This is a genomic window from Shewanella psychromarinicola (assembly GCF_003855155.1).
Lineage (GTDB): Bacteria > Pseudomonadota > Gammaproteobacteria > Enterobacterales > Shewanellaceae > Shewanella > Shewanella psychromarinicola.
In genome coordinates, this window is the sequence record NZ_CP034073.1 from 1730142 (window position 1) to 1787812 (window position 57671).

43 protein-coding genes and 2 pseudogenes (2 of these 45 cut by a window edge) are annotated in these 57671 nt (G+C 40.8%); 28 read left to right on the forward strand and 17 right to left on the reverse strand.

Annotation, left to right across the window (positions count from 1 at the left end; genetic code table 11):
* Both EGC80_RS07500 and EGC80_RS07505 read left to right on the forward strand, forming a co-directional pair.
* Window positions 1-29: the 3' portion of a DUF4240 domain-containing protein gene (locus EGC80_RS07500; RefSeq protein ID WP_124012550.1), read on the forward strand. It extends 481 nt beyond the left edge of the window; the window shows 29 of its 510 coding nt (coding positions 482-510); the start codon falls outside the window, past its left edge; its stop codon occupies window positions 27-29.
* 228 nt (window positions 30-257) lie between these two features.
* On the forward strand, window positions 258-782 hold the full coding sequence (locus EGC80_RS07505; RefSeq protein ID WP_124012549.1) for a DUF3016 domain-containing protein: 525 nt from the start codon (window positions 258-260) through the stop codon (window positions 780-782).
* A gap of 232 nt (window positions 783-1014) precedes the next feature.
* Here EGC80_RS07505 and EGC80_RS07510 read toward each other — a convergent pair whose 3' ends face one another.
* The gene (locus EGC80_RS07510) at window positions 1015-1323 is read right to left on the reverse strand and encodes a prephenate dehydrogenase (protein WP_101033996.1); all 309 of its coding nucleotides are present in this window, start codon (window positions 1321-1323) and stop codon (window positions 1015-1017) included.
* A 52-nt stretch (window positions 1324-1375) separates the two neighbouring features.
* Here EGC80_RS07510 and EGC80_RS07515 point away from each other — a divergent pair, with 52 nt between their 5' ends.
* A complete protein-coding gene (locus EGC80_RS07515) occupies window positions 1376-2284 on the forward strand; it encodes a TraB/GumN family protein (protein ID WP_124012548.1) in 909 nt (302 codons plus the stop codon).
* Window positions 2285-2588: 304 nt separating this feature from the next.
* On the forward strand, window positions 2589-3422 hold the full coding sequence (locus EGC80_RS07520; protein ID WP_198554835.1) for a MaoC family dehydratase: 834 nt from the start codon (window positions 2589-2591) through the stop codon (window positions 3420-3422).
* A 99-nt stretch (window positions 3423-3521) separates the two neighbouring features.
* On the opposite strand, the gene EGC80_RS07525 is transcribed toward EGC80_RS07520, so the two are convergent.
* Together EGC80_RS07525 and EGC80_RS07530 are read right to left on the reverse strand one after the other, a co-directional pair.
* The gene (locus EGC80_RS07525) at window positions 3522-4412 is read right to left on the reverse strand and encodes an aldo/keto reductase (protein WP_124012547.1); all 891 of its coding nucleotides are present in this window, start codon (window positions 4410-4412) and stop codon (window positions 3522-3524) included.
* A 315-nt stretch (window positions 4413-4727) separates the two neighbouring features.
* Window positions 4728-6368: a mechanosensitive ion channel family protein gene (locus EGC80_RS07530; RefSeq protein ID WP_124012546.1), complete on the reverse strand. Its 1641-nt coding sequence runs from the start codon at window positions 6366-6368 to the stop codon at window positions 4728-4730.
* Between the two features lie 57 nt (window positions 6369-6425).
* Here EGC80_RS07530 and EGC80_RS07535 point away from each other — a divergent pair, with 57 nt between their 5' ends.
* On the forward strand, window positions 6426-7457 hold the full coding sequence (locus tag EGC80_RS07535) for an IS630 family transposase (protein WP_124012054.1): 1032 nt from the start codon (window positions 6426-6428) through the stop codon (window positions 7455-7457).
* A 138-nt stretch (window positions 7458-7595) separates the two neighbouring features.
* Window positions 7596-7925 carry a hypothetical protein gene (locus EGC80_RS07540; RefSeq protein WP_198554782.1) on the forward strand — a complete coding sequence of 110 codons (330 nt, stop codon included), beginning with the start codon at window positions 7596-7598 and terminating at the stop codon, window positions 7923-7925.
* 5 nt (window positions 7926-7930) lie between these two features.
* On the opposite strand, the gene EGC80_RS22825 is transcribed toward EGC80_RS07540, so the two are convergent.
* A complete protein-coding gene (locus tag EGC80_RS22825; RefSeq protein ID WP_267898634.1) occupies window positions 7931-8056 on the reverse strand; it encodes a hypothetical protein in 126 nt (41 codons plus the stop codon).
* 228 nt (window positions 8057-8284) lie between these two features.
* Between EGC80_RS22825 and EGC80_RS07545 the strand changes: the two genes are divergently transcribed.
* The 6 genes from EGC80_RS07545 (at window position 8285) to rraB (ending at window position 12931) form a co-directional block, all read left to right on the forward strand.
* Window positions 8285-8575: an ABC-type zinc uptake system zinc chaperone gene (locus EGC80_RS07545; protein ID WP_124012545.1), complete on the forward strand. Its 291-nt coding sequence runs from the start codon at window positions 8285-8287 to the stop codon at window positions 8573-8575.
* A gap of 87 nt (window positions 8576-8662) precedes the next feature.
* Complete coding sequence (locus EGC80_RS07550; protein WP_124012544.1) at window positions 8663-9859, forward strand: porin family protein; 1197 nt, start codon at window positions 8663-8665, stop codon at window positions 9857-9859.
* The gene (locus tag EGC80_RS07555) at window positions 9843-10748 is read left to right on the forward strand and encodes a metal ABC transporter solute-binding protein, Zn/Mn family (RefSeq protein ID WP_164839436.1); all 906 of its coding nucleotides are present in this window, start codon (window positions 9843-9845) and stop codon (window positions 10746-10748) included. The genes EGC80_RS07550 and EGC80_RS07555 overlap by 17 nt, the downstream gene beginning before the upstream one ends.
* 4 nt (window positions 10749-10752) lie before the next feature.
* Window positions 10753-11541, forward strand: a complete 789-nt coding sequence (locus EGC80_RS07560) for a metal ABC transporter permease (protein ID WP_124012543.1) — start codon at window positions 10753-10755, stop codon at window positions 11539-11541.
* Between the two features lie 140 nt (window positions 11542-11681).
* A complete protein-coding gene (locus EGC80_RS07565; RefSeq protein ID WP_101034004.1) occupies window positions 11682-12416 on the forward strand; it encodes a 1-acylglycerol-3-phosphate O-acyltransferase in 735 nt (244 codons plus the stop codon).
* 101 nt (window positions 12417-12517) lie between these two features.
* A complete protein-coding gene (gene rraB, locus EGC80_RS07570) occupies window positions 12518-12931 on the forward strand; it encodes a ribonuclease E inhibitor RraB (RefSeq protein WP_124012542.1) in 414 nt (137 codons plus the stop codon).
* 83 nt (window positions 12932-13014) lie between these two features.
* Here rraB and EGC80_RS07575 read toward each other — a convergent pair whose 3' ends face one another.
* Together EGC80_RS07575 and EGC80_RS07580 are read right to left on the reverse strand one after the other, a co-directional pair.
* Complete coding sequence (locus EGC80_RS07575; protein ID WP_124012541.1) at window positions 13015-13971, reverse strand: GGDEF domain-containing protein; 957 nt, start codon at window positions 13969-13971, stop codon at window positions 13015-13017.
* Window positions 13972-13986: 15 nt separating this feature from the next.
* Window positions 13987-14982, reverse strand: a complete 996-nt coding sequence (locus EGC80_RS07580) for a response regulator (protein ID WP_101034007.1) — start codon at window positions 14980-14982, stop codon at window positions 13987-13989.
* Between the two features lie 670 nt (window positions 14983-15652).
* Here EGC80_RS07580 and EGC80_RS07585 point away from each other — a divergent pair.
* Window positions 15653-16459, forward strand: a complete 807-nt coding sequence (locus tag EGC80_RS07585; protein WP_124012540.1) for a crotonase/enoyl-CoA hydratase family protein — start codon at window positions 15653-15655, stop codon at window positions 16457-16459.
* A gap of 34 nt (window positions 16460-16493) precedes the next feature.
* On the opposite strand, the gene EGC80_RS07590 is transcribed toward EGC80_RS07585, so the two are convergent.
* The gene (locus EGC80_RS07590) at window positions 16494-17309 is read right to left on the reverse strand and encodes a DUF3530 family protein (RefSeq protein WP_124012539.1); all 816 of its coding nucleotides are present in this window, start codon (window positions 17307-17309) and stop codon (window positions 16494-16496) included.
* 222 nt (window positions 17310-17531) lie between these two features.
* Window positions 17532-20438, reverse strand: a complete 2907-nt coding sequence (gene rapA / locus EGC80_RS07595; protein ID WP_124012538.1) for an RNA polymerase-associated protein RapA — start codon at window positions 20436-20438, stop codon at window positions 17532-17534.
* A gap of 326 nt (window positions 20439-20764) precedes the next feature.
* On the opposite strand from rapA, the gene EGC80_RS07600 reads away from it, so the two are divergent.
* From EGC80_RS07600 to EGC80_RS07610, 3 genes are all read left to right on the forward strand, one after another.
* Window positions 20765-22159: a PhoH family protein gene (locus EGC80_RS07600; protein ID WP_124012537.1), complete on the forward strand. Its 1395-nt coding sequence runs from the start codon at window positions 20765-20767 to the stop codon at window positions 22157-22159.
* Between the two features lie 634 nt (window positions 22160-22793).
* Window positions 22794-26504, forward strand: coding sequence for a response regulator (locus tag EGC80_RS07605; RefSeq protein WP_124012536.1), 3711 nt, complete (start codon window positions 22794-22796; stop codon window positions 26502-26504).
* 41 nt (window positions 26505-26545) lie between these two features.
* Window positions 26546-28942: a zinc-dependent metalloprotease gene (locus EGC80_RS07610; RefSeq protein WP_124012535.1), complete on the forward strand. Its 2397-nt coding sequence runs from the start codon at window positions 26546-26548 to the stop codon at window positions 28940-28942.
* A gap of 99 nt (window positions 28943-29041) precedes the next feature.
* On the opposite strand, the gene EGC80_RS07615 is transcribed toward EGC80_RS07610, so the two are convergent.
* A complete protein-coding gene (locus tag EGC80_RS07615; RefSeq protein WP_124012534.1) occupies window positions 29042-30886 on the reverse strand; it encodes a serine/threonine protein kinase in 1845 nt (614 codons plus the stop codon).
* A 298-nt stretch (window positions 30887-31184) separates the two neighbouring features.
* Between EGC80_RS07615 and EGC80_RS07620 the strand changes: the two genes are divergently transcribed.
* A complete protein-coding gene (locus EGC80_RS07620) occupies window positions 31185-31532 on the forward strand; it encodes a hypothetical protein (protein ID WP_124012533.1) in 348 nt (115 codons plus the stop codon).
* 98 nt (window positions 31533-31630) lie between these two features.
* The gene (locus tag EGC80_RS07625) at window positions 31631-32290 is read left to right on the forward strand and encodes a thiopurine S-methyltransferase (protein WP_124012532.1); all 660 of its coding nucleotides are present in this window, start codon (window positions 31631-31633) and stop codon (window positions 32288-32290) included.
* Window positions 32291-32372: 82 nt separating this feature from the next.
* Here EGC80_RS07625 and EGC80_RS07630 read toward each other — a convergent pair whose 3' ends face one another.
* Window positions 32373-32621 (reverse strand): hypothetical protein, encoded by a 249-nt coding sequence (locus EGC80_RS07630; protein WP_101034017.1) that lies wholly within the window; start codon window positions 32619-32621, stop codon window positions 32373-32375.
* 156 nt (window positions 32622-32777) lie between these two features.
* Here EGC80_RS07630 and EGC80_RS07635 point away from each other — a divergent pair.
* The 4 genes and pseudogenes from EGC80_RS07635 to gmtX all read left to right on the forward strand — a co-directional run.
* A pseudogene (locus EGC80_RS07635) lies at window positions 32778-32888 on the forward strand (oxidase); the annotation flags it as partial.
* A 116-nt stretch (window positions 32889-33004) separates the two neighbouring features.
* A complete protein-coding gene (gene gmtY / locus EGC80_RS07640; RefSeq protein WP_124012530.1) occupies window positions 33005-34411 on the forward strand; it encodes a gamma-mobile-trio recombinase GmtY in 1407 nt (468 codons plus the stop codon).
* The gene (gene gmtZ / locus EGC80_RS07645; protein ID WP_124012529.1) at window positions 34404-38468 is read left to right on the forward strand and encodes a gamma-mobile-trio integrase GmtZ; all 4065 of its coding nucleotides are present in this window, start codon (window positions 34404-34406) and stop codon (window positions 38466-38468) included. The genes gmtY and gmtZ overlap by 8 nt, the downstream gene beginning before the upstream one ends.
* Window positions 38465-39103: a gamma-mobile-trio protein GmtX gene (gene gmtX, locus EGC80_RS07650; RefSeq protein WP_124012528.1), complete on the forward strand. Its 639-nt coding sequence runs from the start codon at window positions 38465-38467 to the stop codon at window positions 39101-39103. The genes gmtZ and gmtX overlap by 4 nt, the downstream gene beginning before the upstream one ends.
* Before the next feature lie 434 nt (window positions 39104-39537).
* Here the strand turns inward: gmtX and EGC80_RS07655 are convergent, their stop codons facing one another.
* Window positions 39538-41115 carry an integrase catalytic domain-containing protein gene (locus tag EGC80_RS07655; RefSeq protein WP_124011562.1) on the reverse strand — a complete coding sequence of 526 codons (1578 nt, stop codon included), beginning with the start codon at window positions 41113-41115 and terminating at the stop codon, window positions 39538-39540.
* Between the two features lie 62 nt (window positions 41116-41177).
* Window positions 41178-41402 carry a hypothetical protein gene (locus EGC80_RS07660; protein ID WP_206191827.1) on the reverse strand — a complete coding sequence of 75 codons (225 nt, stop codon included), beginning with the start codon at window positions 41400-41402 and terminating at the stop codon, window positions 41178-41180.
* Window positions 41403-41634: 232 nt separating this feature from the next.
* Between EGC80_RS07660 and EGC80_RS07665 the strand changes: the two genes are divergently transcribed.
* The 3 genes from EGC80_RS07665 to EGC80_RS07675 all read left to right on the forward strand — a co-directional run bounded on the left by EGC80_RS07665 (window position 41635) and on the right by EGC80_RS07675 (window position 49451).
* Window positions 41635-47403 carry an ATP-binding protein gene (locus EGC80_RS07665; protein WP_124012527.1) on the forward strand — a complete coding sequence of 1923 codons (5769 nt, stop codon included), beginning with the start codon at window positions 41635-41637 and terminating at the stop codon, window positions 47401-47403.
* A gap of 221 nt (window positions 47404-47624) precedes the next feature.
* Window positions 47625-47954, forward strand: coding sequence for a hypothetical protein (locus EGC80_RS07670; protein WP_124012526.1), 330 nt, complete (start codon window positions 47625-47627; stop codon window positions 47952-47954).
* Window positions 47955-49451 (forward strand): hypothetical protein, encoded by a 1497-nt coding sequence (locus EGC80_RS07675; RefSeq protein ID WP_124012525.1) that lies wholly within the window; start codon window positions 47955-47957, stop codon window positions 49449-49451.
* Window positions 49452-49494: 43 nt separating this feature from the next.
* On the opposite strand, the pseudogene EGC80_RS07680 reads toward EGC80_RS07675, so the two are convergent.
* The 4 genes and pseudogenes from EGC80_RS07680 to EGC80_RS07695 form a co-directional block, all read right to left on the reverse strand.
* Window positions 49495-49680, reverse strand: a pseudogene (locus EGC80_RS07680) (S24 family peptidase); the annotation flags it as partial.
* 63 nt (window positions 49681-49743) lie between these two features.
* Window positions 49744-50700: an IS1595 family transposase gene (locus tag EGC80_RS07685; protein ID WP_124012524.1), complete on the reverse strand. Its 957-nt coding sequence runs from the start codon at window positions 50698-50700 to the stop codon at window positions 49744-49746.
* 118 nt (window positions 50701-50818) lie between these two features.
* The gene (locus EGC80_RS07690; protein WP_124012523.1) at window positions 50819-51151 is read right to left on the reverse strand and encodes a hypothetical protein; all 333 of its coding nucleotides are present in this window, start codon (window positions 51149-51151) and stop codon (window positions 50819-50821) included.
* A gap of 17 nt (window positions 51152-51168) precedes the next feature.
* Window positions 51169-51471, reverse strand: coding sequence for a helix-turn-helix domain-containing protein (locus tag EGC80_RS07695; protein WP_233768649.1), 303 nt, complete (start codon window positions 51469-51471; stop codon window positions 51169-51171).
* Between the two features lie 99 nt (window positions 51472-51570).
* Here EGC80_RS07695 and EGC80_RS07700 point away from each other — a divergent pair, with 99 nt between their 5' ends.
* Window positions 51571-52098 (forward strand): hypothetical protein, encoded by a 528-nt coding sequence (locus tag EGC80_RS07700; RefSeq protein ID WP_124693467.1) that lies wholly within the window; start codon window positions 51571-51573, stop codon window positions 52096-52098.
* Complete coding sequence (locus EGC80_RS07705; RefSeq protein ID WP_124012520.1) at window positions 52092-53465, forward strand: DEAD/DEAH box helicase; 1374 nt, start codon at window positions 52092-52094, stop codon at window positions 53463-53465. Before EGC80_RS07700 ends, EGC80_RS07705 begins: the two co-directional genes overlap by 7 nt.
* A gap of 377 nt (window positions 53466-53842) precedes the next feature.
* Here the strand turns inward: EGC80_RS07705 and EGC80_RS07710 are convergent, their stop codons facing one another.
* Entirely contained in the window at window positions 53843-56110 is a 2268-nt protein-coding gene (locus EGC80_RS07710) for an nSTAND3 domain-containing NTPase (RefSeq protein ID WP_124012519.1), read from the reverse strand.
* Window positions 56111-56570: 460 nt separating this feature from the next.
* On the opposite strand from EGC80_RS07710, the gene EGC80_RS07715 reads away from it, so the two are divergent.
* Window positions 56571-57671, forward strand: partial view of an AAA family ATPase gene (locus tag EGC80_RS07715; protein ID WP_124012518.1) — the 5' end (the start) only. The gene runs 1665 nt beyond the window's last position; 1101 of the gene's 2766 nt are visible here — the first part of the coding sequence; the start codon lies at window positions 56571-56573; its stop codon lies beyond the right edge, outside the window.

Below are 57671 nucleotides of genomic sequence, written 5' to 3' on the forward strand. Positions count from 1 at the left end.
CATTACTGAGTGCACGGTTTCCTTTTTAGTCATATGAGTTCCATGAAACGCTAATTATGGGACTATTAAGTGTTGGTTCAGCTTGAGAGGGCTATAGTTAATGTATAAAGATGATAGTACTTATCGCTAACATTTATGTTAATCATCAAAATGCGTATTGCAGCATGACAAAAAGTTGTTCTAACGGGGTGTAACTATCAAGATCACGGCTTAAATAAGTTGTAATGAAAGCATTTTAAGTCCTTTGGAGGTGTATTATGAATGTAAAATACTTACTGCTTGCTTCGGCATTGATGTGTCCAGTTGCGATGGCAGAAGACGTGCCAGAACCTAATCCGGTTACCGAAGTGGGTGTGGTTAAAATTGAATGGCAAAACCCAAAAGATTTCCGTGATATTAAAACCTCAAATGAACTCCAATCACGATTCGAAACCCGTTTATTTGAAACCTTAACCAAAAATATCAACAAACAAGCGCAAAAAATCTTAAAGCCGGATCAGAAACTTGACATGAAAGTGACTGATTTTGATTTAGCAGGAGATATGCGGCCTACTTTTAGCGCCGCACCAGGTGATTTGCGTATAGTAAAAGATCTTTATCCACCACGCGCAACATTCAGCTACACCATTACCGAGAAGGGTAACGTCGTTATCGCTGGTGATGAAAAAATTACCGACATGAGTTTTATGCACAACACGCGTCGTTTCAATAACAGCCCCTTTCAATATGAAACCACCTTGTTTACCGATTGGTTACAAAAGAGTGTTGCGCCAAAACTATAAACCTTGGCTATTGAGCACTAAGTACGGCAAATATACAGACAAAGGTGGGTTAACATACGTGTTGCCTGTTTTTTATTAAGGCTTGAATTTCATCTTTAGTGGTTTGATGAGACATTGCTGATAGCCAATTAGTTTGGCCATTGATTGTCGTCAATGATGTTAGTAAAAGCATGGCGAGAAAAGTCAAACAAGGAAGGTTGCTCCTGCATGAGGCTCAGCAGGAGCATAAAGATTATTTGGACAGTTTAAACACTTGCAGCGTTTGCAATAAGGTTGCAAGTTTTTTGACAAAGGCTTCGAGTGTTTCTGGTGCCACATGAGTGCTATTTTGCATGGCATCAAATTCTGCTACCAACTCTTGGACATAGGGTAAGAAGCGGTTGCTACTTTCTGTAAAACCTTGATCTTCTGCGAAAATCGCCACAAACTTACCGTGACCGGCCTTTCGTAACTCGTCTAGCCGAGCATCTGAATCAATGGCTTGTCTATAGGCTATTTGCAGGTTTTCTTTTATCTGTAGAAAAACATTTGTGTACGACATAGTTGCCTCATAGTGCATGTGCAAAGAATAACGTTAATTATAAGGAGCTGCTATGCCGGCAACAAGCAAAAGTCCGCTTATTTTCAATATCAGTTTGATTTATCATCGCTTACCGCGAGATTGCTACGCTTTAGCCGCGCTTATGCTGTGGTTCATGTCGGCACCAGCAGCTGCGTTGGATTCTCCGGTATTTTATAAGATTGACTATCAACAACAGCAAGCGTACTTACTGGGCTCAATTCATATTGGCCGCCAAGATTTTTATCCTTTGGCGCAGCATATTGAGTCAGCATTTAGGCAATCGGATGCGCTAGTGGTTGAAGCGGACATCAGCCAAGGGGATACCGGCGCGCTATTGCAGCAATACGGCGGTTTGTCTGCCGATATTGCTGCAGATGTTAATGCTAGCAGAAGTGTTTTTTGCCAAAGTAATCAGACCCTGTGCCAGGCATTATCACCGTATGCACCTTGGCTGCAGTCGGCGCAAATTAGTATGGGCCGTTTTGCTCAGTTAGGTTACAGTCCAGAGCAAGGCGTCGACGCTTATTTTATGGCAAATCGTCATGATAAAGCCTTGGTTGAGCTAGAAAGTATTCAGTTTCAATTTGAATTAATTTCGTCATTTTCAACGGCGACTCAGTTGCAAATGCTCGACGATTCGATTAACGCTAGCGATGGTGAAATGCTTGATTTAATTTATGCTTGGCGACAAGGGGATGACAGTGCGCTGGCGACTATTATGGAATCACAACCAGGCGATGCTGATGAATTACTCGAAAAGTTGCTGTGGCAACGTAATCACACCATGACGCAAAAAATCATCCAGTTGTTACAACATAAAACCCACAAGCAATTATTTATTGTGGTTGGCGCCGGACATATTGTCGGTCAACAAGCCATTCCTGACTTACTAAAACAACAAGGTGCAACGGTCACTCGTTGTAGCTTGTTACAATGCTAATGTCGTTGTCGCGAGGTAATATTTCAACCCCATTAGCTCAAAATAATTAGCTCAAAACAGTTAGCTGAAACAATTAGCTCATGGTGATGCCGCTTGGCCAGTAAAGTGCCGGGAAATAGTGTGTTAGTTAAGTCAATATAGGCCTTAACGACACGCTGATTTAAATGAATTAAGTAATTAGCGGTTTAGCAACACCAAGACTCTAAGGTATAATGATCCACTAACCGTTTTGCAGCACATGTTTTTTGCTGCCAATTAAGGGTACAACATTGTGAGTCACGACTACACTATCGAATTAAAAGCGATGCCTTCGCTTTTGTCTTTGTATCGCAAAATCCTGTTTGGACGTAAACCGGGATGGGACCAACAACCGCTTCCCAATATTTATGTGCAAGCACAGAATGTGGTGTTGTCTCAAGATAAAACTCGCCAATATGCTGCCGTGTGTGGTTTTGAATACGATGGAGTGCTGTTGCCGCCAACGTATTTGTATGTCTGGGCATTTCGTTTACATGCGATGATCTTTACCCATAAAGCAGTTACATTTCCGTTACTTGGAATGATCCACTTAAAAAATAGTATCCGTATATTACGCCCGGTGCGAGTCGATGAAACATTGACAGTACAGTGTGAGCTCACTGCAAGTCGCACTACCGATGCAGGACTTGAGTTTGAGCTGGCGTCAAAGGTGTTTGTCGGTGAAGAGTTGGTATGGCAAGCATTATCAACTTATTTATATCGTATTGAGTCGACAGGGCGCCGCGCTCGCCCCCCAAAAGTCTCTGAGATGGCATGGGAAAACGTACAGCAATGGCGGTTAACTGATGACTTAGGTCGTCGTTATGCTAAAGCTTCTGGCGATTATAACTTAATCCATTTACACCCTTTGTTGTCAAAACGCTTTGGTTTTGAGCGAGTGTTGGCCCATGGTATGTGGTCTAAAGCGCGTGCGTTATCTCAGTTAATGACCTTTATTGGCGAGAGACCTTTTCAGGTTGATGTTGAATTTAAATTGCCGGTGTTTATGCCGTCGGATGTAACGTTTGCATTTGAAAGTATTGAGAACGGTAAACGTTTTGAAATGCGTGACGTCAAAGGTCGTCGATCGCATTTGCAGGGTAAAGTCACCTATTTATAAGCTGATAAACCTCAAATAGAGGGGATTAAGCGTAAGTGGTTATCAAATAACGATGATAAAAAAGCTCAGGTTAATTCCTGAGCTTTTTTTATGGCAGACTTAAGGTACCGAGTGGCCCATTGCCGCTTGCCAAATACTAAACCATTGTTGGCGGTCTAGCTGAATGTTAGCTGAATTTACCGCGCTGGTTATACGTTCTAGATTGCCACTGCCGATAATGGGAGCAGGGCGACTCGGATGCATACGAACCCAGGCGTAAATGACTTGGCTAATGTCTTGTGCGCCAACTTGCTGAGCAATATCGCGCAAAGTATTGCGAATTCGAAGTGCTTGAGGCGTGTTTGCTGAAAAGATCTCCCCACCGCCCAAGCAAGACCATGCCATTGGGGTTATGCGGTGTTGTTGACACTGATCAAGTACCCCATCATGCAAGCTTTGCATGGTTAAAGGCGATATTTCTACCTGATTGGTAATCAACGGAGCGTTGAGGCGTGATTGCAATAAATCAAATTGGCTGGTGGTAAAGTTAGACACACCAAAATGACTGACTTTACCTTGCGTATGCAATTGCTCAAAAGCTGCTGCAATCTCGTCTGCATTCATCAATGGATCAGGGCGATGGATGAGTAATACATCTAAGTGATCGGTTGTTAACTCGGTGAGTGAATTTTCTACACTTTTAATGATATGCGCTTTACTGGTGTCGTAATGATTAACATAACGGCCATCATAACCATCAAACGCTGGCTTAATACCGCACTTACTGATCAGCTGCATTTGCTGACGTAATGATGGTTTTAGGGTTAAAGCTTCACCAAACAGCGTTTCACATTGGTATATGCCGTATATATCGGCATGGTCCATACAGGTTACACCAAGCTCAAGATAATGTTCAATTAAGGCAAGTCGTTGCTGTGGTGACATATTCCAAGCATCAATACGCCAAAATCCGCCAATGAAATCTGAAAAGGTAAAGGTAGGTTGGCTCATAGTTTACTGTTTAACCTCAGCTCGGGATAATAAACGCTTATCAAACCGTTCTTTGCCCTGCTATCTGCGTTGCATTGACTTGCAATAGTCCGCTATTGGCGCAGTGACTAATACGTGTGGGCGCCTTGTTAGCAAAACAAATGGCAAGTTTGATGTGAAATGGATGAACTACGCTGATTTCTAACTATTTACCTCATCTCTTAACCTGAGTTGAGGCTATTTAATCATTGTTGAATCGCACTATAACAAAATGTATGACTAAATCAGACTGCATATGGATCTTGCTGATTTAGCCATAATTAACTTGGCAGCGAGTTACTTTTGATAAATATGCACATCGCGTTGTGGGAAGGGAATGCTAATACCTTCGGCATCAAAGCGTATTTTTACTTCGCGAGTGATGTCCCAGTAAACTTCCCAGTAATCATCGGGGGTAACCCAAGGCCTTACAATAAAGTCGACTGACGATTCGCCCAATGTGTGTAGTTTAACCATCGGTTCTGGATGCGCTTGTACTTTTGGATGTTGCTCGACAATACTTTTTAAAATGGTTTCAGCATGCTCAACATTGTCGCTGTAACTAATGCCAAAAGTCATGTCGACCCTGCGTTGATGCTCGGCGGTAATATTATTGATGGTGTCGCCCCAGATTTTATTATTAGGCACAATAAGCCGTTGATTATCTAATGTTTTAATTGTGGTTGATACTAAGCTCATGTGGCTGACGCGACCTGTGACATTAGCGGCATTGATTAAGTCACCAACATCAAATGGGCGATAAATTAAGATCATCATGCCAGAGGCGAAGTTTGACAATGTGTCTTGCAGTGCAAACCCGATAATCACCCCCGCAATACCAAAACCAGCGAGCAAGGGCCCAAGCTCAAACCCAAGCTGTGATAAGGCAATTAACAACCCTACAGCAAACACCACTTTACTGGACAGCGAGATAAAGAACTCTTGCAGCAATTGACTAAACTGTAATTTAGATGCTCGCACCGTTTTAGCGATAATTTTGGTGACAATTTTGGCCACTAGACTGGCCACAAATAGAATGAATAGAAAAACTACAATTTTAAACGTTAAACTGGGGCCATTATTAATCGTTTGATCTTTTATCACTTTAGCCCAACCTTGTAGCAAGTTAGATGCGACGCTAAAATTCAATACATCCTGGGTAATATCACCTGACACGCTAAACAATGTTTGTTTAAATTGCGCCACATCTTGGCCTAATGTTTCCAGTATTGCCGCTGAAACCGCTAAGGTAGAGCTGCTGTGCTCCAAGCGCTCTTTTAACGCCATCACATTGGCCTTTTGTTCGGGCGTAATGTCGACTCCAGCACTTGATGCTTCGGCAACGGATTTTTGTAATTTATGTTGAGTGTAATGCACCAAACTGTCGAATTGGTCGGCCCGTTCGAGCATAAATTCAGTCAATTTCTGCAGTTGAATACTGACATCCATATCCAGCGTTTCTGCCCATTGCAGTGTGGTTAGTTGCGCCTTAAGGTAATGGTCGCGTTCAAATTCACGTTGTGAAATAGCTAAGATAATTTTACTGTCATCTTCTTGGCTCACGCCAAGACGCATAGCCATAATTTGGTCGTCTAAGTAAGTCTCGACTTTCTCTAAAAAGGCCATTTGGCTTTGCACTAAGGCTACTAGGTATTGTTGGTCTGCGTCTGGTGCAGCAATTAACTGACCAATTTTGTCGTGTAATTCAGATGATTTATCGTTAATACGATACTCAGTAAATGCACGCTGTTCACCTTTTGTCTGCAGCAATAATAGGCTTTCTTGCTCGATAGTTTGTTGTAAGCGGCTTATTTTATCTTGAGTATTGGTTAGCTGACTCACGGCGACAATTGGAACCACGACATCTTGTTCAGCACGAAGAGATGGCGACGTAAACATTGCCAAGGTGAATAATAACGAAAGTAAAATCCGTAGCATATACCCGTGATCATTGAAAATGCTTGATTTTGTCCCAAATGGGATCATCATAGCCCCATGAAACAAATTACACTCTCGCCAGAACAAAAAGTAGCATTGGAAACTCGACATAAAAGCTCGAGTGATAGGCGTGAGTGTGATCGCATTAAAGCCATTTTACTACGCGATGAAAATTGGCCAACGCCAATGATTGCCCAAGCGTTACGTATTCACGAAACGACCGTAGTTCGATACATTGATGCCTATGCTCACGACCAAAAACTCACGTGTAATAGTGGCGGCTCCTTAAGTTATCTGAGTCAAGAGCAAACTGAACTATTGATTGCACACCTGTGTGAGGTGACCTACTTGCATAGCCATCAAATAGTCGCTTATATCTCAGAACAATTTCAGATTAAGTACACAGTGTCAGGCCTCAATAAATGGCTGCATAAACATCAGTTCAGCTATAAAAACCCTAAAGGGGTTCCTCACAAATTTGATGAAGACAAACAAACGGCTTTCATTGAATATTATGAGCAACTAAAATCCTCGTTAACCCCTGATGAACCGTTATTATTTATGGATGCGGTTCATCCGACCCAAGCCACAAAAATCACCGCTGGCTGGATAAAAAAAGGCGTTGATAAACCGATAGAAACGACGGGAAGCCGAACCCGTATTAACGTGGTTGGTGCAATCCGACTTGGTCACTTAACAGAAGCGGTCATTGAGCAATATAGCAAAACGGTTAACGGTGCATCCATCATCGATTTTTTAAACCAAATTAGAGCGCGTTACTCAACAAGTGGTGTTATCCATTTGGTGCTTGATGGCGCTGGATACCATCGAAATGCCTTAGTGGTTAAAGAGGCTAAAAATCTGAATATAACATTGCATTACCTGCCGCCTTATAGTCCAAATTTAAACCCAATAGAACGATTGTGGAAGGTGATGAATAAACATGCGAGGAATGGGCAATACTTCGCAACGACAAAAGAATTCCGACGAAAAATCACTGACTTTTTTAGCATCACCCTCCCCGATATTGCCGATACACTCGGTGATACAATTAATGATAACTTTCAGAAATTAAAAACTGCAGTTTGAATTCACTTGAGTATATAAGGTCGTCCTTTGACGCTGAGTTTTGCATATAATAGTCGAAAATTCCTGTTGGAGCCAAGTACAGTAATGGGTCGGTTAATTTGTTATACTTGCCGCCATTATTGAACCGAGGGAATTCTCATGTCGCTGCAATGTGCTCATTGCTATAAATCTTTTTCAATTGCGAAAGTGACTGGCAGTCGCGGCAAAGGTTTGTCGGTAGAAGTGCAATGTCCGCACTGTTTGGCTTGGCTTGGGCATAATAAATTACTGGCAATTGCCAAAATAGTGGGGTTTTATGGTGGCGTAATCTCAGCCGCAGTAGGTTATTTTGTTGAGGGTGTTGGATTTATCACCACGCCATTGATTATTTTGGCCGTTATCATGGTTGGTATCTCGCACGTTATGGACCATTTACTGCTGATTGAAGCCCCTGAAAATGATCCAAATCTAGCGCCTACTGTTAAATAAAAGCGTTATTTAACCTCAATAACTTGGCTTTCGAGTGATGCTTCAACGTAGTAAATCCCGCCTAGCACGACCGTTGCAACAATAAGCATCACTAAAATAACCCCGATGTTTTGACGAATAAATTGTGGCATGGTGTTTGTCCTGTAATGGTGATGTTTTACACATGCTTTATGGTATGAGTAATAGCTTAAGCATATCTTAAAAATAACGCTTTAGTTACTCATTATAGTCGTTAATGTTATATGTTAATTATGACCATAGTGAATATGTCACATGAATTGTCACAATCTAAAGGTTGCTTTTCGGCGACGGTCTTTTACACTTGGGCTCACTTTTATTAACCTGATGGAGTTGTGCTGGTGAGTTCCCGCATCAAAATAAGACGAACTATCGCAATCTGGCTTAGTGCCATCTTGATTGTGTTGTCTATTGCGGCGTCTGCGCACTCAGTAAAACATCTCGATGACGGCGTACAAAATCATTGTACTTTGTGTTTTCATCAGCATCAGCTTAATAAAACGCTTCACTCTTCTCCTTTTGTGTTTGCCATTATTAAGCAAACGTTCGAGCGTCAGCAATATACGCTGCCTTTTTTATTCAGTGTATTCCAATCTTACTACCACAGCCGTGCCCCTCCCGCATCTCGTTAGTCCAACATTGTAATTAATTAATTTCCGTTATCTGCTGGTTTATTTTAAACCCAGGTAGGCGGCTACTTGTTGTATTTTGGAGATATTATGTCTGCGTTAAACACACGTGTTTCGTTACTGGCACTGGCTTGTGCTGTGAGTTCTTATTCTGCAATGGCAGAAAATTCTAGTCTAACTAATCCTAGTATTAGTGCGGTACTCGATGGTTATTATCAAACCGGCGATCGACCATTGGCTGAACGTGCCGAAGGTTTTGGTTTAGGCGAAACTGAATTGGCCTTAAGCGCCAATATTGATGAGATGTTTTACGGTAAAGTAACTGCAGTGGTTGAGTCTCATGATGGCGAAACAGAGCTCAATTTAGAAGAAGCCTTTATCCAAACGTTAGCTATGCCATACGGTTTATCGGTTCGTGCGGGTCGTTTCTTATCGGATATTGGTTACTTAAATAACCAACATTTACATACAGATGCATTTTCGGAACGTCCTGCCGCATATCGTGCATTTTTAGGTGGTCATTATTTTGATGATGGTATTCGTTTAAACTATGTTGCCCCAACGGATCTTTACTGGACCATGGGTGTTGAAGCATTTAAAGGTGAAAGCCTACGCGCTACAGATGAACACGGTGAGCGTGATTTTGATGATGTTGGCGTTTATACCGCCTTAACCAAGATCGGTGGCGATATCGGCATTGAAAGTTCTTGGCTGCTAGGCTTGAGTTACCTTCGCAATCAAAATGGTCAAGCTTATGCAGAGGATGAGCATGAAGATGCCGTGGTTGATGAAGAAGGACACACTGAACATAGCCATAGTGCGTCATATACAGGTGAAAACACCTATATTGCAGACTTTGTCTATAAGTGGGCACCCAATGGCAATTACAAGTACCAAAATTTAACCTTGAGTGGTGAATATTTTAGAGTGACTGATATTTTTGCTGCAGAGCCAGGGCATATCCTTGATGCTGATGATGAGGAGATAAATTCTGATGATTACCATCAAGGTTGGTATGTAAGCAGTGTGTATCAATTCTCGCCAAGTTGGTCTGCTGGTGTTCGTTATGGCCAAATTGATACTTATGAGAATCACGAAGATCACCTAGAACCACAGAAATTAAAAGAGTCTGAAGTGAGCCTTGCTTGGCATAGTAGTCATTTTTCTACCGTGCGCTTGCAATACACTCATCAGACTGGGACCAATTTCGATGGTTTTGAAGATGATAATATCCTTACTCTACAATATGTTATGTCATTAGGAGCTCACGGTGCGCATCAATTCTAAATTGCTTTTAGCAGTGACTTCAATGTCGTTGCTGTTTACCGCGACAGCCAAAGCGGAACTTAACGTGTTTGCTTGTGAACCTGAATATGCAGCATTAGCGCAAACCTTAGCACCTGATGCGAGAGTCTATTCGGCGACCACAGCGATGCAAGACCCACATCAAGTGCAAGCACGACCTAGCTTGATTGCCAAAATGCGCCAAGCTGATTTGGTCGTCTGTGCTGGGGCTGATTTAGAAATCGGTTGGTTGCCTATGCTACAAATGAAGTCTGCTAATCCGAAGGTTAACTCAACGGATAAAGGACTGTTTTTTGCGGCCGACCAAATTGATACCCTTGATAAGTTAGCCAGCGTTGATCGTTCAATGGGCGATGTGCATGCAAAGGGCAATCCCCATTTGCATTTAGATCCCGAGCGGATGTTGACGGTTGCACAAGCGCTGAGTGCTAAGCTCGCTGAAGTCGATCCTGATAATGCCAGTCGTTATACCCAGTCATTGAGCGACTTTAGTCAACGTTGGCAAGCTAAAATACCCCAATGGCAACAGCAAGCTAAAAACTTAGCCGGTAAAAAGGTCATTGCGTACCATTCTAGCTTTCGTTATCTATTTAATTGGATCGGCATTGAACAAGTGGCCGACCTTGAACCTAAACCCGGTTTAGCGCCGACCAGCAGTCATTTAGCTAAATTACTCACCCGCGCTGAAAAAGGTGATGTGATGGCAGTGATCGTGGCGTCATACCAAGATGAGCGGGGGGCTAAATGGTTAGGTGAACGTGCCAATCTGCCGGTCTTGGTGTTGCCTATTTCTGTGGGGGGCAACGATCAAAGTACCGACTTAATTAGCCTCTATGACAGCTTGCTTACATTATTGAATGGAGTGAAATAACACTATGTTTGATGTTGAGTTACTGTCTATTCTATTGCCTGCGTTAGTGGCAGGACTATTAGTGTTATCAACCCATGTGTTGTTAGGTCAGCAAGTGCTCAAGCGTGGCATTATCTTCATCGATTTGGCTATCGCTCAAGTTGCTGCGTTGGGCGCAATCGTATCGCACATGGATCATAGAGTAGAAGCGTTACCGTTTGCTCATGTGTGGATGCCAGCCTTGTTTGCATTAGCCGGTGCAGGCGTTATCGCTTGGATGGCAAAGCATTTAGTTGGTGAGCTTGAAGCCTTTATTGGTTGCTTTTATGTACTGAGCGCAGTGGCGGCAATGTTGCTACTCGCCAATGATCCTCATGGTGCTGAGTTACTCAAGCAGTTAATGTCTGGTCAAATCTTGTGGGTCAGTTGGTCTCAGTTAGTGTTACCAGCCATGGTTTCAGCGGCTATAATTGGGATTATTATCGTTAAACCACGGGTGTTAGATGGCGGCGGTTTTTACTTTTTATTTGCATTAGTGATTACCTTGTCGGTAGAGTTAGTCGGCGTGTATTTAGTGTTTAGCACGTTAATTTTACCCGCGTTGGCATTAAACAAATATCAAGGTAAAACCAAGCTTGCTTGGGCTTATGGGGTCGGAGTTGTTGGTTATATTGCTGGGCTTGTATTGTCTGCTAGTTATGATTTACCCAGTGGTGCAGCCATTGTTGCGACATTAGCGTTAAGCGCATTGTTGTTTAGAACCTTTCTGAAATTGCGCTCATCGACAGCGGTTGGTCAACCTGCTAATAGCTAATAGCTAACCTGTCATATAAACGAGGTTATTCTGCCCCACATCACAGGGGCAGAGTATTTCAGCTTACATATGTAAACAAAACGTTGAGTCCCTAGACTGGCGTCGTTATACTGTCGCCAATTTTATTGCAGGAGTATGTTGTGCTGCTTATCGCTCGTTTAATTATTCTCGCCGTGCTGTTATTTTTAGCCTTTGTATTTGCAATTGTTATTTGCCTTTTTCGGCCAATGCATCGCGACAATGTACATCTGGTTGCCCGTTTTTTTGGTTCGGTTGCACCGGTATTAGGTATTAAGGTCATTAGACGTGCTCATCCAGTCAGTGCAACATCGCAACCGTGTATTTATTTAGCCAATCATCAAAATAATTTTGATTTATTTACTCATACGTCAGTTGTGCCTAAAGGGACTGTCAGCTTAGGTAAAAAGAGCTTGGTGTGGGTACCCTTATTCGGGCAAATTTATTGGCTATCAGGCAATATCCTTATCGATCGTAACAATCGTCATAGTGCATTTGATACTATGGCTAAAACCGTTGATAAAATGAAGAATAAACTCCTGTCAGTGTGGATATTTCCTGAAGGGACTCGTTCACGTGGTCGTGGATTATTACCATTTAAAGTCGGCGCATTCTATACTGCTGTTGCGGCTCAGGCGACGATAGTGCCAGTATTGGCTTCTTGTCAGAACCACATTAAGCTTAATCGTTGGAACAACGGCGTGGTGATTGTAGAAATGCTTGAGCCGATTGCAACGACAGGCTTAAGCAAGAGTGATGTGAAAGCGTTAAGCGCTAAGGTGCATCAAGTGATGTCAGCGCGTTCGGTTGAATTAAACAAAGAAGCCAAAGCATTAACGCTGCAAGCGAGAGCATAACACGGTTATCGGTCGCCAAAGATCGGCCATAAGCTCGCAACTTGTGTCAGTTTGGGTATAATTGACTAAATTTTTTACCAGTCTTATTTACGGAGTAATCCATGTCTGTTGAGCGTCAGTTAAAAGAACAATTTGCTGAAAATCTCGAAATTGTTGATGCCTTACTTGCTGATGGTTCAGAGCCTGATGCGGAATATACTATTGAGCATCATTTTTCGGCGACTAATTTTGATCGCCTAGAAAAAGCCGCTGTTGATGCCTTTAAGCTTGGTTTTGAAGTGAACGATGCAGAAGAAATGGAACTTGACGATGGCTCAGTTATTTTCTGTTTTGACGCCATTGCCAAGCATAAGTTAGAGGTTCCATTACTGGATAAAGCCTGTGAACAGTTGATTCTATTAGCGGCCAAGCAAAAAGTGGATTATGACGGTTGGGGCACTTTCTTTGTCGGTGATGATGAAGATGAAGACGACGATGAAGACGATGACGATGAAGTAGATGATAAATTTCATTAACAAATCGATTATTTAATAAGATAAAAAAACGCCCATCAATGATGAGCGTTTTTTTTTGGTTATAGGCTATCGTTGATAGGCGATTATTTATAGATAATACTTTTATTACGGCCTTGTTGCTTAGCGACATATAGGGCTTTATCAGCACCAGATAACCAGTTTGAGCTACTGTCTATTGCTGAGTCTAAATCGTTAATCCCTAAACTTACCGTCACTTTTATAAGCCGATTTTCGAATGTCACTTCAGACGCTTCAATGCGTTTTCGTAAACGTTCGGTAAAGTTCAGGGCATCTTCTGCTGTCGTTTTAGATAACACCACCCCAAATTCTTCACCGCCATAACGGCCAGCACAGTCTGTTTCACGTAACGCTTGCGTTAACAAATAGGCAATATGTTGGATCACTTTGTCACCGGCAGGGTGACCATATTCATCGTTAATACGCTTAAAATTATCGATATCAATCATCACCAATGACGCCGCATCACCGTAGCGTGAATAACGATCGAATTCTTTTTCCATGCAGCTTTGCCAATGGCGACGATTATACAATTGGGTTAACCCGTCGATTTGGCTGAGTTGTTCAAGTTGCTCGTTGGCTGATTTTAGTTGCAGTTTGTTGACCGCAATGTCTGTTACATCATAGACAATAATGCTGATATGAGTGATTTGGCCGGTTAATGACGCTAATGGTAATAAGGTAATGTTTTGAAACATAAAATCGGCTCGACCCGTTACTGGACGATAGTTTTTAAATTGGAATACATAGGGACGTTGTTCCCAACTAATAAACGTACGATTTTTAAGTAAAAAAACCGATTCCATTTTTTGTTTTAACCAACTGGCCGGTAAACCTGGAAACTTTTCAAAGAGATTATCACCTTTAATCGAATTGGGTGACACGCCACTGTGGTTTTCCATAAAACCGTTCCAAAGTTGGATGTTATAGTCGCGATCGAGCACCACTAAACCCACCTCGATGGTTTGTACCATATCGATTAGCCAGTGGAGTTCGTTCATCGCACTTTGGTCATTTGACATAAAAAGTATCCAAGGTTAATCGAGTAAATAGCCAAGCTTGTAGTTTAGCGTTGGAATTGAATCCTCAGTAAACAGCAGCAGAAGATCACATTCAATATTGTAATCTTCTATCCGATATTTGATTTCCATCGCCAGTGTTCGTTGCCATTTGTCTGAGTTGTCGTGAATGAGCTCATTGACACTACAGTGTCGGCCAAGTACGACCGGATGTGACTGACTGAATTTCATATCGAGTTGTTCAGAAATGCCATTTAAAAAGGCCCCAATGAGCACATTGCCGGTGTCCATCATCACTTCAATTTCAGTATTAATGTCTTCTGGATTCTCTAATCCCATTAGCTTGGCCATATCTTCAAAGCTTGAGTCATGGAACAGTAGCAGTGCTTCGCCCGCAATTCCTGCGCCAATAAAGCCTTGGCATAGGCCTGAGACGGTTGAATTTCGTTCTGTGGCTTTTAAGGCCATGGTCAATTCACTGACTTCAAGCACATTAACGTTAGGGATAGGTAATACAACAAATACATCAAGAAGCTTAGCGAGTAAGTCTGCTGCTCTGCCCATCGCGACGTTGGCTATTTCTTGGCATGCATCACGCATATCCACTTTCATCATTGGAGTGTCGTTAGCTTTATTGCCCTGGGTAAGGGTTAAAATACCGTACTCTTGAAGAATATGACTGATAGCCTCTGCACTCACGGGTTTTTGAATGAAGTCCAGAGCACCTAAGGCTTTGACCCGTTCGTGAGCCTTAATTTGAATATCACCTGAGACCACAATAATTAATGCAGGTAAATCTTGTTGTTGTACCGCTTGCAGAACTTCGTAGCCATCCATAACCGGCATATTGAGGTCAAGAAAGACAATCTCACCTTTACCTGCGCGAATAACATCAAGGCCTTCTGCGCCATTGGTAGCGTAGCTGATCTCGACATCCCAATCTTTGGGGAGTGTTCTTGCCATTTGTTTTCTAGCGAGTGCTGAATCGTCGCATATTAATATTGGGATGGTCATTGTTGCTGGTTTTCCTTCTTTCGCCTTAATAAAAGAAACTCATGAATGACCCACGAGTGTACAGGCGGGCAGATTATTATAAGAATTTAATACAGCGATTTTAATCTATTGGCGCATTATACGTATTTGCTAATAATATTGGTAACTTAGTTTTAACATTTGCTCGATTGGGTATCATGTTAAATGCTGTATTTCAGCGCCTAACTGCAACTAGGTTGGACTGATTTTATCGTCGGTACATGAGCATACAAGGCTTTATATACCCAAGCCACTCCAACATGCGCGTTTCAGTGCTCCCGTAGGATAACTGAATCAGGCAGTGATTGAAGAGAATGGTTACTGCCTTTTTAATATCACTATTCCTAGGTTCTAGGTCGCTACGCTACTAGGAACTCGCAAGCTCGCCAGAGGGCGGTGCTTCGCTCCTTCTAGGTGCTAGGTTTTAGGTCCTAGGATCTAGAAGCGTAGCGTCCTCGAAGACCGCAGGTCGTCCTAGCAGCCGTAGGCGCCCTATTCCTAGACCCTTGAACTCGGTCACTGGATAACATTTTACTCAAAAAAACCTGGTAATATTTTGACCTGCATCGATTATTGGTCATGTTATTACTATTCGACAGAGAGTACAGATATGTTAGTCTAAAAACTGGACTGACCAGTAAAAGGATGTTTCATGGAACGAGAGTTAATTAAATTCACGGTAGATAATGGTATTGCACATGTTTGCTTGAATCGACCCACTAAGATTAACGCGCTCAATGTTGAGATGTTTACCGCGATTGATAAGGTCATTAAACAGATCCGTGCTAACAAGCAGATTAATGCGGTGATTTTATCCGGCGCCGATGGGAACTTTTGCTCTGGTCTTGATGTGAAAAGTGTGGCTAATTCCCCCACTAATGTACTGAAACTATTATTCAAGTGGTTGCCTGGTAATGCAAACTTAGCACAGCGCGTGTCTTTGGGCTGGCAACGTTTACCTATTCCGGTTATCGCGGTATTAGAGGGTTGTTGTTATGGCGGCGGAACTCAAATTGCCTTGGGCGCCGATATCCGTATTGCGACGCCAAACTGTCAGTTGTCGATAATGGAAGCAAAGTGGGGACTGGTGCCAGATATGGCAGGTCTGGTGGCGTTAAGACAAATAATGCCGAAAGATAAAGCATTAATGTTGACCTATACCGCGGATATTTTAACGGCTGAGCAAGCACTCGATCTAGGCTTGGTGACTCAAATAAGTGACAACGCTTATGAGTGTGCGACCTTGTTAGCGCAAAAAATCATGCTTACTTCACCCGATGCGAACGCTGCGATCAAACGCAGTATTAATCAAAGTTGGACGGCTTCTGTGCGCAGTTTATTAGCGCGAGAGTCGCTGAGTCAAATTCGGTTATTATTGGATAAAAATCGAGTGATAGCAGCGATAAGACAAACCAAAAATCCTGACAAAGCCTATCGCGCCCGCCAATCTTGGTGGTAGCAGAGTGTTGACCGAGATCTTATATTCGCAAATATTATCTACCGATAATGGTTCTGGCGAAGCCTTCGATTTGATCGAGGGCTTCTTCCCAGCCACTGGGGTTGCTTAAATCTAAACTCATCTGATATTGGCGATAATATCGAGCCGATTTAACTTGGTTCAAGTGAAGCCGAGTCGGTGCTTGTTCCATTGAATTAGGATGCGCATCCGATGACTGAATATCGAGGATTGGAATAGACATGGCGACTAATTGTTCTGCAATCGATTTACGCTGACTTTGCGGATCAATTAAATATTCATATTCACGATAAGGGTTGATCAACACCAACATATCAGGCGTGGGAATTTTTTTATCATAAAGTAAATTGGTGATCATGCCTGCACTGTCATCAATCACGATCAGAATTTGGGCTCCTGGAAATAAACCTGTGGTGGAGCTTAACTGATTAAGGGCTTCATTTAGACTAGCTTGTTGAAAATTTCGTAGTTCAAGTAACTGAGATGAATCATATTTTGGTGTGCTTTTATTGCTACTAAGTTGTAACTGTTGGGTACCTGCCTTGGTGATATCTTCAGGTTTTGTGGCATAGTTGGGCCGGTATAGCCCTTTTGCCGGTGTTAAGCTAATACTTGCCCAGCCACGGCTATTAATTGTTGTTCTTAGGTAGCTGGCTAAACCTGCGGCATCAGCATCGGTGTCGGATGCGGCAATAATGGTTACTGAACCGAAGTGTTTTTTGCTCTGCCAAGACCTAACGAGAACTTTACTTTGCTTGCCGTCGATAGTGACAAATTTAATTTCATCAGCAGACAGGTGAGCATATTGTTGCTGCGCCTGTGTGAAGGGCATCGTCGCCAATATGCTTATCGATACGATTAATAACTGACTAAGTCGACCTAGTTGCACGATAACCTCGAGCGAATAACATCATAATATGATTAGCTTAATGTATTTTGGTGGCAAAAAACAATGCCCTGATAAACAGGGCATTGTTGATACAAGATTGTTGCTACAAAATTGTGTAATGCTAACTCACCCCCACGGTTAATCCGAGTGGCGGTGAGCGAGTTGTTATACGTGGCTGACAAGCACCATGCGTATTGCATCAAGTTGTAATTGACTGTTGTCCATGTAGCCCGTTAACTCGACCATTTGGTTGCGAATATGTTCTAACTCGTCTTCGCGAATGTTCGGGTTTACGGCTTTTAGGGCTTCAAGTCTTGCTAATTCACCCGTTAATTGCAGTGTCATTTTGCTGCGAGCATCGATCACCAGTTGCGTTAGCGCTTGTTTTGCATATTCTTCACCTTTGGCGAGTAACGGGTGCAAAATAGGCTGAGAGGCATTCACCAGCTTGCTGGCAATATGACGGTTAATGGCACTTAGCTGCTTGTCAAAACTGGCGTAATCAACTTTATCGGCCATATTTAAGCCATTTTTATCCAGCAATACTCGGATGGGTGTTGGTGGTAAATAACGGTATAGCTGAGTGGCTTTAGGTGCAGAGGCATCGGCCATGTAAATCAATTCTAAAAACAGCGTACCAGCAGGTAATGCCTTATTTTTTAGAACCGCGACACTGGTGGTGCCGGTTTCTGAACCGGTAATTAAATCTAAGCCCGTTTGTACTAAAGGATGCTCTTGGGAGATAAACGCAATGTCGTCACGTGCCAAAGCCGTTTCACGATCAAACGTCACCGTAATACCGTCTTCATTTAATCCAGGATAAGTAGGGAACATCATGTGTTCACTAGGGCGTAAGATGATTGAGTTTTCACCGCGATCTTCTTGATCAACACCAATAATGTCCCATAAGCGGATCACCGACCCGATTAGATGAGTATCATTATCGCTGTCTGCTAACCGCTTGATTAACGCATTGGCACGCTCGCCGCCATGGGAGTTTATCTCTAGCAGTTTATCTCGGCCTTGTTCCATTGCCTGTTTAAGCTCTTTGTAACGATGTTGAGTATGGTTGAGTAATTGGATCATTACCTCTTCATCAGCGTCGCAAAGCACATTGATCAGCTCGTCGGCAAATTCATTGAACAACACATGACCGCTAGGGCAGGTCAGTTCAAATGCGTTCAATCCTTGGTGATACCATCGCATCAATCTTTCTTGCGCAGTACCGCGCAGGTAAGGTAAATGAATTTGGATGTCATTTTGTTGGCCAATACGATCTAAACGGCCAATACGCTGCTCTAATAAGTCAGGATTTAGCGGTAAATCAAACAGAATTAAATGGCTAGCAAACTGGAAGTTACGTCCTTCAGATCCAATTTCAGAACAAATTAATGCTTGGGCGCCGCCGTCTTCTTGAGCAAAGTAAGCGCCGGCTTTATCGCGTTCGATAATCGACATATCTTCATGGAATACCGTAGCTTGAATACCTTCGCGGGTGCGCAGCGCTTCTTCAAGGCTTAATGCGGTTTCTGCTTGGCTAGCAATAATCAGTACTTTTTTACTGCGATGCGATTTTAGAAACTCAATTAACCAGTCTACCCGTGGATCAAACTTCCACCAACTGGCGCTGTCGCTTTCAAAGGCTTGATACAGTTTTTCAGGGCTTAATGCCTGGGCGGCTTTTTCTTTTGGTTGTTTGGCGCTGCCCATCATGGCGTTAACGCGTTCAGCAGTAACGTATTGTGGAGGCATCTCATGAGGGTAAGCATTAAATAAACGTTTCGGAAAGCCTTTCACTGATGCGCGGCTATTTCGATAAAGAACACGGCCTGTACCATGACGGTCGAGTAATTCTTGGAGTAATTCCTGTCGTGCTGCTTGTTGTGCTTCAACGTCAACCTCTGTTGACTGGATTAAGCGAATGCTTGGCTGTATGTCTTTTTCGCTAAGCAATTCGGTTAAACTATTAATGGCACTGTCGGGTAATTTAGTGTCTTTAGTTAATGCTTCAGCCGCTTCTGCTACATCTTTATAGCCTGATTCTTCAGTTAAGAAAGCGTCGTAATCGTAAAAACGATCGGGATCGAGCAGGCGTAAACGAGCAAAGTGACTTTGATGACCCAGTTGGTCTGGTGTTGCGGTTAGTAGCAATACGCCAGGGACCACTTCACTTAAGGCTTCGACGGTTTTATAGGCGCGACTAGGTGCCTCTTCTGACCACTCTAAATGGTGAGCTTCATCGACAACCATTAAGTCCCAATCGGCATCTAAGGCTTGTTCAAGACGCTTTTTCTTACGCAGTAAATCAAGTGAGCAAATGATCAACTGTTCGGTGTAAAAAGGATTGTCATTGTCGGCATAAGCTTCAACGCAACGATCTTCATCAAATACTGAAAAACGCAGATTAAAGCGGCGCAGCATTTCAACTAACCATTGATGGCGGAGTGTGTCTGGCACTATCACCAAAATGCGTTCAGCACGGCCAGTGAGTAATTGCTGATGAATAATTAAGCCAGCCTCAATGGTTTTACCTAAACCGACTTCATCGGCCAGTAGTACGCGCGGGGCGTAACGGCTACCGACTTCATGAGCGATCCACTGTTGATGCGCAATTAAGCCTACTCGTGGGCCTTGCTGGCCGAGTAAGTCTGAGGTGGCTAATTTGTGGCGTAATAACTGACATTGGTAACGCACACCAAAGCGTTCTAAGCGATCAATTTGCCCAGCGAACAAACGGTCTTGGGGTTTATTAAAGCGAATGTTGTGATTCAGCATTGTCTCACGAAGACTGACTTTTTCTTGAGTTTCGCTATGAATACCATGGTAAATCACCAATTGATTTTTTTCTTCAAGCTCTTCAATGGTGATACTCCAACCATCACCGCTTTCAACAGTGTCACCTGGGTTAAAAATAACCCGGGTTAAGGGAGCTTCACTGCGGGAAAACATCCGGTTTTCTCCAGTGGCAGGGAATAGCAGCGTAATCATGCGGCCTTCAACTTGAACGACTGTCCCTAATCCGAGTTCTGACTCGGTATCACTTATCCAGCGTTGACCTAAGGCAAACGACATCTATTACTCTCATTTATTGCGTGAAACAAAAAAGGGGGCGTATGTTAAACCAAACCCATCCAGATTGAAATTCTAGCATTGATTTATCGTTCAGATATTCATTTTTACATCATATTGACATGTTAGCGTCATATTGACGTCATAGTGTGAAACAAAGGCGATAGTGATGATATTGAGTTCTTACTCGACAAGTGGCATATTTTATTGAGGCAAGCATTGCGCATGGCAATGGCCTGTTTTCAAAGAGGCTTTAATTATTCCTTTAATGTTATACGTTTAGCTAAGTGATATTGATAACTTTTCATTGAGAGCACTCTGGAGGCACCATGGAACAAAACGACAGAAAGTTGTTTGTACTGGATACCAACGTGTTACTGCATGAACCTTTAGCGATATATTCGTTTAAAGAACATGACGTAATTATTCCCATGACTGTGTTAGAAGAACTCGATAGCATCAAGGATAGGAAGCGAGATGTCAGTCGTGATGCACGGGTTGCCATACGTGCATTAGAAGATATTTTGGGTGGTCCCACGACTCCGGAGCAAATTTTAAAAGGCGTTGCGTTGCCCACTCGTGAAGAACATTCAGACGTTTCTGGTCATTTGTCGATTTTCCCAGATCACCAAATAGAGTTTATTATCGGCTCACTACCCGGTGATAATAACGATAACCGCATTATCAACACCGCGCTGCATTTACAAAAAATCCATTCTCCCCGCACCGTGGTGTTAGTTACCAAAGACATTAACATGCGCTTAAAAGCCAAAGGCGCGGGTATTGAGCGAGTAGAAGATTACCGCAGCGATCAGTTGATTGATGATGTGCGATTTCTCGCCAAAGGCTTTTATCAATTCTCCGGAGATTTTTGGCAAAATGTCGATAAAGTGTCGACGGATCGTAAAGATCGTCATACGGTTCATCAAGTGCCATTGGAGCATCTTGGTAATGAAAACTTTTACCTTAATCAGTATTTAATTGACGACAGTTCTGATTTTTGTGGCCGTGTTGCCAGTAAAACTGAGCAACATTTGCAGATAATTGATCGCGGCCGTGATCGCTTATTACATCATCAAGCGTGGGGGGTGAAGCCGAAGAATATTTATCAAGGCATGGCGTTGGATGCTTTGCTGGACCCTGACATTGAATTGATTATTTTGACTGGCCCCGCGGGGTGCGGTAAGACGCTATTAGCCATGGCGGCGGCATTAGAACTGGTGGTTGAACGCAAGCGGTATGACAAAATTATTGTCACCCGTAACACTCCCGAAATTGCTGAATCGATAGGTTTTTTACCGGGCACCGAAGAAGAGAAAATGACCCCTTGGTTAGCCGCTATTACCGATACACTTGAAGTGCTGCATAAAAATGATGTTAATCCCAGTGGCAGTGTTAATTACATTATGGAGAAGGCTAACATTCAGTTTAAGTCGATTAACTTTATGCGTGGCCGCTCTATTCAAAACTCGGTGGTCATATTGGATGAATGCCAAAACTTAACCGCATCACAAATTAAAACCATGATCACGCGGATGGGCGAAGGGACTAAATTGATTTGCAGTGGTAATTTAGCCCAAATCGATTCGACTTACTTAACCGCGGTTACATCGGGATTAACCTACATGGTTGAACGTTTTAAAGACTTTGAAGGCAGTGCCAATATTTACCTCGATGGCGTGGTACGGTCGCGTTTAGCCGAGTTTGCTGAGGAACATTTGTAACCGTTTAACCGATTGAGATAGTGGCCACAAAGAGGGTTCTATATCCCGCCATATAATAAGGTTACATTGTGTAACCTTATTAACTTTCTTATCAATGGTTTAAAATCAGTCTTAATATTTGTTGTCTGTATTATAGCCATCGTATTCATTATCGCCGCTTATCGCGGCGATTCACATTGCGCGAATCAAGGCGAAGCCTTGAAGGCATAGTGTTGTTCAGCAACCACTGCTGCGTTGTTCTACCTCCTGCGTCAGACCTCCCTGGAAGGTTATTTTTTATGGCACAAAATAGACCATGCAATCGTACGTTTAAAAACGTCAACGCAGAGTCAAGTGATTTGAAACTTGGCCATTGAGCGGCTCAAGCGTTCCACTTCTGCGCTGGATTAACGTAAATGGCAATCGCCACTCTAGGATTAATTCACCTTAAACTGAAAGCTTGAGTGGCTCTGAATTGTTCAGATAATTAATGTGATTGGTATCACTTGCAGGTTGGACAAGTGCCTAAGGAGCCATTAATACATGTGCTTGAGCTTATCTTCCTGATATCATAATCATTCGTTTTTTATTGCCGATTATTTGGTGTTATTCGTTCGACAGCGAGTCTTCCTTTACGCTGTATCAAGGGTGGTTAATGAAACCGACTGAGCCAGACTTACAATTAAAATCTCCTATTCAACGTAATTATAACCGAGCGGTGTTTTACACCTATATCGGCGTGATTGTGATGGCCTTATTGACGGCAGGCATTATGTTTGAACGTCAAAAAGAGCAGCAAATTCAACAAAGAGAAGAACAAGTTGCTCGTCATGTTATGCAAATCGATTTATTGCTTGAGTCGAGTATTCGCGCGGTGAAAAGTTTGCGTGATGTGGCGGTGGATCATTTACGCTTGGGTGAATTTGTGCGTAAAGAGCGATTACCTCAATATGAAAAATTTAACGAAGATGGTCAGTATTTTACCTTAGAACCCAATTATGCCAACAGCGGCGTGCCGTTTACTAATATGGGGCGTATTACTGGCGCTGGATCGTTAGATAATCGCAGTGAGAGCTTTTATCAAGAGCTTGAAATGCTATTTGAGCTATCATTATCCTTCCCTGTCGCCAAAGAAGCCGCCCCTAAAGCCTCATCGATTTATTATATTTCTAAGCGTCGAATGATGTCATTTTATCCATGGGAAAGTAATGACTTACGCTTTAGAGACGAACTGCTCAATAAGAAACAATTTCAACTATCAACGCCTTCAATGAACCCACAACGGAGTGTCTTTTGGAGCGAGGCATATATTGATTCGGCTCATCAAGGTTTAATTACTACGCTTGGGTTGCCAGTGTATCTAGCTGATGAGTTTATCGGTTCAATTAACCTCGACATGACCTTATCGTCGCTAGATAAGCAAATTCGCACCTATTTTAAAATGCCTGGCACAGTTATTTTGCTTGACCAGCAAAATAATATTTTATCTCACAGTGATTTCGACTCCAGTGAAATGAATAAGGTTTACCACATTAGTCAGCGTATTCCGGCTGAGTTACATTCATTATCTGAATCTGAGCTATTTGATGCCCACGAAGGCATTTTGCGAAACGGTTATTACATTCATAGTGTGGCACTGCATAACGCGCCTTGGCGATTACTGTATTTACAAGATGAAGATGATTTATTTAAAGACTCGTGGGACAAACTGCAACTGAGTTTTCTGTTCGTGGTGCTGGCCTTGTCTCTGTTAGTGACCATAGTGCATTGGCAGACTCGCCGTGCATTCGTCAGCCCTGCTTCTCGGTTGTTAACACACTTAGAAGCATGCTCACAAACACCGATTAGACCGCCTGAAAAAATAACCCGTGGTTGGGAACCGTGGTTTGCATTAGTGAGCCGTATTTTTGAAGAGAACCGCCAGTATACTCTCCACTTAGCTGAACAAAATAAACGTCTGGACAACTTAGTGGCGCGGCGAACTCAGCGTTTACGCGAAACCACCGAACGACGCGAACGTGAATTTGCGTTATTGCGATCACTCATTGATTCGATCCCTGAAGCGATTGTGTTTAAAGACAAAGAAGGCAAATATTTAGGCTGTAATAAGTCAGCTGAACGAATGCTGGGCTACAGCGAAAATGAGATTATTGGCTTAACGTCATCAGAAGTGGTGAGCCCAGAGAAAGGCTTGCGCATTGGTGAAGAAGACAAGAAAGTACTGAGTCAGCAACATTCATTACGTTACCAAGAACGGGTCAATATTGAAGGCAAACCGGTATTACTCGATACCTTTAAACTGCCGTTTTATAATCGCCGTGGCGAACTATTAGGCTTGATTTCAGTTTGGCGCGATATTACTCGTGAATACGATGCTGCTGAGCAATTGCGTTTGTCTGAGCAGCGTTATCATCTTGCCATGGATGCGGTAGAAGATGGTTTGTGGGATTGGTATATTGATTCCGAACAAATCATTTGTAATCCAGCCTTTTATTCGATGTTGGGTTATCAAGCCAACGAATTTCCACCATTACTGGCATCCATTGATGAGTTGTATCACCCAGATGATCGTGATCGAGTGCAAGAATACCGCGCTCAGTATGTCCGCGATCCGGTTGGCACTTATGAAATTGAATTTAGAATGCGCGGTAAAAATGATCTGTATTACTGGGTGTTATCCCGTGGTCGTGCAGTTGAGTTCTCTGAGGACGGTTGCAGCAAGCGCATGCTAGGTACTCATAAAGATATTACTCGCCAGAAGAGTAATGAAGTTGCCTTACTTGAAGCAAAACAAGAAGCCGAATTAGCCAACATGTATAAGAGTGAGTTTTTGGCCAATATGAGTCATGAAATTCGTACTCCAATGAATGCCATCATTGGGATGTTGCAGTTGGCGCAGCGCACAAGTTTAACCGTGCAGCAGCAAGATTATCTTAATAAAGCAGGGTTTTCGGCCCAATCGTTACTGCGAATTATTAATGATATTTTAGATTTTTCGAAAATCGAGGCTGGCAAATTAGAGCTAGAAAGAGTCGCTTTTCCACTGGATAAAGTGCTTGATCATGTGATTGATATTAATGCCATTAAAGCCCAAGAAAAAGGCGTTGAACTCTTGCTATATGCACCGGTAACGGCGGGATTAATTTTAAACGGTGATCCGCTGCGTTTAGGCCAAGTTTTAGTCAATTTATTGTCCAATGCGGTTAAATTTACCCAAACGGGTGAGGTTGAGCTGGGTTGTGAAGACGTGGGTGAGCGTGACGACCGTATTACGCTGAAGTTCTGGGTGCGTGATACCGGTATTGGTATTAATAAAGATCATCAAGCAATGCTGTTTGATGCCTTTTCGCAAGCCGATGGCTCAACCACGCGTAAATACGGCGGTACAGGCTTAGGTTTGTCGATTAGTAAACATTTGGTGTCCATGATGGGCGGCACTATGCAAGTTGAGTCTGAAATGGGCACGGGCAGTAAGTTCAGTTTTACGATTAGTTTTGAAATTGCCGAGGAACAAGTCGTCGAACCACTTGTGGTTCCAGAACAATTAAATAATCTCACTACACTGGTGGTTGACGATAACCCAAGCGCATTACAAATATATTCAGCATTGATGAAAGATTTTAGTTTTGGGGTGAACTCAGCTAACAGTGGCCCAAAAGCACTGGATATGTTGCGTAAAAAACCGGTCGATTTATTGTTGTTAGACTGGATGATGCCAGAAATGAACGGCAGCGAGGTTATCACGGCGATTGATAAAATGGTCGAAGATGGTAGCTTAGCAAAACGGCCGATCATTATGTTAATGACCGCTTATGCCGCAGAGCCATTAGACCATGAGCTGCAAACAAAGTCGGTTTATGCGGTGTTACAAAAGCCGTTTAAAGCGTCGGCATTATTTGATGAGATTATTAACGCCTTTGCCAAAGAGCCTAAGCTTAATTCCATGCCGGTGATTATTGAAGCTGAACCTACTAAGGCATCGGGTTTGATCTTGTTGGTCGAAGATAACGTGATCAACCAACAAGTGGCATCTGAATTACTCAAAAGTGCCGGGTATGAAGTGGTGATTGCTGATAATGGTCAAGTCGCATTAGATATGATTGACTCTCAGCCGTTTGATGCGGTGTTAATGGATATTCAAATGCCGATCATGGATGGATTAACCGCTACTGCTGAATTACGCAAACGTTACAACAAAGAACAGATGCCCATCATCGCCATGACAGCACATGCCATGTCGGGTGATAAAGAAAAAAGTTTAGCCGCAGGTATGAATGCACACATTACTAAGCCGATAGTGCTTAGCGAATTATTTGAAACTTTATCTCATTGGATTAATTATAAAAATAATCATAAAGACGATTAGTATTTTTCGACGATAGGGTATTAACGACAGGGAAATTAATTATGATCCGCCGCAGCATTTCATTGGCATTGTTGCTGGCTATTACACCAGTAACGTTACTTTCTCACAGTGCGATAGCGGCCAGCGATGCCGCTCGAAAAATCATTAAGAGTGCTGAAGCGGCAAAAGGCTTTATTAATCTGTTTTATGACGCCAAATCTGCAGAGTTGTACCTGCAAGCGGATAAGCTTAATCAACCCTTTCTATTGATCACAAGCTTACCCCATGGCGTCGGTTCAAACGATATTGGCTTAGACCGTGGCCAGCTAGGCCAAACTCGGATGGTACAGTTTGAGCAACATGGCCCCTATGTCGTGTTAAAGCAGCTTAATACCCATTTTCGCGCCTCCAGTGATAACGTTGCCGAACGTCAAGCCGTAACACAAGCTTTTGCCGAGTCGATTTTATGGCGGGGTAAATTAGTGCAAGGTAAAACGGCGATAGTCGCAATTAATGACTTAGTGATCGATGATTTACATGGGGTGTCTGATGTATTAGCGGCAACCAAACAAGGTGAGTACAGCTTAGACAGCAGCCGCTCAGTGATTTTACCCCAAGGGATTAAGTCGTTTGAACGTAATGCCGATATTGATGTTAATTTAACCTTTAAGGCCAACAAAGCGGGCAAACAAGTGGCGCAAGTTACTCCAGACGGTAAATTGTTATCGGTGCGGGTGCGTTATTCATTTGTGCAACTCCCTGATGTTGGCTACCAGCCCCGCCGTTATCATCCCATGAGCGGTTATTGGTCCGATCAATATCTTGACTATTCAACCGCCATCGATCAACCGCTGACGCAACGTTATTTGCTGCGTCACAGATTAGAAAAAGTGACCCCAGGAGACGCGCCCAGTAAGGTGGTGACCCCTATTGTGTATTACCTCGACCCAGGTGTTCCAGAGCCTATTCGAAGTGCATTACTCGAGGGTGCCCGCTGGTGGGAAACGGCCTTTACAAATGCCGGTTTTATTGATGGCTTCAAGGTTGAATTACTCCCCGAAGGCGCAGACCCTCAAGATATGCGCTATAACATGATCCAATGGGTGCACCGTGCCACGAGAGGCTGGTCATATGGCGCCGTTGTTACCGATCCTCGTACCGGTGAGATCATTAAAGGTAATGTCACGCTCGGCAGCTTAAGAGTTCGTCAAGACCATCTCATTGCGCGCGGGCTTACCGCAGGCTGGCCAGATCGACACGCCGCGGATAATGCGGCAATGGCATTATCACTTGCGCGTATTCGTCAGCTAGCTGCCCATGAAGTTGGCCATACATTAGGCCTTGATCATAATTTTGCCGCATCAACAAACGATAATGCCTCTGTGATGGATTATCCGCACCCCTATGTGAGTATTCAAGGCGATAAAATAGATATCTCAGCGCCATACAGGGAAGGGATTGGCGAGTGGGACAAATACACCATAGCCTATGGTTATGGTGACCCTTCACAGGCTGATGCGTTGTTAACCTCGACCTTGAGTAAAGGTTTTCGGTATATTGGCGAAGCAGATTCCCGCAGCGCAAACGCCAGCAATGCATATGCCAGCTTATGGGATCGTGGTAACGATGCTGTCGCGGAGCTACTGCGGTTAGAGGCGGTGCGCCGTAAAGTCATTGACGATTTTAATTCAGATGCTTTATTAGCGGGTGAGCCTCATGGCGAATTAGCGGATGTATTTGTGCCTCTTTACTTGCTCACTCGTTACCAAATAGAAGCCGCCGCAAAGTGGATTGGCGGTGCTGATTACAGCTATCAACAGGTCGGTGCTGGTGTTCGTTGGAATTATATTCGCCCCAAAATGCAACTTGCTGCACTCGATTCATTACTGGCGAGTTTACAAAACTCAAGCTTATTGGTACCCAATAATGTGTTACAAGCATTGGTGCCTAAAGCGGGTAATTATCAAAAAACACGCGAAAGTTTTGGATCAAACTTAGGTGTTATCACCGATCCGGTGGCCATGGCAGAAGTGATGAGTCGCCATATTGTGTCGCAACTATTAACGCCTGAGCGTTTAAATCGAGTCAGTCAGGCCTATATGGGCGATAGTCAGCAGCTGTCGGTGGTTCAATTAATCGATAAGCTTGTTGGCATGAGTTTATACCAAGATTTACCGAGTGGCCAAGGCTTAGCAATACAAATGCGGGTGAATGCGGTGGTTATTGACAGTCTATTAGCGGCTTACCACAATCCTAAAACCGCCCCGGAAGTAAAAGCGCAGTTAGCCGCCAGAGTCGACTATATTGTCAAGCAGCTTAAACGGCGCAGTAATCGTGGTAGTGATTATCAATCGGCGCATTATGATTGGCTGTTCCAAGGTATTACCAAAGGAATGACGGATTCGACCTACCGATTAATTGCCAAGCCTGTGGACATGCCACCAGGTTCGCCAATTTAAGCACTACTAATTTAAGTGCTGTTGATTTAAATGTTGATAATACGCGACCTATAGAGCTCGCGTATTTGTGTGTATCACAGCAATAACCTAGTTTGTGTTTTAAGTGTGTGACACTTTTGTATTGAGCAAAATAGGTTTGTGAGTGATGACTTTAGGATTTTTAGGATAGAAATCATCTGCTTTACGCTCGATATGGCTAAATTGACGGGTATTTTTGTAGGGCAGTTTCATAAACCCCGAAATGCCATGACCTTGAATTTTATTCGCCTGAGCAATAATGCGATCTAAACTAGCTCGGAATGAAGCTTGTTTACGTGGATTTAATAATCGTAAATAACTGTGAATTTTTAAGTGATTAGGTAACGCTTCAAAAATAATACAACCGGTGTGATGGATTTGATTTAACCACCCTAGCTCGGTCATAATTTCTGCTGGTAGTTCCAAGTTTTCTTCCGGATCTTTACCGTCTTCAAAGTACGAGTGAAGGCGAGATTTGTCTTCTAAGGTGGGCACATCGCCGACTTCAAAAGGCATTTGCAGTTCACCGGTTATTTTATATTGATGCTCAGTACTTTTTCGCTCAAGGTGTAAGGTGTCTTTGGCATTAAAGAAGCAAGCTTTAAACACCCCAATTCGTTTAATTCCCCGCGCCATCGTCACCATATTATTAACCGCCAATATTAACGGCGCTTTCGTATCGGGATCGTAGATCGCTAAATTTGAGTCGATATACACGCCAGATTTTTGCCAATGTATCACCAGTCCACCGACAATAGGATATTGTGCCAGACGACCCACTGCGGCAATAAAGCCTTTTTCGGTATCAGCCATGCCCGCCATAAAATTACGATAATATTTATCTAATTGCACATCATCCATTTTGGCAATAGGATCTTGGGTATTGTGCTCTTTTAAAAACGATTTCCGCGAACTGTAACTCACTGTTTCAACTGTTTTTGATCGCGGTTGAGCCCACACCGGAATATCTGGTGTTAACGGAGGGGTTGATAATATCGGTAAATGCATTCTATGGCTGTGGCGCAGACTTTTGAGAAAATAATCACCCGCCAGATTACGGCGTTCAACATCATCACTGAGCATTGCATCAAGTGTTTTTGCCAGCTCGATGGGCAGTCCGATGCTGGTGGCGGGAATGACTTTTTTGCCGAAACGACTAATTTGTCCTGATGCGAGTGCATACAAGGTTGCTGCAGCGCCTTGCTCGTCAAATCGTGGGGTTGATAACGCGCCACTAAGTTGTTCGTCACCAATAAAATACACATCCCCCATGCGCGCATTAGTATGCTGTTGATCGCTTGATAGTAATGACATGACATTGTCATCAACCGCGCGGTTGTGTTCATCTCGCTGAGCAAAGACCGCAGAGCCCCAATCGATTAATGATAATTTGTCGGTTTCAATGTCATAAACTAGGTTAGACGGCTTAATATCGCCATGAACTAACGGTTTACCCTTACGCAGATAATATAAAATATTCGCCAATTGCCTTGCAATACTGACGATCATTATCGGTGGCAAAGCCCCTAATCGCTGGCAAATTTTGTCGAGGTCTTCGCCTTTAGCCCGCTCCATCACTAAAATACCTTGCTTACCGACGCGTTCAAATTTAATCGCTTCGGGTACGTTGGGATGTTTTACTTGGCTAAGCATATAGGCTTCTTCTTCTAGCCTATCTTGGACACTTTGAGGTAAATTTACCCTTGAGAATTTAAACACGTGTGACTGGCCAAACTCATTGATCCCCGCAAAAACAAAACCATAGGCTCCCTTACCAATAAATTCAATGTGCTGGTATCCCAGCTTACTCAACTGTTGCTTACACAGGCGGATCCAAGCCTTATGCTTGCGAGCGTCATTGGCGCTTAGCAGGTAGATAGACTGTTCTTCATTGATATAAAAATGTTGGAGTTGCGGTGTTTGCAAAGTAAACCTCCGTTGACGGTTAGTTCATTAAACCTTGATTAGCCTTACTGCGGCAAGTGCTTCTTATTTAAAACAAGCCATTTTATTCAAACACCAGCGCGGTCTATTTAAATAAAGCCACCTGTTTATCTAAAAACCACCACAGTATTTTCACCAATCAGCGCTTTTTATTTATAAATGGCAGCTTCCTAGCTAAAAAAAACCGATAAGTAAACCTTGACCTATATCAAATCAAAATGGATCTACACTCGGTACTATTACAGCAAGAGTTAATTAACGCTTATGGCGAGAGGTTATTATGAATAATATCAATAAAGCTGAGCTTATTCAGCTATTTAAGTTCCCACGGCAGCGAATTTTACAATCAATGGAAGTGACCCACTGCCCCCATGCGGTGTTTTTTAATGATAGTGATGAGCAATGCATTACCTGTCATCAGGGTGAAGAGTGTTTGTGGATTAATCATAATGATGAAATGGTCGCACTTGAGTTGAAGTCGATTGAGCAATTAACGCAGCAATTATTAATAGCGGTTGATTATATTGACTCTAATTTAAGTCCACATCATATGTCGCGCCGAAAGTGTCAATGTGAAAACTGTCGTTGGTTAAAACAAGTGCAAATGACCCTAGGCGGTAAAGCCTAGTCAGCGGAATGCCAAATCATCACTGGAGGTTGCATCCGGTTTTTTTAGTCTTTAAAGTAGCCAGTATCTCATTAGCAACTTGACTGAAGAATAGCATCATGGAACCCAGCTTTTGGCATGAAAAATGGCAATTACAAGAAATCGGTTTTCATCAATACCAAGTGAACCCTTTTTTAGTAAAATATTGGCCGCGTATAGGCTTGGCTGAAAATAGTAAGGTATTTGTTCCTTTATGTGGCAAATCGTTGGATATGTTTTATTTGGCCGAGAAACGTCATACGGTGCTGGGGTGTGAATTAAATACCTTAGCCGTTGAACAATTTTTTACAGATAATGATCTTGCTTATCAAGTTACCCATACCGATGATCACGCGGTATTCTCCACAGATCAAGTGACCTTATATCAAGGTGATATTTTTACGTTGCCCACAAGTGTAACAACATCTATTGGTGGTTTTTACGATCGCGCTGCGCTGATTGCGTGGCCAGAAGCAATGCGTCAACAGTATGTTAAAGCACTCGCTGCGCTTATTCCTGCCAATGTCAGTGGATTACTCATTACCCTTGATTACCCACAAGAGAGCCTAAAAGGGCCACCATTTGCAGTCAGTCCAAGTTGGGTTGAAACCTATTTAAGGCCTTATTTCAATATTGAATTACTGGAGTGCGTGGACGTGTTGGCCGATAATCCGAGGTTTGTTAATAAACAGGTTCCTTGGCTTAATGAAGCTGTGTATAAATTGACTCGAAAGCCATAACATCGACCTAAAAAAACCTACCGATAAGCTCTGTAGGTTTTAATATAACGCTGATGAGCGTTTTAAGCAGCGTCTAGTGAGATTATCTAAGGATTATTTGGGGCCGTAAATCGACTTCACCGTCAGCATAAATAGCAGCAATATCATCTTGCTGGCAAATGACAGCCACAGGTCCTCTGGGCATATGACGCACAAATAATAATCGGTAGCCATAGCGATGTAAGTCGTAAAGTGCGAGTTTTTGATCCGCGGTGGTTAAATCCCAATGCTCGTCGTGATTCAGTACATCCTTGTTACGTCGATCATTTATTTGATATGCAACTTGAGTCATAATCCTTTCACCTAAGTCTTTTAAATTGTTTATTAATTGTTGACTGTATTACTATAACGATAAAACTTTTGAATGATAGTTTTTTGAACAGTTTTAGTATAAAAACTCCGAGTTATGCTAAGGCGAGCTCACATTCACATCAATATGGATATTCAGATGCTTAATTACATTGAACCAGTATTTCGCCCACCTTCAGAGGGGAAGTCATTAATTTTACAGGTCACCAATGGTTGCAGCTGGAATCAGTGTAGTTTTTGCGAGTATCACCCCTAGTTTAAATATACTATTTTTAAACTATATCCTTCGATCTCGAAATAAAATCAACCTTGACGATTTAGGTGTGACCCCTTATTGTATAATATATATTATATGGGAACGCGCTTATGCTTCATCCTTTAGTTATAAGAACAACTATACATATTGAAGAAAAACACAAAATAAGACTGCCTGTTATTTACACAAAAAATGGGATCTTAAAATCATATTTAGATTATTCAATCTATAAACGCAATAAGAGTGAAAGCTGGATTGATGCAAGTGCTCGAGCAATTTGTTTGCTAGTTGAATTTTTGGAGTTTAATAAAACACATTACCAATTTCCAGCTGACCTTTTCATAGCTTTCGCTGACATACTATTTACCGGAACCGTAAATGATTGTGGGGAAGATATAACCGGATTACGGTGGAAAAGACGGCGTTTACAAGATGGCAATAAAATCATTTCTTACATAACCATGTACTCTGATTGGCTTTGTCAAAATAAAGGTATGAGCAATAAAGAGAATTTGAATCCTTGGACAGAGGCAACAAGTCACGAGGAGCAAATGAATTGGGCTGCATACTCACATAAGCATAAAAATTCGTTTCTTGGTCATACTTGGTCACAAGAGACTGCAAAGAGAAATAATAAATTATCCAGAAGTGTTCGATATGAGCAAGATTTTAGAGATGGTAACAGCGCTCAATACCGATTTCCTGATGATCATATTGATAAACTGATTCATCTTGGGTTCGTTAAACAAGGTATTTCAGCCTTAGCACCAGCTTTTTCCCGACTTGAATTGAGAGATATATTAATCACAATATTGCTTCATTTCGGTGGATTAAGAAGGTCTGAGCCTTTTCATATTTGGCTTGAAGACATCTCGCTTCATCCTGAAAGCCCTGATGAAGCCTTAGTGCGTGTGTACGAACCAGAAATCGGGCGTTCTCCTACGTCATATACAAATGGGCGCATCGAGATGCGCAAAGAAACTCTAGCAAAAAACTTCCAAATGTTGCCACGAAACAAATATGAAAAAAGTAAGAAAATTTTTTCTGGTTGGAAATCGAACAAGCTATCACCATCAAAAGATAATTATCTGATTGTTAATTGGTTTGAACCTTCGGCTGGAGAACTGTTTTTGTTTTATTGGCGTCTGTATATAGTCAAGCAACGAGTTAGTCCGCATAAAGATCGCCAACACCCTTATGCTTTTACTAATCAGTATGGTGACCCTTACTCGATTGATGCTTTTGATAGAAAACACAAAAAAGCTGCCGAACGTATTGGGCTTCGTGTTGAAAAAGAATTGGGCACAACGCCACATGGGCATAGATATGCATATATAAACCGTCTAGAAAAAGCGGGAGTTAGCAATCTAGTCATAGCGAATGCTGTGAATCATAAATCTGTTAAAGCGCAAGATGCATACAAATCACTTTCTCCAAACGAAACTAGAGCTGAGTTAAGACGTTTAGAATGTAAAACAACTATAAAAATAATAGATTTCAAAGGTAATCATGAGTAAATACAAAACACTTGAAGAAGCTTCAAAGATGGCAATCAAACTCGGTATAAAATCTAAGTTAGAATACCTACAAAACTATAAAAAAGATCCCAAATTACCTGCTGATCCCCTTAGTCAATACAAAGGTGATATGAAGCAATTTGGTGGTTGGTATGGCTTTCTAGGTAAAAAAGTACCTAATTTTTACAATACATTTGAAGAAGCTTCAAAGATGGCAATCAAACTCGGCATAAAATCTAGAAGTGAATACCTCAAACACTATAGAAAAGACCCCAAATTACCTGCTAACCCTTTTCGTCAATACAAAGGTGAGCTGAAGCACTCTTGTGATTGGTATAGTTTTCTAGGCAACGATGCACCTAATTATTACAGCACAATTGAAGACGCTTCAAAAGCGGCAATAAAACGAGGCATTAAAACCCGTAAAGAATACTTGGAACGATATAAAGAAGATCCAAAACTACCGCGTGTCCCAGACCATACTTACAGTGATGAATGGGAGAGTTTTGGTGGTTTGTGTGGCTTCCTCGACAAAGAAGTCATTAGTTTTTACAGAGCAATTGAAGAAGCTTCTGAGGCAGTAATCAAACTAGGCATTAAAACTGGGACAGAGTACAGCGAACGCTATAAAGAAGACCCGAAGTTACCTTCTGAGCCTTCTAGGTATTACGGAGTAGAGTGGACGAATTTTGAAAGTTGGGATGGTTTTCTAGGCAGAGAACCTATCTTTTATAACACAATTGAAGAAGCATCAAAGGCAGTAATCAAACTCCGCATTAAAAGTATAACAGAGTACAGAGAACGCTATAAAGAAGACCCAAATCTACCTTCTAATCCCAACAAGACTTACTCTGATGACTGGAATACTCTTGGTGGATGGTATAGTTTTTTTGGTAAAGAAGCACCTGATTATTACAACACCGTTGAAGAAGCCTCACAAGCAGCAATCAAGCTCGGTTTTCAAGGTAGCGATGAGTACAAACAAGGATATAAAGAAGACCCAAAACTACCTTCTAATCCCAATAATACTTACTCTGATGACTGGAATTCTTTTGGTGGATGGTATAGTTTTTTGGGTAAAGTTGGACCTGATTTTTACAACACGTTCGAAGAAGCTTCAAAAGCAGTAATCAAGCTCGGTTTTCAAAGTAGCGATGAGTACAAACAAGGATATAAAGAAGACCCAAGGCTACCTTCTACCCCCCAGAGAACTTACTCTGATCACTGGAATATTCTTGGTGGATGGTATGGTTATTTGGATAAAGAAGCACCAGATTTGTACCGCACACTTGAAGAAGCTTCTGAGGCCGCAATTAATCTTGGAATAATGTCTGCCACGGAATACAAAAAGCGCTATAAAGAAGATCCAAGGCTAACTTTTAATCCCAACATCATTTACAGTGATGACTGGGATAATATTGGTAATTGGGTTGGTTTTTTAGGTAAGGAACCTAAGGATTTTTACCGCACCATCGAAGAAGCTTCAAGAGCGACAATCAAGCTTGGATTAGTAAATGCCCACGAATATAGAAAACGCTATAAAGAAGATCCTAGACTCCCCTTAAAGCCATCCGAACTCTACAGTGATGACTGGAAGGGCTTTGGTCGATGGCGAGGCTTTGTAGGGATGTCAAAGAATTATTCTCGTACAGATATAGGCATTAAATTTAATAGCTGGCTTGATTTATATGACTCATATATCGAGCAATGCCCGAGAGGGTTAGTAATGAGGCAAAGAGTTTGCATTCCTTTTATCTGCAAATTCATTATGGAAAACAACCACCCTGCAAAACCTGAAGGATTTCTACTTAAAACAACAAAGGTTAATCGCAAAAGTTACGAGGAGTTCCTTGAACATTTTAAAGATGATAATAAGTCAAAATTTCATTCAATTGTTATTGAATTTATTGATTATTGCCTTCATGAATTATGTACCCTTGAAGATGACGATGAAGTGATTGTTCATCCTGACTTTGGCAATCATTTTATTAACCTTCAAAGCCCTCTATTTGAAATTAAACAAAAGAGATTAGCTGAATCAGATAAGCCTGTCTTAGCATATGGCTACGTAGTGAAAGCAAAAGAGTGGATTTTACCTGCACAATCTAAGGACTTCTGTGAATTAACTCATTTGCACGGTTTGGTTGAGTCTGATTGGTCTGACATTGACCCCTCGCTAATCGATACAAGTGATCCTGATTGTGTCTATAGATATGTTGAAAAAGACCGTCGGGAAAGCAAGCACACGGGTAAATTAATAGGACGTTATAACGAGACAGTCTGTCAAATATGGTCACCCTCTCGTTTCCTTGCCGTATACACTTTATTGAGTGTTCCTGCGCGTGGACAACAGATACTCTGGTGCGATAGCGGAGAAGCTGATAAAAGAATACCTCAACTTGTGAAAAATAAAGTCGAGTGGGTAACTAATACAAGTTTATTGGCGGGGCATACTAAAAAACAAGGCTTCATAAAAGAGTATCAAGCAAATGAATTAGGCTTGCATTTTTCAACGAACAAAACATCGTTTCATGAGGGGGGCTACGACATACCATGGATGCCTGAAAACCTCGATTATTGGATGATCAAACTCCGAAATTGGCAATCAAAATACAATGCAATTATAGAGCCGACAAAGTGGACCGAGTTAGTATTAAGAATTCCAATTGGAAATAAGATCCTAAAACAAAGAGGTGCCAACTGCTTTTTATTTAGAATGGGCAATAGTAATACCCCTCATCAACAGCCTATTTTTGGCAAAGCGCTTGCATATGTACTGCACCAAATAGAACATAAAGATAACCCACTAACAAATCAAGTTAATGACAATGAGAATGTGGGTTCGTATAAATCAGATTACACACCTCACTCAATGCGTGTAAGTTTAATTACAGCCTTTGTTATTGATGCAAAAGTTCCTATTCACATCGTTCAAAAACTGGTCGGACATACAAGATTAGTAATGACGATTTACTACACTAAGATAGGTCATGCAGAAATGCGTGATGAGCTTAATGCTGCTAACAAGCGAGCTTTAGCCGAGTCTCCATATAAAATTCAGCAGCAAATTAGAAACAAGCAGTTTGAAGCCGTAAGAGACTCATTAATTGCGGCCGATCCATTGGCTTTTAAGAATTTGAGTAATGATCACCCAACATCAGCTTTTGCGTTCACTGACATAGGCATATGTCCTATGGGCGGTGGGAAATGTGACCAAGGTGGTGAGGTTGTAAATGATCAAGTCAAACAGAAAAAATATTTACCTGTAGCCTCTGGGCACTTAGGAGAAAAAAACTGTATTCGTTGCCGTTTTTTTATTACTAGTCCTGCTTTTCTTGGCGGGTTAACAGCTGTATTTAATGAGATTTCATTAAAGAAATTTTATATTAAACAAAAAGAAAAGGATCTAATTATTCATATTGAGTCATTAGAAGATGAGCAGTATGACACTGAAAAACTAGGCAATGCTTTTGCTAAAACAATGGAGTTAGAAAAAGCTACATCAAACCTTGAGACAATAGCAAAAGAAACCAGTATGTATGCAACTGATACTGTGCATATTGCACGACTTATTAGTCAATGTGTCGATTTGTTGAATAATACCACGACAAAGGATGGCGAAATAGGAACTACGTTAGTTACAAACTCAACACAATCAAGTCTCGATTGGAGTCTTGATGAGACAAACAGCGAGTTCCATCAACTAAGTACAGTGTGTGAAAATGCAACCATCTACGCTCTATCCGATGCGTCTTTGGCTAATGCTCGACGATCTCAATTAATCGACAATATGGCTTCCCAAAATGGGATTGATCTTCGCTTGTGTATGCTTTCTCCGAAGCAACAATTAGAAGTTGGTAACCAAATGAGCGAGCTATTAAAAAGTCGCTTGAAGTCTTGGGAAAATGTAGAAAAAGTTATGAGAGCAGATATCCTGTTAAACGACTTTACCGATTCTCAGCAACTAATACCACTTCATGATGAAGTAAAGAATATCTTGCTGGGTAAACCGGTAAATCAATTAGCCTACAAAAAAAATATGGTGGAGGGAGTATGAGCCATGAACCTAATGAGCTTTGCGAAAAGCTTAAGCAAGGTGTTAGCCTTAGGGTGGCAAAAACAATAGATTTAATTCATAAGGTATGCACTGAACAGTCGGAACGTGGGTCTAGTGATTTTTCAATTGCCACAATTGGGCGACTAAGCGAAGCGAACAATGGCCCCAAAGCTCAAGCCATCAGAAACAAAACAGGTGATAAATACAGGGCGTTAATTCAGTCGTGGGCTGAATATACAAAGCCGTTGAAGGTAGTTTCAAGTAAAGTGAAAGAAAAAAATGCTTGGGTTGGTGATATAAAAGATTCCCGTATCAGATGGCTTGTAATGGACTTAATAGCCCAAAATAGTAAATTAACTGGACAACTTCAATTAGTAAAAGAGTTATCAAATATTAATATTGATCTAAGACCAGTAGCTAATAAAAATGTAATGGAAAGTTCATCGCAGCCGTCTTTAACTAAATTGAATATACTCCCAACTGAAGTAGAAGCATTATCCCATTCTATTGATCTGGCAAGATTTAAAGTAAACGGGTGGACCGTTGATGATAGAGGAAGAGTTAAAGATGGTGATGGTAATACAATATTCAAAGCGGGTTTTGTCGATGCTATTGAAAAAATATTGTCTTTATAAGCCACAGATCCAGACCCTGTATTTGATCTTGAGTCAAATGCAGTCTGGAGAGATGGTAGAAGCTTTCACGTCCGCGATGCACAAAGCATCAAGAGTTTGCAAGGAAACCCCCTCTCTAACCAGTAACAACATAATACTATAAATTTCTATGCTACCAAATACTTATCGATTAATAGCTTATATGTTTCCTGATATTTTTTATATAGGGACCGAACGATTTATACCTTGTATAGAGACCATGATGAACTATTTTGTAAATGAAAACAATAACCAGAAAAGTCAACAGAAGAGGTTGAGCATTAGGCGACAATTAACTTGGTCGGTCGTATTGCCTCATTAAAAAAACATACTACATTTAAAGATTTGTTACCGCATATGTAAGTAAGAATCAAATGACATAACAGGCTAGCGCTCCTTCAGCAGTATAGTGTTTCCTACTGATTGATTTCACTTTCCTCTGGGATATTAAAATTTAAAACGGGCACTAATTCATTAATCATCAAATCACGTAGTTTTTCTTCCTGACTCGCTTGGTTTTGACGCCATAGAGCAAGTCTTCGTTGAAGTGTTCGGGTTTGCCCTATTAAAAATTTATCAGGATATTTATCCATGAGCCACAAAATTATTTTTCTAGCATTATTTTCAGGTGCTAACTCCATTCTTAATCGTATTTCATCCCAAACATCCTCGAACGGATCTTTTCGAGTTAGCCATGTCCGAGGAGATTTTCTGAAGTCAACTTTATCATTTCTATGGTAATGACGATTCACTCTATCTGTAATGATAACAGGCGGTATTTTAGATAATTGTTTTTTAACAACGTCATCAGTTACGATATAATCATCTTGAGCATGACCTCTTTTATCCCATGAGTATTTCCACAATTCATCTTGTAGTGATTCTAATTGAGCTAACAAATAAACCGGGTCTAATCTTTCATACTCTAACCTAAGTGACTCTTTTGTAGACTGATTAACATGGTCAGAAAGTAAAACGCGTTGATAAGGTGTTTTTGCATCATCATATTTCTTTGATACCTTAGCCCCAACACGTTCTTTTTCAAGTAACTTCAGCGATGGTTGATAGAAATTAACGTACATCCTGACTATGCGATACAGCCTTGCCAAAGCTTCCCAGGCTTTCCAACCTTCGTAGCGATCATAACCAACCAATCGACGTACAACAGAACCGTTTTTTTCTTCCACATGCGCCTGGTCATTTTTTCGGTGAGTTCTTGCTCTTGTAAAGGTGATATTATTTTCTTCGCAGTATTCTAATAATTCATAATTTATAAACTCACTGCCACAATCTGTGTCTACTCCCTGCATAGGGAATGGAAGTAAGTCACTAGCTACTTGTAAGCCATCAATCACGTCGCTGGCGCTTTTTCGTAACAAAGGCATGCACTCTAACCAACCAGTGGCAATATCAACTAATGTGAGCGTATTTAAAAAAGAGCCATTGGTATTGCCCCCACAATGAGCGACGAGGTCAGCTTCCAGAAATCCAGGAATAACGTCATCCCAATCAGCAAATGTTCTGACTTGAATTTGGTGCTTTAATAAATTCCCTTTACGAGTAGTGCTTACAGATTGTTTGATTTTTTCTCGTTCAGGTTTGAGGATCCTATCAACAGTAGAAGGGCTAATTTGTAGCAATTTTTCTCGTACATCAATAGGTAAGCGTAGATGACCATGACGCTCCATTGCTTCGACTAGGTAGGGTAAAAATGGCACTAGACGTTTAGAGCATATTTGATTAGCCGCATACCAAACAGCAAGTAGAGCTTGTCGTAGCTGTTCGTCGTAGCGATGGGGTGTCTTGCGATTTTTTGGAAAGATATTCTGATTGATGGTATTCAACAATTCGATAGTATATTTTCGTTCATAGCCGGTAGCAGCAACTATTCCATCAAGTATTTTCCCTTTATCTATCCAGTTAGCGTCATGATATTTTTGTTTAATGCTAGCTAACAATTCCTTTCTCGCATTTAGACTCATAGACTTAATCATATCTAGTTACCTCATCTTAAAAGAATCACAACTAGTGTTATTTTAGATGAGGCAACGACATATTAGTAGTATGGATTTAAGTGAGTCAATGCGCCATCAAACTTATCAGAATATCCAAACTTCTTTATCAGCTCATTGAATGCTAGGGTGAGCTCATCAGCCCTCTCTATCATTCTCTCCATCACAGGCCAATAGGTCATCCATATATGTCCTTGTCTATTACTTTTCAGTTCTCGCTCTATAAAAGCTTTACAAAATGCTGTAGGACTGTTGGTTGGAAGTACCATTAACTGATTCCTTATTCGTACTTTTCGTTAGTGTGCTTAGAGTACGCTTTATGAGTTTAATCACCGTATCTAAAGAAAATAAAATGTTAGGGTTTAGATCGCTTGTGAAAATCAATATCTAATAGAGCTGTGCATCTCAAAGATTATGATAACCACATTCATCTTAACCAATGATTATTATGGAAATTAGGTATAACATGGATTTTATACTTGGCAGATTAGAAAAATTGATATGAGAGTCAAAAATTCCGCAATTATTTATACTGGATACGATTATCAGACTCTACAAGGAGTGAAACTACTTGCCGAGTGGATCCATAGTCCTACTAGATATTTGAGAGTGGCTTTCGAGGCTGACAGAGATGGAAATGAAGCTCCGGAAGGGATCGATGATATTGTTTGTGAGCGTCCAGATGGTGTTAAAGATTTTTGGCAGGTCAAGTTTACTCCTTCTCCAGAAAAGCATGAAAATGGCCTCACTTGGGATTGGCTTTTAAAAATATCAGGCAAAACGGCGAAGTCTCGTTCAATTCTTAAAAAACTTTTTGATGCTATTGCCGCTGTACCCGATGAAAAGCTCGGTGATGTTATTTTGCTAACCAACAAGCGGCCAGATAGGGTTATGGAGTCTTGTTTGTGTGAGGAAAATATCAATTTCACTCAAATTGATACCGACACGCAGATTAAGGTTATTCATCAACTGGGAAGTTGTGAAGCTGCTAAATTATTTTTTTCGAGATTAACTATTCAACACAGTGATCTCGACTATCCAGCGACAAATCGAAGTGTTCGTGCAGAGCTGCTAAAATTTTCCGACCATGCAGGTGTTGAGCGGCTCATTGCGAGATCTAGAGAATGGGCAATGTTCAAAAATAATCCACCTGCAAACGGCTGGATTCACCTTAACCATGTTAGAGAAGTCTTATCACCAAGAAGGCCAGAGCCTATTCCAGAGATATTTTCCGTACCTAAGGACTACAGTCTTCCAAATAACGAGTTTCATAATGGATTATTTAATAACATTACCAATTCAAGTGGCGGTGTAATAACACTAACCGGTAAGCCTGGCGCTGGAAAAAGTACATATTTATCATATCTATGTCAGTCATTAGAGCTACAAGACATTCCGCTAGTGCGCCACCATTATTTTTTATCGCTGGGAGATTCAACGGACGACAGGTTGAGCCCTAGAGTTGTTGCCGAATCTCTGCTGTATCAAATTAATAGTTTTCACACAGAGGTAAGAACGGATACTTCTCGACCAGAAAACTTACGTGAAGCATTAAGATCTTGCGCAGATTACTACAAAACCAAAGGAAAGGTCTTTGTAGTACTGATTGATGGTTTAGATCATGTTTGGCGAGACAATGCTAAAAATAAGAAACCATTAGATGAAACTTTCAGACAACTGTTACCTGCAACAGATAACTTAGTAATACTTGTTGGCACACAACCAGTAGATGATGAATTACTTCCAGGGATACTGCTTACTCATTCACCGAAGCGGAATTGGCACTGGTTGCCTGAAATGTCTGGCAATTCCATATATGAGTTTTTAAAAATACATGTTGAGTCAGGTCGATTATTCATGAACTGCCATGATGATCATGTGGATGAAGAGATTCAAAAAAGTGCAAGGATATTGTTAGATAACACCAATGGATATCCTCTACATTTAATTTATTCAGTTGAGTTTCTTTCCCAAAATGGTGTAGCACTTTCATCATACCAAGTTGAGAGACTTCCCCCATGTTCCGATGGCAATATCACTACTTACTATTCAGAACTGTGGCGTAGCCTCACTTATAGGCAACAAGATGTTCTACATCTTTGTAGTGGCTTTCAGTTTGCCTGGTCGAGACAAGCGATTGGTACCGTTGTAAAAGACGAACATGACTACGCACCTAGTGTGGATGCTGTGGCGCACATGCTGTCAGAAGGAATATCAGGATCAAGGCCTTTCCATGAAAGTTTAGTGGTGTTTGTTCAAAACCAAGAAGATCACCAACAGCGAATAAACACATTGTTGCCATACGTGTGTGATTGGCTCCGCTCAAAAGCACCATTACATTTAAAAGATAACTGGCTTTGGTCTAGCCAAGCTAGAGCTGGCGACTCTTCCGAGCTACGACTAGGTGTTACTCGAGATTGGGTACTCGATAAGCTTGTTATTGGAATGCCTGTTAAGTCGTGTATTCGGCTGCTATCCGAAGCAGAAACATATGCGTTTAAAGAACTTAAATATGCAGAGGCATTTAGACATCGAGAACTGAAAACCAGACTATTTAATGGCCCGGAGTTCCAGACATGGGATTCCACTAGTCTTGGAATACTGTCATTAGTTAATGCAGACGAGCCTTCTCTGAATGAAATAATTTCTGGTCAGAATGAGTACTCGCCAATCAAACTCGCTATATTGGCAATTGTCTTGTGGTCTACAGGAAAAAGAGAACAAGCCAAGCTCTTATCAATGAGTGCTATAGACAGGTATCTTTCAAAAACAAAGCTACTATCTTCACAACACTCACAGAATGATGAAGCTGAAGTAATTGCATTGATAAAAGCTGGAGTATTAACCGACAGCCTTAACTATGATGTAATTTTTGAAAATGAAATCTTTTCCGATTGGTCTGAAGGATGTATAGCGAGCTTTAGAAATGCATGTCTGATAAAAAAGGATCTTGGTTTACTTTTAAGGGCTTGGGATTGCTTACCAGCCGAAGCACCTCAGATTGTTCAAGTCGAACTAGATGCCATTAGGCTAAGTATTGTAGAAGATGCAGATATTACCTGTAGGCCTGAATATAAGCATTTCTCATCACAGAAGTTATCTTGTTTTGTTGATCTGTATTCTAAACATAAATTTTCAAGCATAACTGCTTATGAATTTGTTAGTACTTCGCTTTCACAATTTAAGGTGAAAGCGTCCAGTGATTATTATGACTGGTTCTTTTCTTCTCTTTGTATCAGATTAAATGCTGAAGGCGATTACTCTTGGCTGCCAGTTAGTGCTTCTTCAGAACAAGTAGATACTTCCAACCACTATCATTTACTCAATGAATTATCAGACTGGATTTCTCGTGAGCTTGTAGCAGGAAATTCATTAAAATTTGATTTTGTTTGTTCGATATTTCCATCCGCTCCAATTTTGGATGAGATCCAATCGGATAGTCGTAGATCAGATATAACACTAAAGCGAAAGTGGATTGAAATTGCAGCAGACTGCCACCTTATAACAACCAAGTCTGAAATTGAACGTGATGAGTTGAAACATACAATTGATAGCTGCTTATATAGGGTTGACTGGCTGAGACTTTGGTATAAAGACATTGGTCTTAAGTTACTTAATGATGATGCTGTAGAATTGCTAATAAAAAGTGATTCTAATCGCCAAATAAATGAACTAGAACAAACAATTGAAAACTCTAATGCATATCTGGAACTCTCTCAAATAGCATTTTTTCATGATAAGCTAGATTTGTATGAAGAATGCTTAAAAAAGACATGGGACTTTGTACTTGGTTATGGGCATCACAAAGATCCAATGATCTTTGATGTTTTGAAAGCAGTAGATTATCTGTCTGAAATAGATCCAGATTCAGCCCTGACATTATTAGAAAGAATTTCACCAATTATTTTCAATATATCAGAGTTTACCAATGGAGACGGAACTAGACATTCTACGTCCTCACTATCATCCTTAGTTGCGAGGTTAAACCCGCAAACAGCAGCTTCAATGTATGAAAAAAACCTCACTGATGGGGAATGGTCTTATGCTGAAGAGGCCATTTTGAGCTTGCTTCAAAGGTGTAATTTTTCTTTACCTATAGTAAAGAATTTGTACCTTACCGGTCTAGATTCTGCCAGTCATCAAAAACTCAGAGAGCAAATTGAAAATGGAGATGATACTGCTCTTCAGATTTCAAATGAAATTGAGTGCTTACTTGGTATTAATGTTCAACGAGTGCCAGAAGATAAGTATTCTAAGACAGATGAGCTCGATGACAAAATTACATTACAACCATCGAATTACCCACCAGAAAAATACCAAGAACTGGTAGCCGCTCTAAAAGGGAAATACAGTACTAGTAAATTCTGGAAATCGTGGTATCAACATTGGGTTGAGCAAGATAAGGAACTTGAGTTACTACAACTATTCATTCCGCAAATACCAACAATCACTGATCGTCTTGATGATAAGCGATACTTGCTAGATTTGCTGTTTTTAAGCCAGAGCAAACTGAACGGCAAGGCACAAGCATTTAAATTGCTGGTCGCAGCTCATAATGCAATGAATGGTTGGTCTGATTGGTATGAGAGTTCTGAGAGCAGCATCAGTAGACTTAAAATTGTTGCAGAACAATATCCTAAAAAAATTGATGAGTTTATTAAGCTAACAACATCTGAGCCAGCTAGTTGGAAAAGTAAATTTGGTGACTTAATTATTCCTAATGATAAATTAGTCTTTTTATTGTCTCAGAGTGGTAAAGCTAAAGAGGCGCTTCAGCTGACATTAAAGATGGTGGAAAGCTTAGAAGAAAGTGTACGCAATCTAAAGTTAACAAAACCAACCTGGGATTGGCAACGAGATGACTCTATTGAAGAAGCTTTAACTAAGTGCTTAATTGCAAGACTTAAGCTCCCTATACCGTCCATTAAACTATGGGTAATAGAGCAAATTTCACTTCTGTTAGTCGAAAAACGCTCAAATATTGAAGACTTGTTAAAACAAGACTTAGCCAATAGGAAGCAGGAATCTGAATGCGTAGAAGTACTATGTGTATTTTTAGTCGCCAAATCTAAAGGGTACATTTGTCCGGCTAATTTAGGACAGTATGTATATGCAAGATCCACACTATCTGATTTAATTCTTAATGAATTAATTTCAAATCCACAGGATTTCGGCACAGATGCTTATGATTTTATGCCTTTTGCAGTCCTAGATGGTGATAATCATCGATTTGAATATTATCAAGGAAGCCATATTCCACTTTTGTATCACACATGGCTCAATAAAGAAGAGAAGAGAACTGGCCTAGCTTTCACTGACAACTACCGTTCTGAGTGGAATAATACTTTTAAATATCTTCCGTCATCAGCGACAACTATTGATTACTTTTTGGGTAGTGATAGACAAAAATCTACTGGTCAATTTTATACGCAAGCAAGTCATCGTGGTCGCTCCGCTTATTTGCGAACCATAGAGAATGCAAAACAGTTCTTTGGTATGCCTAACTCTTATGCTGCACATTTATCAATACCGGCATTGCCTATCGAGCCTGCATATATAGGGTTAGTACCTAGAAAGCCGACATGGTTACCTGAATGGGAAAGTGAAATACTCCCTGACAGAGATAACCTGATTCAGTTTATTAAAGATATATTATTCAGCTTTGCTACAGCTAACGAATCCCATGATTTGTTGGCTCTTTCGATGCCAATTAAGCTTGATAACGATTGTTGGATTGATTTAACAATGGTTAAAGCAACAACTGGTTTTGAAGAAACTACAAATATTGAAATACAAGAACGCATGGGTTGTTTAACAGTTGCTTCTCTTCTGAAGCCAGAGCTGTCTTATGAGTTTGACGTTAAAAAACAATCCGAAAGTAAGGTTTTAGCTGTTACTCCCTTCCCATTCATGAGATACGGGCATTGGCATTCAGACCTTGAATCTAGAGGTCTTTATATTCCAATGTGTAATATTGATGGGAAGCAACTTGTCGGTTCATCTATTGATGGTCAATTTTGTTATTCGGTTGATGATACCAAGATTGGTTTTTCTTCGTATTGGTATAATGATTGGCTGCCAGTTCACCCCAAAGGTATTCGCTCTCTTTGTGGTTCTTATACCTCTGTACAAAAAGATAGTTATGCCAGATGGTTACAAGTTGAACGTAATAAAAGGAAGAGTTTATATTCTTGTAAAGTACAACTTCTTTCATCTAAAGATACTTTTCGAGAGCACGAGGTTGAAGAGTTAACCTTTACAATTGAATAGTTATCATTGAAAAGTATTAGGTTTCAAATGTGAATCATGATGGGCCAATACTTAGACAAGAGCAATATCAAATATGGATGGTATGTGTTGCTATATAGTAATACAGCTCCTGTTTAGCTTGTATAAATTTGGAAAATTCTCCCCTTATCAATGTTTGATAAACAGGTCATTATTTATTCGTGAGGGATTAGCCTCTTAATATTGGATATATGGGAATCACTATGAATAAAAATGTTAGCAAGGTTGTTGATGAAGTGGCAGGTACTGTGGGCGATCTTATTGATAAAGTCAGCTCCCCAACGTCTCGCTCTGGCCATACTGTATCAAGAGTTGTTGCAATGTACGACGCTGGAGTTAGTGAACGAACAATTGCATCGCAATTGACTGATAGTTCAAGTAAAAACTTTAATTACTCTGTGGAGCACGTAAGAGCATTTGTAGCCTTGTACTCAGACTGTAAAACTAAACCCCCCATTACGTCTTCGGTAGCAAACTCTTTGATTAAAGATCAAATTCAAGTTGGTAGTAAACTTTGTGGTGAGCCTTTCTGAATGGATAAAATGATTGATTTAGTTGTTGAATCACTTTTGGCAAACAGAGCGTGCTCTCTTGATGAAGACGGGTTAACAGAGTTTATGACTAGTCCGAATCACCTTTTGGCGAGAACCGTTGACGGAGGGCGGATGCTTCCTGAAAAATGCTATCCGCTTTATACTATTTATCACTCTTATCTTACCGATGAGCAACGACGGAAAATATACAAATCTGGTTATGAAATAGGGCACCCGGATCTTATTCCATGTAAGAAAGAAGAGGTTTTTTGTAACTACCTTTATACCACTTATGGTGGGGAGGATGTTGAAGACCTATTAAGACGTATTAAATCTGAACTGTCAGATTTATTAGGGGTGGATTTTAAAATCTATTTAGAACGTGATAGAAATATAGCTTATAAGGTGTTGTGCCTATTTTATCGATTGTGTCGGTTAAATAGACCTCAACTTTTTAATTTTTTAAAGTCTGGAGCAAAAAATGGCAACTTTTCAACGTTCGAATATCGCTCAGCCTTTCCTATTTTTACCGAACAAGGTAAAGAAAATGTAGCTTTATTGGCAGAGCTTCATGAAAGTTTGACATTTAGGATGCCTAAAAGTAGAAGGTGGCAACTTCGCTCTCTCATCACGGATTTCAGGCTTGTAGGAGATCAAATGGCAAAGTTGGTGAAATCTGAGGTGGAAGTATTTTATTCACATGAATTTATAAACGCGGAATATCACCCTGAAAATATACCAATAGCACTTGAATTGATAGACCGCTCACTTGAGGGAAAAGGTTCTTTAGCTGAAGATAGTTTGGATGAGGCGTTGTTAGTTGTCTTAACCTGCCAAGAGCTAGGTGCGCGAAACAATTCGAATCGCTTAGTCTATAACCAAGTGTTAGCGACTCCTATGAACTTGGTTTCTTGGATCGGTAAGACGTTTTCGACATTTGAAGATGAAGATGTGTTGCCAGTTCTTCTAGGTGATCCCTCTTTCAAAAAAAAGCCTGAGCTGGATATCAAAGCTGACTTTATTGTCAAAATGCTTGGATATGAGATGTTGGGAGATTCTTTGTTGCCATCATTTAATCGTCAGATAATCAAGGCCCTGATAGTGCATGATGAACGTTATGGAGTGAAGATTTCATCAAAGGTGGTTGGGGATAAAGGTTACCCTACAGCAGTAACTTCAATTTTGAAAAGAGCAGTGGCAATTTATCTAAAAAGTGGGAGTTTTCCAGATTGGAATGAATTTCCTGAAGCGTTAGTTCAGTATTGGATTTATCGTTACAAATATTCTTTGCAGTTACTTTTAGACGGAGGTGGAGCTGAATCTAAAGAGAGTTTTTGTGCCTTGGTGAAGTATGAACACCAGGTGGATGATTTTCTGGTTAATCTCTTACAATCTAGAGGAACAGTAGGCGCTGAGCAGTTTGAGGTAGTTTACTTTAAGTTTGCTTATTACTTGGGCTATAACCTGAATAAACCTGAAATAGGACTATCTAGCTAGTCCTGATTCATCCGATTATCGAATTTAATGGGGTTATAGTGCGTAATACCATATCGCCATCAAAAATACCGACATCTTGCATCGATTCTCCTTGGGCAATCCCGAGAAAAGTTGAACTTGGGTGTTCAACTAATAGTTCATCTAAGCTCATCGCGAGCTGACAGTATTCCTCAGCAGGACTTTCAAAGCCCGTAATTCCGGCTTGGGCAGGTATAGGTATTACACGCATATAAAATTACTGTGTTTACATAAGGGCTATCCATTTAGCGCAACCAACCACTATATATTGTGGTTATCGATTTTTAATTGATTGGTACGTTATCGGCTTAGAATGCACTGCTTGTTCAAGCAACCTGTAGAATAATAATCCCCGAGAATCTGACTTTCTTCTATTGAAGCGAAATGTAAACTCATCTAAATAATAATCAAGTTGCTTAGCCTTTACCGCGCCTTGATAGGTACCTAAAAGCCATCTTTTACATAATGATGAGACTCGATGTACCCCAGGCATTGTTTCATGTGCAGGTACAGATGAACCTAAATGCACTATTCGGTTATGCTTATATCCTTTCTTGTCTATTTGTTTGTATGCTTGAGAGCCATCACTACAAATTGTACTACCAGGTTCAATTACATCTTGAATGAATTGATGGATATGTTCTTTGGTTGCACTTTCCACTTGCCTTAAACGTATCCGGCCAAATCCAGAGGGTGATAGCAGCTCAACAGCGACCAAAACTACAGCCTTACGCTTACCCTGTAGATTTTTAATAGATGATTGGGGAACGACGCCACCTATTAGTGTTTCGTCAACCTCTACGATGCCGGACAGTTTATCCCTTTCAGGATCAACCATGGCATGTCTTAACTTGTGCATTAATGACCAAGCGGTTTGATAACTCCCAAGACCTAATAACCTTTTAACTCCAAGAGCGCTGACACCATTTTTTTGATTTGTAATAAACCAGACGGCAGCAAACCAACTTTTCATGGGGGTTCTTGTTTTGTCAAAAAGTGTACTTGATGTTACTGAACACTGAGAACCGCAAGCATGACATTTTAACTTGCCATTACTTAACTGATAAGGTGGTTGATGGCTTAAACAGCTTGGGCAAATGAATCCGTTTGGCCAACGAAATTTGTAAAGGTAGCTAATGCAGGATTGTTCATCATGAAACCAATCAACAAATTCGCCCCAACTTGTAGGGTAATCTACACCAGCTTTTAATAAATACGATGAAGTTTTCATCACTACATATTGACACTGGTGGCGCTAAATGGATAGCCCTTGTTTACATACAGTAATTTTAACAGTAAACCAAGAAGAAGCAAGTTTAGAGCAAACAAAAAAGCATAACGTGTAGTCTTTAATCTGTGTGGCTGGTTACTTCTTGTCGACAAAACTCGGAATATGAGACGAGTTGCGTATAAACAATGTATGGAATATAGAAGCTTAACTGATCTGCTTTGATTGAATATGTTAAGTCATCAAGTTTTTTACACTCAACAGAAGTTAAATCAGTTAGCACTATAACTAAATCTGATTTGCATCTATATTGAGCACCTCCAACCACCACGATAACCGTATCATCAGGCATAAACACCATATTGACAGGGGTTCGAATGCCATTAAATAGGTTTACGAACGAAAAAAAAGTTCTATCCGGATAGCGCTCACACCTAACAAGATCTTTTTGCATATTATACTCTAGAATTATTAAGTGTTGTTAAGTGTTGCTATTAACGATTTCTTCTCTTCATCGCTTAATAAAGCAATAAGTACAGCCAATTCGGCGCTTTGGTCATCCTCACAGAAAAAGTAATTTAATGGCACTCTCAATTCATTAGCCATTTTTTTGAGCGTTTGAATGTCGGGTACATGCCTACCCTTTTCATAGTGGTTCATTCTGCCACTGGCTGAACTTTCATCCATACCAATTCTTACACCCAATTCTTTCTGCGAAATACCCACTTTCTTTCGGGCCAGTTTAAGCCGCTCCGGTATAGGACTGTTATGCAATTTATATTCATCATCAAAATCTCTCATGCTTAGATTGTCTAAGTTTTACTTATTTCTGTATACTTAGCAATCCTAAGTTTTTTATTTTGAGACCGAAACATGACCAAAGAAACCATTTATCTGAACCAGAAATTCAAAGTATTACTACAAAAAACTGACGGAAATACTACTAGTCGTAAACAACTTATTGAATTGGCTAAAAATGAATTTGAGTTCACGAACATTCAGGCACAGCGCTTTGTTGCGAGAAATATTCATACCTTAACAAAAGAAAACTTAATCCAAGCAACTGGAACCCATAGGGCGAGAACTTATCTCATAACGGCCTCTTTGATGGCGATACTGCATAATTTCAATCATGTGGAAGTTAAAGATTCAGCTTCTTTTGAAAAAAAACAACTGAATGAGTTACATAATGAAGAAATTAAAACGAATGCAGAATTAAAGCTAGTATTGAGTGAAATTCAAGCTTACCAAGATTATTTAGTCAAGTTCCCTCAAAATAATAGAGCCATATTATCTTTGCTTAATAAAACCAGAGACAGTGCTTCTGAGTTTTATGGCCGCCTTAACGCTATCAAAAAAATTATCAAGGTGTCAGAAATTGAGGGTAACATGACATGTTAAGAGATTGGCAAAATCGCTGTATCAAACACGCGACAGAAACATATACTCATCAGGCGGGGTATCTTATGCTTGCCTGTCCAGGTGCAGGCAAGACAATAGCTGCCGCGCATATAGCGAAATCACTCATCGACGATAATAAAATTGATTATATTGTCTGCTTCTCACCATCTCGTATCGTTTGTCAGAGCATTGAACAAACGTTTGAACATGTATTGAATCGAAAATTTAATGGCCGTTTAGGTGCGTTAGGAATGTCAAAAACTTACCACTCCTTAATCAACACAACCGAATTAATTAGCGATTTAAGTAATAGCAGAGTATTGGTAATTTTCGATGAGATACATCATTGTGCTGGAGATGGTGATTCACCATCAAATGTGTGGGGAATGCAATTACTCGCAACGATCCAAAACTTAGCGACTTATACATTATCGTTAACAGGCACCCCCTGGCGAACTGATACACTTCCGATACCTTTTGCAAAATATACAGACCCAGAAGGTAATATTTTATGTGACTTCTCATATGATATTGTGGAAGCGATTAAGGACAATGTCTGTCGGATGCCGCAAATCACAGCAATTGACCTTGAACATGTTGTAGTGAAGAAGAATCATCAAATTTACACATACAATAGTTTACAACACCTTCTAGAAGATGAAGGTGTTAGCTATCAAGCAATCATTAAACATCCAGAGGTAATTAAACATTTATTGTCTAAAAGTATTGAGCAGCTAGATAACCTTAGGGGCAGTTCTCCCAATGCTGGAGGCTTGATTGTAGCTTCTTCATACCTACATGCTTTTCAAATCCAATCGATTTTATCGGGCCATTTCAACAAAGAATCAACTCTAGTGTCTTGCAGGTTCGATGACTCTCCAGAATTGATTGATTACTTTAAAAATAATCAATCCGAATGGATTATCAGCATCGCGATGATAAGTGAAGGAACCGATATACCTAGACTACAAGTTTGCTGCAATCTTACTGATGTCACTACCGAACTCTACTTTCGACAGATTTTAGGAAGGATACTTCGTGTAACACAAAGCCAAAGTAACTTTGCTTATATGTTCATGCTAGCTGAGCCAAAATTGGTTGAATATGCGAAACGATTAGATGAAGCAGTACCAGGAACGTATACCTATCAAAAGTCAGCACATTTAATTGATAGTATCGATAATTCAACCAAAAGTGATTTGCAGAAAAAACCTTCATCGTCTAAAAATAATAACACTAACACAGAGCTTGATTTTAATTCTTCGGATACGAGCAATCATCAACTTGACAACAAAAACCGAGTTGATGAGTTGATATTATCTTCGTTTAAATCTCAGATTCTTTCGAGTTATCTGATTGGCTTGTAAGTGTTGTTACTTTTGGCAGCTCTACCAACAAGGTATCAACTTTAAACTAGAAGCCCTAAAAATGAGGCCCCTAACGCTTCTAATATAGAACTGGAAACTAAAAAACTTGCCACTTTGCTAACGCACAATGGGTCATATACGTGTCAGTTATCAAACTCAGAAATGGACATAAAAAAGCTAGAAATGAAACTCTAATACTTGCTGTTCACATTACAATAAGTATTACTAAGTTCGGCTTAAATTAAGTAATAATCCGGATTACAGCAAATAAAAAGCTTGGAGTGAAAATTTAAAAAAGCACGAATATACACACCTAAAAAGTGCATGTAACTCTATAAGAACCAGAAAAAAGACTACTAGGTAATAAATTATACTCGCTAATTATCGTCTATATCATCAAAAATACTTCTTGCACTCCGCTTTTCTTCTGAGGGTACTACGGTCCCAAAGGAGCGTGGGCTAACGGTGGGTGCTGGAGGATCAGATTCAGTAACCCACTCATTAGCGAGCTCTAGTTCGTATTCAATTAACGCGACAGTATCTTCACTTTCGCTGAATCGATACCTAAGTATGTTAAGCGATTCGAGCAAAGGTTCCATGTGCTCATCAGCTTCCCTAGAAGAATCATAACTGTTCTGGAGGTTGATCCGTATATTTGGAATAATCGGTAGTAGATCGCATCGAACAATCTCCACAAAATCGTCAAATTCACAATCAGTAAAAACGCTTCTAATAGCGGAGTCGTCTAAGGCGTATAAATCTTCACCCTGAATGGCATATTTCTTTACTGTCTCAATAAATTGCCTACGATTATTTTCAGGAAAAAGTCCAAATTTATGCAAACATACGACAAGGTTTACTTCAGGAGAAAAGCTTAGACTTACGCTCGGTTCAGATATACGTTGTAAGATTTGCAAATCTTGCATGAGATACATAACCAAGAATTCTTTCGAGCAACGGGTTGCAAGGAATCGGTCAAGACTCCTTCTTGCGCTCCACAACGACAGATATTGCACCTTATATTTATCACTAACCGAGAAATCACTCAGTCGGTCTATCATCATCGAGAATAAAGACTTAGGAACAATGACTGCCTTTTCAATGCCAACGCTTCCGCATGTTACCTGTGATAATAAGTTTTCAGTTGAACTTCCACTTAAGAAAATGCCTAGTAAGTCAGAACTTTGGGCTAAAATCGTCGCGTATGCATCTCCAATCGTCGGGTGTTTAAAATGCCACACAGGCTGGTCATCAGTCAGTATGTGCGTTACAAGACTACCGTTGAGAGCGGTTAGTGCTGTGATACAACCCGCTAACGTGCTGCCGAGCCGTTCCAATGCCTGAGGCTCAGAATTCTGAAGTGTAATAGGGCTTTCTAGATGGCCTTTTCTCATGTAGATCAAACCGAGCGCAGCTTTGTCATTAACATCTAGGCCTTGGATTACGTCAAGAAGAAGCTGTTCGCGCTTTTCTATAAATTCATTCAAATAATATTCATTCAAATAGAGTTTTTTAGTAAATAAAGGTTCTGCGATGCGACGCGCAGTTTCGGGAATGAAGCGCGAATGTGCGGCAATGTATTCAAGATATGGTTTTATCGAAGAAAAAAAGGTAGCTGATTGTCTTCCCAGCTTCAAATGGTTGTAAAGAATTTGCTGTCTTTCTAGGTCAGAAAGGTCGTGAACATCGATCACTACCTGACTTTCGTTGATAAGCGGAAATGTGCTTTCCTTGAGATCATTGCGAGCACGATTGTAAATATAATCTCTTGAAGTCATTACTATCTTTACTCCTTGGCGCAACATTGCCTTGATCTGCACCAGAGAATGATTCCAGCCGTGCACCAAAGGTGACTCATACTGAGTCACGCCAAATGCGTCATCAATCCAGAAAAATTGCGTGGGATCGTTCGCGTTCCAATGCTCTACGACCTTTCCCGGATCGGCTAGTTTTAGTACAGAAGCCCCCCACTTGTCAGCGGCCGCCATTGCCAACATCGATGCAATGGTCGTTTTCCCCGCAGCAGGTTCGCCGATGAGTAATACAAACCCATGATCATCAAGAGCATCAACAGCCTTTCGGTAGGAGTCCGTAACGACAACTTTAGCTAAGTCTTCCTTTATCGACTCCAGAACCGCACGCGCCTGAGCGTAGACTCGTTCGTCCAGAATCTGGCTGAGGTCTCCTAGACCATATATACGAGGTACGAGTACCCGAAGTCGTGTGCTTTCTTTGATTTGATCCTCTATCCATGTAGACCCTAATATCAGAACGTGCTTCGCTCCTGCACCAAGTAGCTCTGATTTGATTAACGATTCTTGCTTAGCAGACACTCCAGCATTCGTCATTAAAATATAGACATCGCAAAAACCGCCGGCTACAAGCTTACGCAATTTGGAGATTTCATCAGTTATGCCGGACTTTGTGAGAGAAAAAGAGGGTCTTTTCGTAAACTTGCACTGAATCACAAATTCTCCGCTAAGATGTTCACCTGTAGAAGGGGTCCAGCTACCAGAAAAAGCTCCATCCCGGCCTGCGTCGTTTGTATCTAAAAAGGATTGCACCGTTTGTCCCAGCACTTCACGGGTTATGGTAAGGCAAAGCTGCTGGAAACTATTCCATCCAAGTAGGTGTAAGTCGTACATGCTAGATCCAAATCAGTGCTAATAAATAGTAAGGTTAGATATCCCTTACAGCTCTGTAGAGGCTTAATCGCTTATTGAACAGCTGCTCTTCAATGTTTTTGAATAATCTTTATTTACCTCTACAATAACAACACTAACTCATTGTTGTAAATAATAAAGTCTCCAGGGTTTCCTCACTTCACTCCCACTTCATTATTCGACTGACATGCCTTTGGGCACAAATGTATCAATTACTTTCCTAAATTAGAAGTTCGTGGATAACTAAAGATATGGAAAGCCGTTAAATCCTTCTATTTGGTAATATCAAGGAGAAAGAAGCCGATCATTAAGTTCGCTTTTTTCAACACACTCTAACAACTACATAGATCAATCTAATTGTTTAAGAATAAAACTATGGGTAACATGTAGTTAGTATCAATGATAGCATTTATTTACAACCAGTTGCACAGGTGTTCCTCTCATGAGTTACCATTTAAATAATTTTCTAAAAAGTCAGATTCTAGATAATGATGTCTCTTATCTATATCTATTGTCCCTTATTAAAATGCAAAAAGAAAAAAAGCTGACAAAAGAGATTTTTTCGGAGCTTGGTAACATAGATAAAATAAAGAGAAGAGTGAAAAGGAATGTAGAAAAGTACAGACAAATTGTAGACCAAAACATGGCTTTAGCACGTAACGGCTCCAATTTAGTCCTGTCACCTTTGAAATCAATACAAGTCAAAAACTTTAGAGGGTTTTCTTCACTTAACGACAATGACGAAGGAACGTTAATCCCATTTAGCAAGGGTGTTAATGTTTTTTTTGCACCAAACGGTGGAGGCAAAACATCATTATGTGAGGCTATAGAATATAGCCTTACTAATAATGTAAAAGAAGCCAGTCGAAGAAATACACCGTTAAAAAGCTACATAAAGAATGGTGGGTCACCAAGTATTATCTGCAAATTGGTTAATGGAACAGTCTCCCAATCCCCCTTTTGGAATAGCTGCTTTATTGATAGAAACAGACTACAAGAATTCTCACTATTGGGTTCGAAGGATACGAACGTCAGACAGGCGGATGTTCTGGCCACATTGTTTGAGCTTGAAGAGATTGACGGCATTATAAATGGAATGGTTAAGCCAGCTTCATTCAAAGCCGTTGAGTTTGTTAGAACTTCTGGCCAAGATAGTTATGAAGCGGTAACCCAACAACTCGCTGATAAAAGGCGCTTGAGAAAAACAAAGATAGATGAAATCCAGCAAAAACAGCAGCTCTTAGCGGAACTATTTGGGCTAGAAAAATATGAACATGCTCATATAGTAATAAGGAAGAATTACTTCGATAGGTTGAAAAAACACCTAATGTTAAGTACCCAGAAATTTGACGTTGCTAGTGAAGAGGTTCGGCTAGACTCCTTGGCTAAATATATCGATTCAATTACTTGGTTAATTGATTTGTTAGCAAGTAAAAGAAAAGTCTTAGCAACTTATGCTAGTAAAGTTAACTACAAAGATTTGTATCAGGCTATTAAAAACTTCGGTGATATGTCTGAAATCGAAAACTGCCCAACTTGTGAA

What these genes read in the sequence shown, in the direction of transcription:
- EGC80_RS07505 (WP_124012549.1), top strand. Translation starts at nt 258, where the DNA reads ATGAATGTAAAATACTTACTGCTTGCTTCGGCATTGATGTGTCCAGTT.
- EGC80_RS07510 (WP_101033996.1), bottom strand. Translation starts at nt 1,323, where the DNA reads ATGTCGTACACAAATGTTTTTCTACAGATAAAAGAAAACCTGCAAATA.
- EGC80_RS07515 (WP_124012548.1), top strand. Translation starts at nt 1,376, where the DNA reads ATGCCGGCAACAAGCAAAAGTCCGCTTATTTTCAATATCAGTTTGATT.
- EGC80_RS07520 (WP_198554835.1), top strand. Translation starts at nt 2,589, where the DNA reads ATGCCTTCGCTTTTGTCTTTGTATCGCAAAATCCTGTTTGGACGTAAA.
- EGC80_RS07525 (WP_124012547.1), bottom strand. Translation starts at nt 4,412, where the DNA reads ATGAGCCAACCTACCTTTACCTTTTCAGATTTCATTGGCGGATTTTGG.
- EGC80_RS07530 (WP_124012546.1), bottom strand. Translation starts at nt 6,368, where the DNA reads ATGCTACGGATTTTACTTTCGTTATTATTCACCTTGGCAATGTTTACG.
- EGC80_RS07535 (WP_124012054.1), top strand. Translation starts at nt 6,426, where the DNA reads ATGAAACAAATTACACTCTCGCCAGAACAAAAAGTAGCATTGGAAACT.
- EGC80_RS07540 (WP_198554782.1), top strand. Translation starts at nt 7,596, where the DNA reads ATGTCGCTGCAATGTGCTCATTGCTATAAATCTTTTTCAATTGCGAAA.
- EGC80_RS22825 (WP_267898634.1), bottom strand. Translation starts at nt 8,056, where the DNA reads ATGCCACAATTTATTCGTCAAAACATCGGGGTTATTTTAGTGATGCTT.
- EGC80_RS07550 (WP_124012544.1), top strand. Translation starts at nt 8,663, where the DNA reads ATGTCTGCGTTAAACACACGTGTTTCGTTACTGGCACTGGCTTGTGCT.
- EGC80_RS07560 (WP_124012543.1), top strand. Translation starts at nt 10,753, where the DNA reads ATGTTTGATGTTGAGTTACTGTCTATTCTATTGCCTGCGTTAGTGGCA.
- rraB (WP_124012542.1), top strand. Translation starts at nt 12,518, where the DNA reads ATGTCTGTTGAGCGTCAGTTAAAAGAACAATTTGCTGAAAATCTCGAA.
- EGC80_RS07575 (WP_124012541.1), bottom strand. Translation starts at nt 13,971, where the DNA reads ATGTCAAATGACCAAAGTGCGATGAACGAACTCCACTGGCTAATCGAT.
- EGC80_RS07580 (WP_101034007.1), bottom strand. Translation starts at nt 14,982, where the DNA reads ATGACCATCCCAATATTAATATGCGACGATTCAGCACTCGCTAGAAAA.
- EGC80_RS07585 (WP_124012540.1), top strand. Translation starts at nt 15,653, where the DNA reads ATGGAACGAGAGTTAATTAAATTCACGGTAGATAATGGTATTGCACAT.
- EGC80_RS07590 (WP_124012539.1), bottom strand. Translation starts at nt 17,309, where the DNA reads ATGCCCTTCACACAGGCGCAGCAACAATATGCTCACCTGTCTGCTGAT.
- rapA (WP_124012538.1), bottom strand. Translation starts at nt 20,438, where the DNA reads ATGTCGTTTGCCTTAGGTCAACGCTGGATAAGTGATACCGAGTCAGAA.
- EGC80_RS07600 (WP_124012537.1), top strand. Translation starts at nt 20,765, where the DNA reads ATGGAACAAAACGACAGAAAGTTGTTTGTACTGGATACCAACGTGTTA.
- EGC80_RS07605 (WP_124012536.1), top strand. Translation starts at nt 22,794, where the DNA reads ATGAAACCGACTGAGCCAGACTTACAATTAAAATCTCCTATTCAACGT.
- EGC80_RS07610 (WP_124012535.1), top strand. Translation starts at nt 26,546, where the DNA reads ATGATCCGCCGCAGCATTTCATTGGCATTGTTGCTGGCTATTACACCA.
- EGC80_RS07620 (WP_124012533.1), top strand. Translation starts at nt 31,185, where the DNA reads ATGAATAATATCAATAAAGCTGAGCTTATTCAGCTATTTAAGTTCCCA.
- EGC80_RS07625 (WP_124012532.1), top strand. Translation starts at nt 31,631, where the DNA reads ATGGAACCCAGCTTTTGGCATGAAAAATGGCAATTACAAGAAATCGGT.
- EGC80_RS07630 (WP_101034017.1), bottom strand. Translation starts at nt 32,621, where the DNA reads ATGACTCAAGTTGCATATCAAATAAATGATCGACGTAACAAGGATGTA.
- gmtY (WP_124012530.1), top strand. Translation starts at nt 33,005, where the DNA reads ATGCTTCATCCTTTAGTTATAAGAACAACTATACATATTGAAGAAAAA.
- gmtZ (WP_124012529.1), top strand. Translation starts at nt 34,404, where the DNA reads ATGAGTAAATACAAAACACTTGAAGAAGCTTCAAAGATGGCAATCAAA.
- gmtX (WP_124012528.1), top strand. Translation starts at nt 38,465, where the DNA reads ATGAGCCATGAACCTAATGAGCTTTGCGAAAAGCTTAAGCAAGGTGTT.
- EGC80_RS07655 (WP_124011562.1), bottom strand. Translation starts at nt 41,115, where the DNA reads ATGATTAAGTCTATGAGTCTAAATGCGAGAAAGGAATTGTTAGCTAGC.
- EGC80_RS07660 (WP_206191827.1), bottom strand. Translation starts at nt 41,402, where the DNA reads ATGGTACTTCCAACCAACAGTCCTACAGCATTTTGTAAAGCTTTTATA.
- EGC80_RS07665 (WP_124012527.1), top strand. Translation starts at nt 41,635, where the DNA reads ATGAGAGTCAAAAATTCCGCAATTATTTATACTGGATACGATTATCAG.
- EGC80_RS07670 (WP_124012526.1), top strand. Translation starts at nt 47,625, where the DNA reads ATGAATAAAAATGTTAGCAAGGTTGTTGATGAAGTGGCAGGTACTGTG.
- EGC80_RS07675 (WP_124012525.1), top strand. Translation starts at nt 47,955, where the DNA reads ATGGATAAAATGATTGATTTAGTTGTTGAATCACTTTTGGCAAACAGA.
- EGC80_RS07685 (WP_124012524.1), bottom strand. Translation starts at nt 50,700, where the DNA reads ATGAAAACTTCATCGTATTTATTAAAAGCTGGTGTAGATTACCCTACA.
- EGC80_RS07690 (WP_124012523.1), bottom strand. Translation starts at nt 51,151, where the DNA reads ATGCAAAAAGATCTTGTTAGGTGTGAGCGCTATCCGGATAGAACTTTT.
- EGC80_RS07700 (WP_124693467.1), top strand. Translation starts at nt 51,571, where the DNA reads ATGACCAAAGAAACCATTTATCTGAACCAGAAATTCAAAGTATTACTA.
- EGC80_RS07705 (WP_124012520.1), top strand. Translation starts at nt 52,092, where the DNA reads ATGTTAAGAGATTGGCAAAATCGCTGTATCAAACACGCGACAGAAACA.
- EGC80_RS07710 (WP_124012519.1), bottom strand. Translation starts at nt 56,110, where the DNA reads ATGTACGACTTACACCTACTTGGATGGAATAGTTTCCAGCAGCTTTGC.